Genomic DNA, 56,887 nt, shown 5'->3' on the forward strand with positions numbered 1-56,887 from the left:
GTAACGGTCTGGCGCATGAGGAGGGCGACGACCTGATCGTGCATGCCGATCCGGCCCTTGCAGGCCAGACGGTCAAGGCCTCCATCGATACTTTTGCCGACCACCGCATCGCCATGAGCTTTGCGCTGGCGGCGCTGAAAGTCGGCGGCATTGCCATCCAGAATCCGGCCTGCGTCGGCAAGACCTATCCCGGTTACTGGAAGGCGCTCGCGTCGCTCGGCGTCGACTATACCGAAAAGGAAAGCGCTGCCGAGCCGCAGCACTGAGCCATTGAGGAGGGACCGCCCGTGAAGACCATCGCCGCAAGACTTCTCGCGCTGTTCGTCTTCATGGGCGCGGCCTTCCCGGCCTTCGCGGAGGAATTCATCCGCTCCTACCATTCCGTCATCGAGCTGGCGGCGGATGGCAAGCTGACGGTGACGGAAACCATCACCGCCCGTGCCGAGGGCCGGAACATCAAGCGCGGCATCTTCCGCGATTTCCCGCTTTATGCGCTGGATGCGAATAACCGCCGTACGAAGGTCGATTTCGACGTCGTTTCAGTGGAACGCGATGGCGCGCCGGAAAACTGGCGCACCGAGAATATCGATGGCGGCATCCGCATCTATACCGGCAGCGCCGAGCGTTTTCTGCCGACCGGCGAGCACATCTTCCAAATCACCTATACCACCGCCCGGCAGATCCGCTATTTCAGCGATTATGATGAGCTGACCTGGAATGTCACCGGCAATGGCTGGCAATTCCCGATGGGCGAGATTTCCGCGACCATCACGCTGCCACAGGGCGTCAAGGCCACCGATACGGCCGTCTTCACCGGTCCGCTGGGCGCGAAAGGCAAGGATGCCCGCATCCTCAGCGAAGGCAATGAAGTCTTTTTCGCCTCCACCCGTCCATTTTCGGTGGGTGAAGGCATGACGGTCGCCGTCAAGCTCCCCAAGGGCGCGATTGCCGCACCCGACACCTCACAGGAGGCGGGCTGGTGGCTGCGGGACAATCTCGCCATCCTGCTTTCGGGCGGCGGGCTTTTCGCCGTGCTGCTTTATTACCTGCGCGCCTGGTTCGCCGTCGGCCGCGATCCGGCGAAGGGCGTGGTCGTGCCGCGCTGGGATGCACCGGAGGGGCTCTCGCCGGCTCTGGTCAACTACGTCGATAATCGCGGTTTTTCCGGTGCCGGCTGGACGGCGCTCTCTGCCTCAGCCCTTGATCTTGCGGTCAAAGGCTATGTCGTTCTGGAGGATTTGAAGAACGCAATCGTCATTCGCCGCACGGAAAAGGCAACCGCCACTGATCTACCCACCGGCCAGAAGACGCTGCTTGCCTCCATCGGCAGTCCGGGCGAGACTTTGACCATCGACAAGGCCCATGGTGCGGAAGTTGAGAAGGTCGGAAAACAGTTCCGCGCGGCGATAGAGAAAGAGCATCGCGGCAAATATTACCGCAGCAATGCCGGTTACACCGTGTTCGGCATCTTCCTCAGCATCGCCCTCATCGTCGCGACGTTGATCTTCGGCGATCTGGATGAAAGCGCCATTGCCGCCGTGCTGGTCTTCGGCTTTTTCGCCTTCTTCTTCAGCATCCTGTCGATCGGTATCGGCCGCCAGTTCTCGCGCGGCGCACCGCTGCGCAAGCGGATCGGCGGCATCGTCATGCTGGCCTTTGCCGGTTTCGTGGCCTTTTCCGCCATTGGCGGCATCGCCACGCAAATCCTGCTGGATGTGACGCATGACACCAAGTCGGTGGCGCTGGCGGCCATCGGCGGCATCGTGCTCACCAATGCGCTGTTCCTGTTCCTGATGGGCGCGCCGACGCCGCTCGGCCGCAAGCTGATGGATGGCATCGAGGGCCTCAGAACCTATCTGACACTGGCGGAAAAAGACCGGATGAACATGGCCGGCGCGCCCGCCATGTCGCCGCAGCATTTCGAGACGTTGCTGCCCTATGCCGTGGCGCTCGGTGTCGAAAAACCGTGGAGCCGCACCTTCGAGGCCTGGCTTGCCACGGCTGCCGCCGGTGCCGCTGCTGCAAGTTATGCGCCTGGCTGGTATGCGGGCAGCAATTACGGCAGCTTTGGCGACAGGATCGGCGGCTTTTCCACCTCCATGGCCAATACCATCGCTTCCACCATTCCTCAGCCAGTCAGCTCCTCCGGCTCCAGCTTTTCGGGCGGTGGCGGCGGCGGTTTTTCCGGCTCCGGCGGCGGTGGTGGTGGCGGCGGCGGCTGGTAACGCCCGCCGGCGGTAATTTAACCGATAGCTGGTGACTTTTGCCGCTGGTCTTGCTAAGTCCGCGACACTCTTTTGCAACAGATTAAAGTCCTTATCCCATGCCCGATCTTCTGCTTGAACTTCGCTCCGAAGAAATCCCTGCCCGCATGCAGCGCAAGGCGGCGGGCGATCTGAAGAAACTCGTCACCGATGCCTTGGTGGAGAGAGGGCTGACCTATGAGGGTGCGCGCGAATATTGGACGCCGCGCCGCTTGACGCTGGATATCCGCGGCCTCAACGCCCGCTCCGCCGATGTGCGTGAGGAAAAGAAGGGCCCGCGCACCGACGCCAATGAAAAGGCCATCGAGGGCTTTCTGCGCGGCGCCGGCCTCAACGACATTTCGGAAGCCCAGGTCGTTTCCGATCCGAAAAAGGGCGATTTCTACATCGCCATCCTCAACAAGCCCGGCCGCCCGGCGGAAGAGATCATCGCGGAAGTGATGCCCGGCATCATCCGCTCCTTCCCCTGGCCGAAATCCATGCGCTCCGGCCCGGCCTCCATGCCGAAGGGTTCCAGCTATGCCGGTATAGAAGGCAAGGGCTCGGAAAGCCTGCGCTGGGTGCGGCCGCTGCAATCCATCGTCTGCCTGTTCGGCCCCGAACATGACGAAACGCAGGTCATTCCTTTCGCCATCGACGGTATCGTCGCCGGCAACGTCACCTATGGCCATCGTTTCCATGCACCCGGCCCGATCACCGTGCGCCGTTTCGAGGATTATGTCTCGAGCCTCGAAAAGGCGAAGGTCATTCTCGATGCCGAACGCCGCAAGGATATCATTCTGCACGATGCCAAGGACCTGGCCTTCGCCAACGGGCTGGAACTGGTGGAAGATGAAGGCCTGCTGGAAGAAGTCTCGGGCCTCGTCGAATGGCCGCAGGTTCTGATGGGCACCTTCGAGGAAGACTACCTGCAGATCCCTGCGGAAATCATTCGCCTCACCATCAAGACCAACCAGAAGTGTTTCGTCACCCGCAATCAGGGTGCGGAAGAGGGTCTTTCCAACCGCTTCATCCTGATCTCGAATATCGAGGCAAGCGATGGCGGCAAGGAAATCATCCATGGCAATGGCAAGGTGGTTCGCGCCCGCCTGTCGGATGCCCGCCATTTCTGGAACCGCGACCAGGGCGATCTGCCCGATCTGGAAACGCTGAAAGATTCGGCTGCGAAATTCGGCCTCGATCTCAAGAAGCCGCTCGACCAGCGCATGGCGAAGCTCGATGCGCTGAACGTCACCTTCCATGCCAAGCTCGGGACGCAGGGTGAGCGCGTGGCGCGTATTCGCGAACTGGCAAAGGCGCTGGCCCCGGTTGTCGGCGCCGATGCCGATCTGGTGGACCGCGCTGTTGTTCTGGCGAAAGCCGACCTGCGCACCGAAGCCGTCGGTGAATTCCCAGAGCTTCAGGGCCTGATGGGCCGCAAATATGCGACGCTGCAGGGCGAAAACGAAAGCGTCGCGGCCGCCATCGAAGACCACTACAAGCCGCAGGGTCCCTCCGACCGCCTGCCGGCCGACAAGGTGGCGATTACGATCGCTCTGGCCGACAAGCTCGATACACTCGTCGGTTTCTGGGCGATCGACGAGAAGCCGACCGGCTCGAAGGATCCCTTTGCGCTTCGCCGTGCGGCGCTGGGCGTGGTGCGCATTCTGCTTGAGAAAAACGTGCGGCTTCCGCTGCTGAGCGTTGCGAAGGACCCGGACCTTCTCTCCTTCTTCCATGATCGCCTGAAAGTCTATCTGCGCGATCTCGGCGCGCGTTACGATCTGATCGACGCCGTCCTGACGCCGGAATCCGATGATCTGCTGATGATCGCCCGCCGTGTCGAGGCGCTCACCGCCTTCATCACCGGCGAGGATGGCCGCAACCTGCTGGCAGGCGCCAAGCGCGCCACCCAGCTTCTGGCGGCAGAGGAAAAGAAGGGCACCGTGGTGGCCGATGGCGTCTCGGAAGAGCTGTTGAAGCTCGATGCCGAAAAGGCGCTTTATACGGCGATCAAGACCGCCTCCGCCGACGCTGCGAAGGCTGTTGCGGGCGAGGATTTCCGCTCCGCCATGCAGGCGCTCTCCACACTTCGCGCTCCTGTCGATAAGTTCTTCGAGGATGTGCTCGTCAATGACGAGGATGCGGCCATCCGTGCAAACCGTCTGGCGCTGCTGAAGGCTATTCGCGAAGCGACCGGAACAGTTGCGGATTTCTCGAAGATCACGGGGTGAGGGGTTTTGGGGTAGACGTACATGTCAGTGTGTGCGGTTCACCCCCCTCTGTCCTGCCGGACATCTCCCCCTCAAGGGGGGAGATCGACCCGTGGCAACCTCTCAGCCACATTGAACGTTCCGGGAAGAGCGGTGAGCATGCCCCTCGCCGATCTCCCCCCTTGAGGGGGAGATGCCCGGCAGGGCAGAGGGGGGGTAAGCTGCGCCCGCGACCTTGCAGGATGACCCCATTGACCCACACTACCCCCAAAATCCTCATCAGCGCCTGCCTCCTCGGCCAACCGGTCCGTTACGACGGCAGAGGCAAACCCTTCGCCCACCCGGCGATAGACCGCTGGCGGCAGGAGGGCAGGCTGGTTACGATCTGTCCGGAGATGGCGGGCGGCATGCCAGTGCCGCGGCCGCAGGCGGAAATCGAAAAGGGTGCCTCCGGTGTCGATGTGCTGGAGGGCCGCGCCCGTGTGCTGGAGGTCAGCGGTGGCGATGTCACGGTGCAATTTATCGCAGGTGCGGAAAGGGCGCTGGCCTTCGCCAGGGCCAATGGCTGCACATATGCGCTTCTGATTGACGGCAGCCCGTCCTGCGGGTCGGTTGCAATCTATGACGGTTCGTTTTCCGGCGTCAAACATGCGGGCAACGGGGTGACGGCGGCGCTGCTCGAAAAAGCCGGTATTGCCGTATTTTCACCTGCCGATATCGACCGGCTGGATGCGCTGACCCGTTAGAGTGTTTTGGAGCATTTCCGGACGCAAAACCGGGTTCCACTTTTCCTGGAAATGCTTGAAAAGAAAACGCCGGAGTTTCCCCCGGCGCCGTTGTTCATCGATGGTCCTGGAGCGTATCACCCCGCCATGCGCATCTGCTCTGCCATGCCATGAAGTTGGTGGCCGGAGGAGACGCGGAAGCCGCGGATGAGGTTCAGCAGTTCCTCGGTGTCCACGGCCAGCGCCTCCGCCGAAGCCGTGGTTTCTTCCGCCATCGCCGCATTGTGCTGGGTGGCGACATCGAGCTGGTTGAGCGACGAGGAGATCGAGCGCAACGTCGTATCCTGTTCGGCGGCCGAATGGGCGATCTTGCTGACGATCTCGTTTGCGGATTTGATCTGATCCGAGATGCGTTTCAGCGCATCGCCAGCCTCGCCGACAAGGCGCACGCCGTTTTCCACCTGGGCGGAAGAACGGGCGATCTGGTCCTTGATCTCCTTGGCGGCGGCGGCGGATTTCTGCGCCAGTTCGCGCACTTCCTGCGCCACCACGGCAAAGCCCTTGCCGGCCTCACCGGCACGCGCCGCTTCCACACCGGCATTCAGCGCCAGAAGGTTGGTCTGGAAGGCGATGTCGTCGATTACGCCGATGATGTTGGAAATCTGGTCGGATGACTGTTCGATGCCGCTCATCGCGGTGATCGCTTCTTCCACCACCCGGTCGCTGCGGATGGCTTCGGAGCTGACGGTGGTGACGCGCTTGGCGGCGTCGGCCGCCCCTTCCGCCGTCTGGCGCACCGCAACCGTCAATTCATCGAGAGCGGCCGAGGTTTCTTCCAGATTGGCAGCCTGCCGTTCGGTGCGCTGCGAAAGCTCGTTGGAGGCTTTGCGGATTTCCTCCTTGGAGCCGCCGATGTCGATGCTCTTGGAATTCACCTTGGCCATGGCGGCGTCGAGATGGATCAGGGCCTCGTTGAAATTGTCGCGCAGCGCCGCATAACGGTTGCCGAGATCGCCGCAACGTACGGTCAGATCGCCGCCCGCCAGCTTCTCCAGCGCCTCGCCGATGGTGGTGACGACACGCGCCTGCAATTCCGCCTCGTTGCGCTGCATGTCGAGATTGTTCTGGCGCTCCGCATTGAGCTGCCGCTGCTGTTCTTCCTCACGGCGCTGCATGGCATGGCGCTCGCGCACCTTGTCCTGCAGCGAGGCGGTGGCCTTCGCCATCATGCCCACCTCGTTGGTGAGGCCGGTATGGGGAATGGCGAGCGAGACGTTTTCATTGGCCACTTCACCAAGTGCGCGGTGGATGTCGCCGAGCGGCTTCGAAATGCCACGGATGACGTAGAAGGCTGCGGCAAGCGCCAGCACGAAGATCAGCGCGCCTATCGACAGCGCCTTCATCACATCGCCGCGAACCTGCGCGTTCAGATCATCGATGTAAACACCGGTCACGACCACCACCTGCCAGGGCTCAAATGCAAGGGCATAGGAGCTCTTGGCGTAGTCATTGCCTTCCATGCCGGGTTTCGGACCGTAAAAATCCGTCTGGCCGCCGCCATTGCGGCCAAGCCGCACCAGCTCGTCACGATAGGCGAAACCCTTGCTGTCCGGCTTGCCCTTGAAGCTTTCGCCGACGCGCTTGGCATCGGGATGGAACTTCATCGTCACGTCGTAGTCGTAACCGAACAGATAGCCGTCCGGCGTGAAGCGCATGGCGCTGACGGTGGCGTAAGCCTGTTTCATGGCCTCGTCGCGCGAAAGCGTTCCGGCCTTTTCCTTGTCGTGGAAGGATTGCAGGATGGAGATCGCCGATTGCACCTGCGTCCGCAGCATGCCGTAGCGTTCCTCATAGATCGCGTCGGTGGCGGATTTCAGCTGGTAAAACGTCGCCACGGCGAAGGCGGCCATCAGGGCCACCACGAGAACGATCAACTGACGGGAAATGGAAAGGTTCTTCATGGGCGCTCACAAGCGTTTGGGATCGCGCGCCTGAAAACGCCGCGCGGTACCGATGTTTCGGAGAAGGGAGAGGCGCATGATGCGCGATAAAAGGGCCCAAAAGCGCGTGTCCGCGCCGCGGCCTCATCCTGTGCTGCATCGCACTATAAACGCACTTAGCGGCTAAAAATTTGAATAAATATTTAATTAGCGAAAGCTTTATCAGGCCCGACAGGCAGAATAAGCGGGAGAAAAAGCAATATTCCCCGCATGGTTGCGGCGCCATTTCGAGAATGCAGCGATGACGCGATTATTTGACCTTCGTCATGAAAGACGTCATCGGCCGGTCAATTGCCGCGCAATTTGAAATCCGGGAACGGGGGGGCACCGATCACCGAGGCGCTGGCCGGTTCGGCTGCGTTTTCGGTGGAAATTTCCGTGACGGCCGCCGTGGTGGTCGTCACGTCGATGCCGGCCGGTGTCGAAACCGTCTCAGCGGGATGTGCCACGGGTTCTGCGTCGTCATAGGTCGCGATGGCCGTGCTGGGGGTTTCCGCCATCCATGCCGGATTGGTGCTGACGAAGGTGACGGGCGCGCCGCCAAGCCAGGCTTCGGTGCGCAGCAGGGTGCGCTTGCCGTCGACTTCGCGCATTTCCGTGTGCTGCGTGCCCGGCTCAATGGAGGGAACGGCGTAACCCTGCGCCACGGCTTTGCCCTTCATGGGCTTGCAGCCCGCGCAATCGCGACGAATGAAGCTGCCGTTGGCCACATGCACGCCGTTTATATATTCGATGGAAGACGCCATCGCCGACCCGCCGGTCAGCGCGACAATCGCTGTCAGAAAAAGACGACGCATCGAAAAACCCCCGAAATGACGGCGCGGCCTCGTGGTCGAGACACGGTGCGCCATTCAATGTTCCGGCAAGTATTACCGATGTTTCGTTTCCATCGGGTCAGCAAACTTGGTAAAAATTGAACGAAATATTCGCGCTCAATCCCGTTTGCCTTAAGGATCAGGCCTTTTCGCGGGCGACGGCCTGCCAGCCGATATCGCGGCGGCAGAAGCCATTTTCCCACTCCACCTTGTCGGCCAGCGCATAAGCGCGGGACTGCGCTTCCGTGACGGTCTTTCCAAGGGCGGTAACGTTCAGCACGCGTCCGCCCGTGGCCACCAGCCCGCCGTCCTTCAGCGCGGTTCCGGCATGGAACACCTTCGCCTCTTCGCTGGCCTCGGGAATATGGGCGATCGGCGTGTTCTTGTCGTAAGCGCCGGGATAACCCTTCGAGGCGAGAACGACGGTCAGCGCGGCATCGTCGCGCCATTCCGCCTCAACCTTGTCCAGCGTGCCGGTCGCGGTGGCATAGAGGATCGGCAGCAGATCGCTTTTCAGGCGCATCATCAGCACCTGGCATTCGGGATCGCCGAAACGCACGTTATATTCGATGAGTTCAGGGCCCTTGGCGGTGATCATCAACCCGGCGAAGAACACGCCGGAGAAGGGATTGCCATCCTTGGCCATGCCTGAAATCGTCGGCTCGATGATCTCCTTCATGGTGCGCTCCACCATGGCCAGTGTCATCACAGGAGCGGGGGAATAGGCACCCATGCCGCCGGTATTCGGGCCGGTATCGCCATCGCCGACACGCTTGTGATCCTGCGCAGTAGCAAGCGCCAGCGCGGTCTTGCCATCGGAAAGGCAGAAGAAGCTCGCTTCTTCGCCATCGAGAAAGGCCTCCACCACCACTTCGGCGCCGGCCGCGCCGAAAGCGCCGTCGAAACAGTCGTCAATCGCGGCAAGCGCTTCCGCTTCCGTCATCGCTACGGTCACGCCCTTGCCGGCGGCAAGCCCGTCCGCCTTGATGACGATGGGAGCGCCCTGTTGACGAACATAGTCCTTGGCCGGTTCGACGGTCTTGAAACGCTGGTAGGCGCCGGTCGGGATATCGTAGCGCGCGCAGAGATCCTTGGTGAAGCCCTTGGAACCCTCCAGCTGGGCGGCGGCTTTCGAGGGGCCGAAAGTGGCGATGCCGGCGGCACGCAGATCATCCGCAAGACCCGCAACCAGCGGCGCTTCCGGGCCGACAACAACGAAGTCGATTGCCTTTTCCTTCGCAAAGGCGATGACGGCCGCATGGTCTTCCACGTTCAGCGCCACCAGCGTCGCATGGTCGGCAATACCGGGATTGCCGGGGGCGGCATAAAGCTCATCGAGCAGGGGAGACTGGGCGATTTTCCACGCCAGCGCATGTTCGCGTCCGCCGGAACCGATCAACAGAACTTTCATGGTCAATACCCCTGCAAATTCGCCAGTAACCTTGTGTCAGGGGCGTTAAGGGCAGGGGGGCGAAAGGTCAAGGAGAAAGCGCCGTCAATGCCCGTCTTTCCCTTGAAGGCCGCCTTTCCTGTGGAATCGTTGCCGCCTCTTGTTGTCACGCCACAATCAGACATTATGTTCGCCGCTCCAGACGTGAAAGCAGAGAACCCCCAAGAGTCCCCTATGACCGCAGACAATGCCCGCCTCGCCTCGCTCATCGCCACCGAGATCAACGCCCGCCCCGATCAGGTAAAGGCGGCGGTGGCGCTGCTGGACGAGGGTGCGACCGTTCCCTTCATCGCCCGTTACCGCAAGGAAGTGACGGGAGGGCTGGACGACACCCAGCTTCGCACGCTTTCGGAACGTCTTGTCTATCTGCGCGAACTTAATGCGCGGCGCGCCTCCATCGTGGAGTCGATTACCGGTCAGGGCAAGATGACCGATGAGCTGATGGTCAAGATCATGCAGGCAGGCACCAAGGCGGAGCTGGAAGACCTCTACCTGCCCTACAAGCCCAAGCGCCGCACCCGTGCTGAAATCGCCCGCGAACGCGGTCTCGGCCCGCTGGCAGAAGCCATCTGGGATAACCGCGCCGCCGATCCGGCGAAGCTGGCGGAAGCTTATGTTCAGGGCGAGGTGGCCGATGTGAAGGCGGCGCTGGAGGGCGCGCGCGACATCGTGGCGGAAACCATGACGGAAAATGCCGATCTGCTCGGCCGCCTGCGCGACTACATGCGCCAGAACGCCACCTTCCGCGCCAAGGTCGTGGATGGCAAGCAGGCGGCGGGTGAGAAGTTCTCCGACTATTTCGATCATTTCGAGCGCTGGGCGACGGTGCCGGGCCACCGGGCGCTGGCCATGCTGCGTGGCTGGAACGAGGAAGTGCTGACGCTGACAATCGATGTCGATGCGGACGATCCCTCACCCGTCAAACCCGCGCAGCGCACCATCGCCGCCGCCTTCGATATCCGCAATGCCGGCCCCGCCGATCAATGGCTGATGGAAGTGGCTGGCTGGACCTGGCGGGTGAAGCTTTCCATGTCGCTCTCGCTCGATCTGATGCGCGAATTGCGCGAGCGCGCGGAAGAAGAGGCGATCCATGTTTTCGCCCGCAATCTGAAAGACCTGTTGCTGGCCGCCCCAGCCGGTTCCCGCGCCACCATGGGTCTCGATCCCGGCATTCGCACCGGCGTCAAAGTGGCAGTGGTCGATGGCACCGGCAAGCTGCTGGACACATCGACCGTTTATCCCTTCCAGCCGAAGAACGACGTACGCGGTGCGCAGGCCGAACTCGCTTTGCTCATCCGCAAGCACAATGTCGAGCTGATCGCCATCGGCAACGGCACGGGTAGCCGCGAGACGGAAAAGCTGGTTGCTGACCTTCTGGCACAGCTGCCCGCTTCCGCTTCGGGCGCCAAGCCTACCAAGGTCATCGTCTCGGAAGCCGGCGCGTCTGTCTATTCCGCTTCGGAACGGGCGGCCGCCGAGTTCCCCAATCTCGATGTGTCCTTGCGCGGTGCGGTTTCCATCGCCCGCCGCCTTCAGGATCCGCTGGCGGAACTGGTGAAGATCGAGCCGAAATCCATCGGTGTCGGGCAATACCAGCATGATGTCGATCAGGGCCGTCTCAGCCGCTCGCTCGATGCTGTCGTGGAAGATGCGGTGAACGCTGTCGGCGTCGATCTCAATACCGCCTCTTCGCCGCTTCTGGCGCGGGTATCCGGTCTTGGCAGCTCGATTGCCGATGCCATCGTCGCCCATCGCGACCAGACCGGCCCCTTCGCCAGCCGCAAGGAGCTGCTGAAGGTGCCGCGCCTTGGCCAGCGCACCTTCGAACAATGCGCCGGCTTCCTGCGCATCCCGAACGGCAAGGAGCCGCTGGATGCTTCCTCTGTTCACCCGGAAGCCTATGGCGTGGCGAAAAAGATCGTCGCCGCCTGCGGCCGCGATCTGCGCTCGCTGATGGGCGACAGCGCCGCGTTGAAGGCGCTCGATCCGAAGAAGTTCATCGACGAGCAATTCGGCCTGCCGACCGTCAAAGACATCATCGCCGAACTGGAAAAGCCCGGCCGCGACCCGCGCCCGAGCTTCAAGACCGCGACCTTTGCCGATGGCGTGGACGAGATCACCGATCTGAAACCGGGCATGCTGCTGGAAGGCACTGTCACCAATGTCGCCGCCTTCGGCGCTTTCGTGGATATCGGCGTGCATCAGGACGGGCTGGTACATGTCTCGCAGCTGGCCGACCGTTTCGTGAAGGACCCGCATGAGGTCGTGAAGGCGGGCGATGTGGTCAAGGTGCGGGTCGTGGAAGTGGATGTGAAGCGCAAGCGGATCGGGCTGACCATGCGCAAGGATGGCGGCGAGGCAGCGCCGCAGCCGATGCGCGAGAAGGGCAATGCCAGCGCCATGCGGCACGCGACATCCAAGCCGAAAGAGCGCAACGAGGGGTCGCAAACCGGTGGTGCGCTAGCCGCCGCTCTGGCTGAAGCCATGAAGCGACGCTGACCTGCGGTTGAAATGATTTTTTACCAAAAAGCCTCGCCGCACACCCCGGCGGGGCTTTTTGCTTGATGAAATCGTTCAATTTTTTTGAAATAAGACTATCTTGAAACTTGTGCCGAAAGGAATACGGTCAGCGAAATTGATAAGTGAGACTTAGCAATTGGGGGTGCCATGGCGTCGTCTCTGCATGTTCTTCTCGAAAAGATAATCAAGACCGGTGATCTCACCGTCAACAGCCCGGGCGGCAGCCGCACATTCGGCAACGGCGCGGGAAAAAAGGTGGTTCTGAACTTCACCGACGAAGCCGCCATGCAGGAGATCGCCGCCGATCCGGCGCTGAAGCTGGCTGAAATGTATATGGAAGGCCGGGCGAAGGTCGCGGAAGGCGACATCTACGATTTTCTGGCGCTGGTCAAAGGCAATACGCTGAGCGAGGCCCTGTCCTTCGGCATGATCTGGCGTGGCATGGCGCGCATCATCGCCGCCCGCATCAAGATGCATCTGCCGGTCAACCACAACAAGAGCAACGTTGCCCATCATTACGATCTGAGCGCCAAGCTGTTCGATCTCTTCCTCGATGAGGACTGGCAATATTCCTGCGCCTATTTCAACCCGCCCGGCATCAGCCTCTACGAGGCGCAGGTTGCCAAGAAACGGCACATTGCCGCCAAGCTGATGACCGAGCCGGGCCAGAGCGTGCTGGAAATCGGCTCCGGCTGGGGCGGCATGGCGATGTATATCGCCGAAAGCGCCGGTGCGGATGTGACCGGCATTACGCTCAGCGAAGAACAGCTGCGCGTTTCCCGCGACCGCGCCGCCAAACGGGGCCTTGCGGCAAATGTCCGTTTCGAATTGCAGGACTATCGCTACCTGCCAGCTTCGAAAAAATATGATCGCATCGTCTCCGTCGGCATGTTCGAACATGTCGGGCCGACCCATTATCGCGATTATTTCGACAAGGTGGCGGAGGTGCTGGACGACAGGGGCGTGATGGTGCTGCATTCCATCGGCCAGCCCTATCCGGCGCTGGCGACCAATCCCTTCATCGAAAAATATATTTTCCCCGGCGGGTATATTCCCTCGCTCGCCGAGGTGCTGCCGGCCATCGAAAAATCGCGGCTGCTGGTGAAGGATATCGAAATCCTGCCCATGCATTACGCCCATACGCTTCGCCACTGGCGCGAGCGTTTCGTGGCGCGCAGGGAAGAAGCGGTAGCGCTTTATGACGAACGCTTCTTCCGCATGTGGGAGTTTTATCTGGCGGGGTCGGAAATGGCCTTTACCCACGAAAACTTCCACATTTTCCAGATTCAGATCGCCAAGGATCGCGATGCCGTGCCGCATAGCCGCGACTACATTGCGCAGAACGAGGCGAAGCTGCTGGAATTCGAGAAGACGCGCGCGCCGCTGGAGAAGGTGACGTTCTGACGACGGCCGAGTGACGAACGTTTCCGCACACGCGGCGTCATCCTAGGGCTTGTCCCGAGGATCTATCCACGTTCCGTAAAGTCCTTCGGTCGCAGATGCTCGGGACAGGCCCGAGCATGACGGCGGTGAGGTTTGAGGCCTTGTCGCCCCCTCCGGAGGAGGCGCGTTTCTTCCCACGCTGGTTAATGGAATGGAAAGACAATCCCTCTAATTCTACGGACACCTGTCTGTATTGCGTTTCTGGGGTTCTTTCATGTTCAAGCCATCAGCGGCCGCCGCCGCCTGTGTCCTGTCGCTTTTTGCCGTGGGCAATGCCCATGCGGAAGGCTGGTTTTCCGGCGACTGGTATCTGAAGCTCGGCGGCGCGGGTTTTACCGCACCGAAATATCAGGGCGACAACAAGAATGAATTCGGCTTCTCGCCCATCATTTCGCTCGGCCGCCAGGGCCAGGGCGCGCGTTTCACCTCGCGCAACGACAGCGCCTCGATTTCGCTTCTGGACAATGGCCCGATCAGCATGGGTCTTGCCGGAAAGCTGGTATCCCCGCGTGACGAGGGCGACTCGTCCGATCTGAAGGGCATGACCCGCATCAAGCGAGGCGGCGAGCTTGGCGGTTTCGCTGAGGCCTATCCGACCGACTGGCTGCGCATTCGCGGCGAAGTCCGTCAGGGCATCCGCAGCCATAGCGGCGTTGTCGGCGACGTTGCCGTCGATGCCTTCACCGATATCGCCCCCGGCATTCAGATTTCCGCCGGTCCGCGCGCGACATGGGTAAGCAGCAAATACAATGAGCGTTATTACGGCGTAAGTGCCGCGCAGACGGCTGCCGGCGCGCCATCGCCCTATAGCCCCGGCGGCGGCCTGCATTCCGCCGGCATCGGCGCTGCCATCACCTGGAAAGTCACCGAAAACGCCGAAGTCGGCTCGTTTGCGGAATATCGCCGGCTGACCGGTGACGCCGCTGACAGTTCGCTGGTGCGCGAGCGCGGCTCGAAGAATCAGTTCATCATCGGCGTTCAGGCGAGCTACAAGTTCAATTTCTCGCTGCCCTGATAAATAGCGGCGATATCGTCCTGCAAAGCCCCGTCGCTAAACCGCTGCGGGGCTTTTCCGCCTGTGCGGCCAGCTGTTGAAATCCATTCCGATTTTCCCGCCGATGCTGTAGAACCATCCCATGGTTCACCACAGCGATTTGTCAGATCGCGTCTCCGACGCGCCATCCAATAATTGGGTCTATCGGATTTTGCCGAGGCCCCTCTGGCCCTATGCGCAGCTGGCCCGGTGGGATCGCCCCATCGGCTGGCAATTGCTGATGTGGCCATGTTTCTGGTCCGCAGCCCTCGCGGCAAATGTCGCGATGGCGAGCGGCGGCTTTTCCTGGGCGACGCTGATCTGGCATCTGGTGCTGTTCTTCATCGGATCGGTGGCGATGCGCGGCGCGGGCTGCACCTATAATGATCTGGCTGACCACAAGATCGACATGGCCGTGGCGCGCACCCGTTCGCGGCCGCTGCCTTCCGGCCGCGTGAGCCGGTCGCAGGCCAAACTCTTCATCGTCCTGCAGGCGCTCGCGGGGCTTGTCGTGCTCCTGCAGTTCAACAGTTTCGCAATCGCCACCGGCATATTCTCGCTGATCTTCGTGGCGATCTATCCCTTCGCCAAGCGCTTCACCAACTGGCCGCAATTTTTCCTCGGCCTTGCCTTTTCCTGGGGGGCGCCGATGGGCTGGGCGGGACAGTTCGGATCGATCGCCTGGCCGGCTGTCCTGCTTTATGTCGGCTCCATCGCCTGGACGATCGGTTATGATACAATCTACGCCCATCAGGACAAGGAAGACGACACCGCCGTGGGCATCGGTTCAACCGCCCTGCTGTTTGGCGAGAATACACATCGCTGGCTGGTTTTCCTTTATGGCACAGCCCTTGTCATGATGTTTCTGTCGTTCTGGGTCGCGGGTGTTAACGTCATTGCCTATAGCGGCCTTGCCGCAGCGGCCATCATGCTGTTCCGGCAGGTCTGGGTGCTTAATATCGACGACGTCGATCAGTGCCTCGTGCTGTTCAAATCCAACAACCGCGTCGGCGTGCTGATTTTCGCAGGCCTCATCCTGCCGCTCCTGCTGGCGTAAGCCTGCGAAAACACGGAATGAAAAAGCCCGGCCGCGTCATCCGCGCCGGGCTTTTTGATTTGTCTGGCTGAGATTATCAGCTGCGGGCGATGATTTCCTTGCCCTCGATCTTCATGCTCATGCCCAGCGAACCGGTGGAGCGGCGAACGAGGAAGCGGGGACGGCGGTCCGCGAAATAGGAATGGCGGCGGCGCGGACGGGTATTCTGGGTGCGCACCTTGCCGAGATGTTCTTCCAGCGGACGGGCGACGCCATCGGCTTCCACCATCAGCATGGGAATACGGTAGGCCTCGGACCAGCTGCGCCAGTCGGCGGCGATATCGCAGAGATCGTGGGCGACGAGAAGCGGAACGCAGAGATCCGGATCGTCATGGTGCAGTTCCAGCGTCACCGTTACCTGTCCATCGCCATGGTCGATGGCGCGGGCGGCAACGCCCTTGAAGGCGCGGGCTGGCAAAGCGAAGGACAGAGGCAGGCCGGAAGAGGACAGAACCTTTCTCAGAACGGCGCCCCGTTCATCGAGGGTGACGGCGACATCGCTCGCGCCATTGCCTTTTCCATAAGTGACCTGTTGCGGAAAACGTGCCGGGTCGAGTCTGAGAGTGGCGACGGCCCAGTCGGGCTTCAGAACGGTCTTGGTCATGTTTATTCTACCCTTGTTTTACCTGAGAGCCGGTTTCCGGTCTTCTCATCGGGACTTTTCGTCCTCTGATGTCGGGAGAATATCCGCCGCCTGTTCGAGACTGCTTAAAAATCGCGGTTAAGAAAACTTTGCATTCCCAAATGGTTAGCAAAACACACTGTGGCATGGTTTCGCTTAGGTAAAAGAGATCGCGACAATGCGGTTTTTATCCCGGCCGAAATTGTGCTCTTTCAAGCTCCGGGCAAGGCGTCTCCCGCATAGTCAGGCAAAGGCTTGCCGTGCGTCCCGATGGAGGCGCGATGGGTGGATTGAAAACCGGAGCATTCGGCGTCTGAAGCGACGCGCGGGTCTCCAGGGGGCATTCGGATGGTATCGACTTATCTCAGCTACGACCTCATCAACCGCGATATGAAGGCAAGCCTGTCGCGCGTGTCGCAGCAGGGGCTCATCGAGCGGCAGACGGCATATTACAAAGAAAACATCGGCAATGTGAAAAGCGTCGATGAGTTCCTCGACAATTACCAGCTCTATTCCTATGCGATGGATGCCTTCGGTCTCGGCGAGATGACCTATGCCAAGGCCTTCATGAAAAAGGTGCTGGAAAGCGATCTGAACGACCAGAACAGCTTCGCCAACAAGCTCACCGATGAGCGCTATCGGGAATTTGCCGCAGCCTTCAACTTCACCACATCGACGAAGACGGTTCAGACGGAAGCACAGCTCGACAAGATGATCGGGCTTTACGATACGTCGATAACCGATCTCGATGACAGCCTTGCGGAAGAGACCCGTTATTACAAGGCGATCGTCGGCACGGTGACCAATGTCGACCAGCTGCTGCGCAACGACCGCACCCGCGCCTATATCTTTCAGGTCTTCGGCATCGATGAGAAGACCTATTCCTATACCCATATCAAGGGATTGATGACGAGCGACATCAACGATCCCGACAGCTACATCAACCAGAAATACGGCGCGGCCTATAATGACGCGGTCGAAAAACTGACGATGAAGGGCAATATCGAGCTGCACGCGCAGGTCACTGCCCGGATTACCGCAATCGACACCGAACTCGCCGGCACCGGTTTGACGGCGGAGGAGCGCACGGCGCTGGAGGCGGAAAAGGTGACGCGCCAGGACCAGCTGACCCAGCTCGAGGCGGTGTTGCCGCCGCAGGATGAGTGGGAAGCGAAGCTCGCCGCCATCAAGGCCGAGCAGACGACGCTCACCAGCACCGTGACGCAATATAACAAGATGGCGCAGCTCGCCACCGCCTTCGAGTTCAAGAACGACGGCACGGTGACCGCCGGTCAGGCGCAGACGGCGGACAATCTCAAGGCCCTGACGGATGCCTATATCGGCAGCGCCCCGCGCGTGACGCCGACCGTCGCCACGCTGAACCGCGATTATTTCGAATCGAAGATCGGTTCGATCAAGACGGTAACCGAACTGACGTCGGATACCCGGCTTCTCAACTATATCAGGACCGCCTTCGACCTGAACGACCTCACAGTCGTCACGGCAACGATCCAGAACATCCTGACCAGCGATCTGAGCGATCCGAGCAACTACATCGCGACCGTCGGCAAGAACGACAAGCGCTATATCGCCTTGAGGAATGCCTTCAATTTCCAGACCGACGGAACGCTGGCAGACGGCACGACATCCCAGACGACGGCACAGACCGCGACCACCACCAGCGGTTATATGACCTATTACAACGACAAGGATGACGCCGCCGACGAGAAGGCGCTGAAGCTGTTTAAGAGCGATATAGCCAGCGTCACTTCCGTCAAGGATTTCATCGACAGCAGCGCGGTCTATACCTATGCGCTGAAAGCCGTCGGCCTCGATCCGGCCAAGGTGAATTCCGCCGATATTCGCAAGGTCCTCACCAGCGATCTGCAGGATAAAAAGAGCTTCGTCTACACGCTGAAAGACGAGCGTTATGTCAAGCTGGCGGAGCTGTTCAACTTCGCCTCCGATGGTAGCGTCGGTACACCGGTTCTGGCGCAGTCGGAAATCGAGATGCAGACCATGTCGGCCGACTACATCAAGAAAAAATCGGCTTTCGGCACGGAAAAGGACAAGGAAACGGCGACGAAGGAATCGGAATATTTCACCGCCGAGATGCAGAAGATCAAGACGCTCAAGGAATTCCTGAGCGATGATCGCCTGACCAAATTCGCAATGGAGTCGCTCGGTATCGATCCCGAAAGCGTGACGAAGGAACAGCTCGAAAAGGCCTTCACCTCGAAGCTCGATGACAAGGACAGCTACGTCAACAAGGAGATGGATCCGGTCTTCCGCCGCCTCGTCACCGCCTTCAACTTCAATACCGACGGTACGCTTCTTCACGAGGACCGCAGCCTGATCCAGACGCGGCGCGGCCTTTACGAGACGCTGGACAACTACCTCACCCAGACGCTGGAAACGCAGGCGGGCGAAGAAAATGCCGGCGTGCGCCTGGCGCTCTATTTCCAGCGCATGGCGGCCGGAACGACGTCCTATTACTCGATCCTCGCCGACACGGCGCTCCAGAGCTTCATCAACACCACTTTTGGGATTCCGGACGAACTCGCCAATGCCGAGGTCGATACGCAGGTGACGATGATGAAGAAATATTTCGACATCGAGGATTTTCAGGATCCGGAAAAGGTCAAGAAGCTGGTCGCCCGTTTCACCATCATGTACGACAATCAGCAGAACACCACCGATCCGATCATGACGCTCTTCAACGGCAGCGGTTCGGTGGGCATCAGCGCCGATACGCTGCTGGCGGTTGCCACGCTGCGGGCGCGGTAGCACAGAAAGCGCGGACGAGCGACGGGAGGAGCGGGGTTAGCTGGCTTGAGGCTGATGACAAAGCCTCCCGCATAGCCGGTGTCATCCCCGGGATTTGTACTCTCCTCTTACCACCCCGGCAGCATGTGCCCGGCGCGCAGGCGCGGCATTTTGGGGTAGGTCTTCACATCGCTGTCCATTTCGTCGGCAACGCTCATCGGCGAGATATTGTCGAGGCAGGCAGTGATGTGGTCGGTGATGGCGTTCACCAGCGAAGGGGAGAGGCCCGGTCGTTTCATCAGGCCGATCTGCACCGGCGGCAGGGGCGGGAACCCGTCCGCGGCGGTCAGAACCTTCATGCCGGTGCGCAGCGCCGATTCCGGCAGCACCGAGACGGCCATGCCCGCCAGCACGGCAGCGGCGACGACGGTGGAAGACCAGCTCGTGAACAGGACCTGATAGTCCCGCCCATCGGCATCAAGTGCTGAACAGGCAAGCTGGCGCCAGTGGCAATCGCGCCGCCCGACGGCGAGCGGCACGGGTGCATCGTCCTTCAGCGGATGGTTGGCGGAAGCGACCCAGCAGAGCGGTTCGGTGCGCACCACATCCGAGGAGCGCGCGCGCGGATTATGGGTGACGAGGGCGATATCCAGTTCGCCCCGCGCCATTTTTTCGGCAAGGCTGACCGAAGGTTCGCAGACGATATAAAGCTCGACATTGGGATGGGTCTTGGCGAAGCGCCCGATAATCTCCGGCATGTAGCGGTCGGCATAGTCATCGGGCGTGCCGATGCGCAGCATGCCTTCCAGCCGGTTGTCGTCGAAGGCGGCGATTGCCTCGTTATTGAGGCGGATGATGCGGCGTGCGTAATTCATCAGCTTCTCGCCCTCCGCCGTCAGGCGGTTGCCACGACCGTCCTTGGCGAAAAGCTGTTTGCCGATCCGTTCTTCCAGCCGTCGCATCTGCATGGAAACGGCGGATTGCGTCTTGAAAACGCGGTCTGCGGCCTTGGTGAAGCTGCCCGTATCGACGATGGCGATGAAGGTATGCAGCTGGTCTATGTCAAGAGGTGCGGACATGGATGGTCATCCATCAGAATGATTGATGCCTCACATTAGAAACATTCGTTGGACTGATCAATAGTCTTGCGACATTTTGACACCCAGCAAATCAATATCAACCCCGGGCCGGCGAAACGTCAGGCCCCCAACCCGAGGCAGCTTCTCGCGCGTGGTGCGCCGGGGGCGGTGCCGCATCGTGCCGTTACGAAAGGATAAGTGTCATGCGCACGGCAGAACGGAGAATGGAACTGGAACTCGCAACCTCCAGGCAGAACGATACGCTTCGTCGTGTCGCCGGCCTCTTTGCTTTTCGGGTCAAAACGTTCTTGCAGCGCATCTACAATCGTATCGTGGCCAATGGTCTCACGGAACTCGATGACCGCCTTCTGGCCGATATCGGTCTGGCGCGCTCGGATGTGAGGGATGCGCTCAATACTGGCCTGCTCGAGGATCCGACCGCCCATCTGACCCGCGCCGCACGCAACCGCGCGGTGACCCGGTTCAAGACCGTTTAAAGCATTTCCAGGAAAAGCGGGCCCCGGTTTTCCGTCCGGAAATGCGCCAAAACGTTCCAGAATGTTCGGGCAATTCCGGCAGACCTCCAGCCGCCGGAATTGCTTTCGAACGGAAAAGTTTTCCCCGCAGGGTGATTTGCCAATAGCCCTGCCTTTGCCCGGTGTCAGGCCCCTCGGCCGCGCCGGGCTTTTTTAATGGCGGCGCAATTTTCTCAATACTGATATTCTTCGAACACCGGCAGCACGGAGCCGCCCCAGCGACCGTTGTAAAGCGCAAGCAGGTCTTCGGCGAGCGTGGTCTTCTTGGCAAGAACTTCATCCAGCGACGACAGGAACACGGTTTCGTCCTGGCCTTCGCCGTTCAGGCGCTTGCGGTTTTTCAGGCCGGTGCGGGAAATGTCGAGCACCTCGCGGGCGAGACCGAGAAGCGGCTTGCCGGCGATCTCGGCGGAAAGACCCTTGGCCGGAACGGCATCGCGAAGGGCGATGACCTCATCGAAGCTCCAGCCGGCGGTCAGCGCATCGGCAGCGGTCAGCGCCTCGTCATCGTAAAGAAGGCCGACCCAGAAAGCGGGAAGGGCGCAGATGCGTCTCCACGGGCCGCCATCCGCACCGCGCATTTCGAGGAAACGCTTCAGGCGCACATCCGGGAACAGGGTGGAAAGATGGTTCGTCCAGTCGCCCATGGTAGGCTGCCAGTCGGCGATTTCGCCCTTCAGCGCACCGTTCATGAACTGACGGAAAGTGACATGGGTGCAATCATGATATTTGCCGTCGCGCACGATGAAATACATCGGCACGTCGAGCGCCCATTCCACATAGTCCTTGAAGCCGAAGTCATCGCTGAAGGTGAAGGGCAGCACGCCCGAGCGGCGGTTGTCGGTGTCGCGCCAGATATCGCCGCGCCAGGAAAGAAGACCGTTCGGCTTGCCTTCGGTGAAGGGCGAGGAGGCGAAGAGCGCTGTTGCCAGCGATTGCAGCTTCATGGAAACGCGCATCTTCCGGCGCATGTCCGCTTCGGAGGAGAAATCGAGGTTAACCTGAATGGTGCAGGTGCGGTACATCATGTCGAGACCCTTGGTCCCGACCTTCGGCATATAGCGCGTCATGATCGCATAACGCGATTTCGGCATCCGCGGCGTTTCGTCGTAGCTCCACAGCGGGCTGCCGCCGATGCCGAGGAAACGGATGCCCATCGGCTCGGCCACTTCGCGCAGCGTCGCCAGATGCTGGTTGGATTCCTTGCAGGTCTGGTGCAGGTTTTCGAGCGGCGCGCCCGATAGTTCGAACTGGCCGCCCGGCTCGATGGAAATGGCGCCCATGCCGTGCTGCTCGCCAAGGCCGATGATGTTGCCGCCGTCCATGATCGGCTCCCAGCCGAGCTTTTCCTGCATGCCCTTCAAGAGCGCGGAAATGCTGGCCTCGCCAAAATAGGGGACGGGACTGTTATCCTTGCGGAAAAACGCGAATTTTTCGTGCTCGGTGCCGATGCGGAAGTCGGCTTCAGCTTTGCAACCGCCCGCCAGATAGTCTGTAAGCTCCGTAACGGAGGAGAGGGGGGTCTGGTCGGTCGTGTCGCGTGCCATGGCTTACCTTGTTATGACGTCTCTGTTGCGGCGAGGCATATGATTGGCAGATAGGGCCGGATCGTATCCGGAGGCAAATGAATTTCTTTTAAAGATGCATGAAGCGCAACGGGGCCGTTCAATTCCAGTCGCCGATCGCCGCCTGAATGATCGCGAGCGCGGCGACGGCGGCCGTATCGGCCCTCAGGATACGCGGCCCGAGCGGAATGGGGGTAACGAAGGCAAGGCCGCGCAGAAGCTCCCTTTCTTCCTCGGAAAACCCGCCTTCCGGGCCGACCAGCAGGGCAAGTTTGCGCTCCGTGACGGCTTGCAGGATCGGCAGCGGATTTTGCCCCGCATCGCCTTCGTCGCAATAGATGATGCGCCGGTCGTGGGGCCAGCTCTCGAGCATGTCCTTCAGTTTCACCGGCTCAGCCACCTCGGGCAGGGACAGTATGCCGCACTGCTCGGCGGCTTCGATGGCGTTGGCGCGCAGTTTTTCGGTATTGTGGATCTTGCCCTGAACATGCTGCGTCATCACCGGCTGCAACAGGCCGGCGCCCATCTCCACCGCCTTCTGCACCAGATAGTCCATGCGCCCGACTTTCAGCGGCGCGAAAAGATAATGCAGGTCCGGGGCGTTCGGCTGGGGCCGTGTCTGCTCGAGGGGGACGAGCACGATCTTCTTGCGGCTCGGAAAGGCAAGTTTCGCTTTCCATTCGCCATCGCGACCGTTGAACAGCAGGATTTCCGCACCGTCGGTCATGCGCAGCACATTGGCGAGATAATTGAACTGCTCGGCTGTTGCCTCCTGCGCGACGCCTTCGGCAAGGCTGGCTTCGATATACAGGCGTTGCATCCGGAAATTGGCGCGCATGGGATTCTGTTTCAGGTTCAGAGAAAGAGGGACGACATGAGCCAGTAGAGCAGCGCCGCAAGCGCTGCACTGGAAGGAACGGTGACCAGCCAGGCGGCGATGATCGTCATGAAGTGGGAGCGGCGGACGAGATAACGGCGGCGTATCTCGGAAGGATTGTCGGCATATCTTTCCGACCGGCGGGGCCTGCCGTCACCAGCCTGAACGAGCTCCTGCCGCCGCCGCGACGATTGCGTGTACCATTCGCGGAAGAAACCGACGCCGAACACCGCGCCGATTGCCGTGTGGGTGGTGCTGACCGGCAGACCGAAGCGCGAGGCAATGAGCACGGTGAGCGCCGTAGCCACGGAAACGCAGAAGGCGCGCATCGGATTGAGCTTGGTGATCTGCTCGCCGACGAGGCGGATAAGGCGCGGGCCATAAAGAAGAATACCGCAGGAAAGCCCGAAGGCACCGACCAGCATTACCCACATCGGCGCACGGGCAGACGTGCTCACCGCCTCGTCATGCAGGGCCCGCACGATGGCAACGACGGGCCCGATGGCGTTCGAAACGTCGTTCGCCCCATGGGCAAAGGACATCAGGCCGGCGGCGAGAACCAGCGGCCACTGGAACAGGATTCGAAGCGACTGGTTGCGGTTTTCCAATCCTTCCGATTGTTTGCGGATGATCGGCACGCAGAGCCGCCAGACCACGAGCCCGGTCACCAGCCCTGTGAGGCTGGCATGGCCAAGCGACACATGCATGAGCTGCCGCAATCCGACCCAGATGAGATAGGCCATGAAGACGCCCGCCATCAAACCAATGAGAACCGGAACCCACAGTCTGGCGGAGGTGAGCTTGTCCTCGCGGTAAATGATGAATTCCTTGATGAAAGCAAGGATGGCGACGGCGATGATGGCGCTGATGAAGGGTGCCAGAACCCATGCGAAGGCAATGCTGCCGAGCGAAATCCAGTCGACCGCCTTCGCCCCATAGGCGGCCATTCCCGCGCCCGCAACCCCGCCCACCACCGTATGGGTGGTGGAAATCGGCGCCTTGGTCCATGTCGAGATATTGACGAGAAGGCCGGCGGCGAGAAGCGCCGACAGCATTGCCCATGAAAAGGCGGTCCTGTCGGGAATTGTCTCGATGTTGATGATGCCGCTGGAAATGGTCTCGACCACATTGCCGCCGGTGATCAGCGCGCCGGCAATCTCGCAGATGGCGGCAATGATGAGGGCGGCGGCAAGCGGCATGGCTTTGGCCCCAACCGCCGGGCCGACATTGTTCGTGACGTCATTCGCGCCGATATTGATAGCCATATAGGCGCCGATGGCGACGGCGGCGATGATGATGACCGAACCCGCGGTGCCGGTGACGAAGACGCCGGCGAAGATGGCCGCCAGGACAACGAACATGAACCCCGCGCCAAGGCCGGCAAGCTGCTGCGTGACATGCAGCGTCGCCTCTTCGACACGGGTAATCTTGTCGAGGTCCTTGTCGAGCGTCGGTTTCATATTCGATGGCGGCTTGATTGCCATTCAGACCTCGTTTGCCAGCATTCCCTTTCGTCCGGCAGTGTCGCAGGTTGAAGGCAATTTTACAGAAAGACTGTTACATCTCGCACATCTTTCCAAAAGGAAAGACGATAAAAGCCATGTTGGAAAAACAAACTGCACATTGCCACGTTCGGGGCGGGCGCGCTATTTCGAATGCGTCATCCGTTTGTCGAAAGCGAGCATCAGCGCTTTCAATTCCGGCTCGTTGACGCGTTTTCCCGCTTCCTGGGGACTGACCCATTCCAGCCGTCTGGATTGCTTTTCGGGAAAGCTTTCCTGCATCTCCGAAACTTCGAGCAGATGCACCTGAACCCTGCACGGCACGTTGACGCCGCTGTTCAGCTTTTTCTCATATTCGTAATAACCGAAGGGGGCCTTTTCCACCGTGCCTTTGACACCGGCTTCCTCATAGGCTTCCTGCTCGGCCACCGCATGGGCCTTCTTGTTGGCCATGGGCCAGCCCTTGGGAATGACCCAGCGCCCCGTGTCCCGGCTGGTCAGCAGCAACACTTCCGGCTCCGGATTCTTCTTGGACAATCGATAGCACAGCGCCGCATATTGCTGTCGCGGCGGTCTGCGCAACATCAAGCCAACATCTGTCGCCAATCGATTCAAAATCTTCAATCCGGATTGATCCTTTTTTGCCGGGTAGTGATAATTGCTAATATAGATGTGCCGTAAGTTCCGCCAATCCCCTTTCACCCATAACCCACTACTGTCTTCACGCTGATGAAGCCTGCAGGGAAGATGGGCATGGTGGATATGCGAACAAAGCTGCGACCGGGTGGTTCCCCGGCCGGACAGCCGATGCGGTAATACCCTCTCCGCCCGCCTTCAAGCATACGGATTGCAAAGCCGCTATGAATTGTAGCCGGGGCTGTTTTTAGTCCGGGGTTAATCCCCAGTGCCGGAGGCCTTCGACCACACCGTCCGCTTCCTTCGCAGCCGAGTGAAAGAAGCGCGTATCATGATATGTCAGCGAGACGAGCTCCGGCAGGGCATTGCCCACGATCACGCCGCGAATATTCTTAAGCTCAAACATCGCCCGATCATTGCCAGTATCGCCTGCAACCACTGATTCGTCGAGGCCGATCTGTAGTTGTCCACATAGCCATGTCAGCGCGGCACCCTTGTCGGCGGCTTTCGGCAAGACGTCGAGGTCGCGGTCGCTGGAATAGACGATACGGGCATCGATATCGTTCTCCACAAGCGCGGCCTCAATCTCTTCGAGCGCGGCGTCATCGGCGTCATGCAGGAACCAGCTCGATTTCAAGCCGTGCTGGTAACGCTCTTCCTGCATCGTCACACCGGGAATTCCGGTCATGACCTCGGCAATCTTCTGGGGGTCGAAACCGGTGCCGAGGGACTGTGTATAGGCGTTTGCCAACTCGCCCCGCTCTTTCGCGTGCAGCATGGTGCCGACCCCGCCAATGATGTAGTCGGGCTCCGGCAATGGTACCTCTTCGAGAAGCGCAAGCTGGTCGTCGATCAGCCTGCCGCTGTTGAAAACCAGAAGGGGACGTTGACCCTCCGGCAACGAATGCCAGAAATCGCGGAACCGGCGCGTGGCGTCGTTATCGCCGACGACGGTTCCGTCGAGATCGGTGGAAAAAAGGCGAAGCGGTCTCAATCGCCGTCGTTCCATGGTTCGGCCCAATCGGCTTCTTCCAGAACCGGCATCATGGTCCTGCCTTCCACAAGGGCGAGAAGCTGCTGGGCAATGCCGGTCCATGTGAACAGGCTGCGCGCCTTGTGCGCCCCCATGCGGGAAAGCCGCCCGTAAAGTCGCTCATGCTTGAACGGCTTCATCATGGTGATGCCGAGGTCTTCCTTGTCGAAAGGATCGGCGAACAGCGCATGGCGGCCATAACTGACGGCCCGGAACAACCCGCCATGAATGGTAACGACGGTGGGTGTGCCGCTCGCCATCGCTTCGATAGCGGTCATGCCGAAGGGCTCGTAACGGCTGGAAAGCACGAAAAGATCGGCGGCGCGATAGATGTCCGGCAGGTCTTCATCCGCGACATAACCGGAAAACGCCACCTTATCCTCTAGGCCTAGCGCTTTCACCCGCTCCTTCAACTGGTTGAGGATCGTGGTTTCCTGCTCGTCCATATTCTCCCCGCCGACGGCCAGATGAAGCCGGGCTTCCGGTTCGCGCTCGGCAAGAACGGAAAAACCGTCGATCAGCAGGTCATAACCCTTGTTGGTGGCAAGGCGTCCGAGCGCCAGCACCGTCTTGCCCTCGAAACCGAAACGCTGCCGGATCATCTGCCGTGTTGCGTCGGAAACCGGGAAGAAACGGTTGTCGTCATAACCGGGCGGGATCATGTGGATGTGCTTGCGCTTCAGACCGTAATCCTCGATCAGAACGTCAAGTTGCACCGGCGTCGTGGCGATCACCATATCGCAGCTGCGATAGATGATCAGCTCGTGCTGGATACGTTCCCTGAAGTTGAATTCCAGTTCGAACGTATCGGCCTTTTCCGGATAGTCGGTCTCCATCTGGCGCTTTTTCCAGATGCCGAGCGAATGCGGCGTGTGCAGATGCGGGATTTTCAGCGCTTCGGAAAGCCGCTGGCCGGCGACGCCCGCATCCCAATAATGGCTGTTGATGAACGAATAATTCAGGTCGTTTTTCTTGATGAAGCGCAGCGCATTTTCACACCACTCCATCAGGTGACGGTGCAGATATTCCTTGGGAATGAAATCGCGCCCGCCGCAGGGAATGCGCACCACGCGGACGCGCTCATCGACCTCATCGAATTCCGGCTGGTCTTCGAAGCGGCGGGTATAAAGATCGACAGTATAACCGAGCTGGCCGAGTTTGCGTGCAAGCTCAAGCACATAAACCACCTGTCCACCGGTGTCCGCAGCGCCCAGCGGCGGGTGCGCGGCGACATAGCCATGCGTCGATATGAGAGCTATCCGCGGATAGCGTTCAGTTTCGCTCGTGGTCGTCATGGGTCCCATCTTGGTAAATTTTTCCAATTAACCCGATAAAAAGACCAAAGAGCACAAAAGGTTCCATCAAAATCTGAAAAAACCGGGTGCCGCATTTCGCCGGATGGCGTTTTCAGGGGCCGCGCTGCTGTTGCCTCAGGCGCGAAATCCGGTCCCATTCCCGCGCCTGATGCGCCTTGGATGTCGTCTCCACGATAAAGTCGATATGGGCCTCCGCCGCCGCCCTTGCCGCAGCCGCATCGCCGGCGGCAATCGCATCGTGGATGGCGATATGTTGCCTCAGCACCTCGTCATGGGCGCCGGCGACGGTGAAGATGAGATGGCGATTGTAGAAGATGTCGTCGCTCAGAAGCCGATAGCAGGAGCGTAACGTGTGCATCAGCACGATATTATGCGCCGCTTCGCCGATGGCGTTGTGAAATTCCACATCGCCCGCAAGCTCTTCTTCGAAACGGCCCGCCTCATGCGCTTCCCGCATTCTGTCCACGATGGCGGCGAGGTTGCGCCTGTCCGGCTCCGTCGCCCGCTGCGCGGCAAGTTCGGCGGTCATGCCTTCGATATAGCGGCGATATTCGAGGAAATCCCGTGTCGCCCGGCTGTGGCGGGTAATCAGCGCGCTCAAGGGGTCTGAAAAGACCGGGCCGACAATATCGGCAACATAGGTGCCGCCGCCATGCCGGCTGGTAAGAAGGCCACGGGTCTCAAGTTCCTTCAGCGCTTCCCGCAGGATCGGCCGCGAGACATCGAGGCGTTGCGCCAGTTCGCGCTCGCCGGGCAGCCTGTCGCCATCGCGCAATATGCCGTCGAGGATCAGTTCCTCGAAACGTAAGATCACCTCCTGCGATGTGCGGCTGTGCTCGATGCGCGCAAAAAGCGTTTCGTCCATCGCAGAAGTCTCCGGCGAAATCCCGCCCCGTATTTCGATGGGGGCAAATTATCAGCGAAGCATCGTACTGGTCAAATATTCTATCCAGTTACACGCCTCGTCCGTGCCATGCCTGCGGCAACACGGCATCTGCCTTTTCGAATTGGCTTTTGTTAAAGCAGCGGCAGGGCAAGGGTGACGATGGCGGATTTTTCCGCCAGGTGGATCAAAACAATGACAGCGGCTTCGATTGCGATGTTTTCATCGCGATCAATGCTCTAATAAAACCGGCGCAACAGGCGGGGACGATATCGCAATGGCCAAGGGTAGATTTGCTTTCGCAAGCGCGCCGGAAAGATCGCTGGCGCTCGGGGAGGTTCATGCGCGGCCGACGGTGCTTCTCGCACCCTCGCGCATCATCGTCCAGCTTGCCTTCATGATGGATGGTGGTTCGGCCGTGCATCACTCGGTCATCGCGGAAATGTCGCGCAGCCGCGGTGTTGCGCCGCCGGAGCGCGATGCCCGCCACCATGCCATGCCCTGGGGGCAGGGGACCTTGCGCTGGGAGCGGCATACCGAATTTTCGACCTGGTTCTGGGATGGCCCCGCGCCGGAAAAATTCGGCGGCGAGATTGCCGGCGATCCCTTCGGCGACGGCTTTTCGCCGCCCGGCTCGCTGATCTCGGGCGTGCGGCTGGAAATCCGCCCGGAAAATGGTGTGGCGTCTGAGGCCGAGACGATCTTCGAGCCGACCAGCCTCTGTCACAGCGACGTGCGCGACGGTCAGGCGGCGATCCTCACCGATTTCCGGCAGGATCGCGACGGGCTGACACAGATATTGGTGATCGACCGGGGCTTGAGCGATTACAGCCGCGGCGCGCTGGTGCAGCGGCTTCTCGATATCGAGACCTATCGCACCCTTGCCATGCTGGGCCTGCCGATGGCGCAGACGCTCTCGCCGGAAATCCGCCGTATCGAAGATGGCCTGACGGGGATCACCCAGCGCATGAAAAACGGTGCGCGCGACGAGGCCGATGCGCTGCTGGCGGAAATGACCCGGCTTGCGGCCGAACTGGAAGCCAACGCCGCGCTCAGCCTCTATCGTTTCGGCGCCAGCCGCGCTTATGACGGCATCGTGCGCGAACGCATCCGGGCGCTTGCGGAAACCCCGGTGCAGGGCCACGAAACCATGGGCAGCTTTCTGGAACGGCGCATGGCGCCGGCCATGCGCACCTGCCAGTCGGTGGAGGAGCGGCAGGCCAACCTGTCGCGCAAGCTCTATCGCGCCACGGCGCTCGTCCGAAGCTGGATTGACGTGGAACTGGAACGGCAGAATACGGTGTTGCTCAACACCATGAACAAGCGCGCCGCCATGCAGCTTCGCCTGCAGCAGACGGTCGAAGGCCTCTCGGTCGCCGCCATCTCCTATTACGTCGTCGGTCTGATCGGTTATCTCACCAAGGCGATCAGCCACGACGTGCTGCCGCTCGACCCTGCCGTCGTCACCGGCATCTCCGTTCCTTTCGCGGTTCTCGGCGTCTGGTGGGTGGTGCGCCGCATCCGCCGCTCCCATGCCGAGGGCGGGCACTGAGGGGTAATCCCATGTCCCTCAACCCTGCTCCCAATAAGGTGAAGGCCCATAGAGCCCGGCGAGATAATCGATGAACAGCCGAACCTTTGCAGGCAGGAACTGCCGGCTCGGATAAACCGCCGAGAGCGTGACGTTTCGCGATCCCTCATAACCCGGCAGAACCTGCACCAGCTTGCCGCTGCGCAATTCATGGCCGATATCCCAGGTAGAGCGCAACGCAATGCCGAGCCCTGATATCACCGCCTCGCGGATCACCTCGCTGGAATTGGTGATGAGCATCCCTTCCGGGCGAATGCTCATCGCGCCGCCCGGTCCCTCCAGCCGCCAGACATCGTTATTATGGGCCGGCAGGCAGCGGTGCTTTTTCAGATCCTCGATTGTCGCCGGCATACCATGGGCCGCAACGTATTCCGCCGAAGCGCAAAGCACGCGGCGCACTGGCGCCAGCCTGCGGGCCACGAGGCTGGAGGAATTCAGATCGGCGATACGGATGGCCAGATCGTAACCACCCTCGATGATGTCGATGAATTCGTCGCTCAGCACCAGATTGACCGAAAGATCCGGATGCCGCTCCATGAAACCCTTCAGATGCGGCGCGATATGCATGCGCCCGAAGGAGGTCGGCGCGGAAACCTTCAGCGTGCCGTTGACCGTATTGGCGCGGCCGGACACGAAATCCTCGGCCTCCTCCAGCCCTTCCAGCACGGCAAGCACCCGCTCGTAAAAGCCCTGTCCCGCTTCGGTCAGCGAGATTTGCCGTGTGGTGCGCTGGAAAAGCCGCGCGCCGAGCTTTTCTTCCAGCCGCTTGATGCGCTTGGAAATGACGGCGGGCGAATAACCAAGCTCCCTCGCGGCCAGCGACATGCTACCGGAGGCCGCAACGCTTGCGAAGACTTCCAGATCGCCCAGATTCGTCATAGTTGCCCTCGATTGTTTCCAGAAAGGAAAAAATCCATAACATTTGATTGCGCCGTTTCAAAGTGGTAAAGAAAGAATACCAGTTGGTGAGATGGCATGGAGGAGGGGCGGTGACGCAGCCGATCAAGTTTCTGGAGCCGCGCGCGAAAGTCGTCGCAGGCCGTGACCGCATCATATCCGACCTGAAGGATATTTTGGCCGAGGACTGTCTTGTGCACGAACCGCGCGAACTCGTGCCTTTCGAAACCGACGCCTTCGTTTCCTATCGCCGCCTGCCGCTGGCCGTGGCGTTGCCGAAAACGACGGAAGAGGTGGCGGCGGTGATGAAGTATTGTCACCGCTACGGCATTCCGGTCGTGCCGCGCGGGGCTGGCACCTCGCTCTCCGGCGGCGCGATCCCGCAGGAGGATGCGGTGGTGATCGGCCTTTCGAAGATGGCCTCGATCCTCGAACTGGATTTTTATAACCGTACGGCGCGGGTGCAGGCGGGCGTCACCAATCTTTCCATTTCCGATGCGGCCGGCGCGGAAGGTTTCTTTTATGCGCCGGACCCCAGCTCGCAGCTTGCCTGCACCATCGGCGGCAATATCGGCATGAATTCCGGCGGCGCGCATTGCCTGAAATACGGTGTCACCACCAATAATCTGCTCGGCGTGAAAATGGTGCTCGTGGATGGCACGGTGCTGGAACTGGGAGGCAAGCACCTCGATGCTGCCGGCTACGATCTGCTCGCCCTCGTCTGCGGCTCGGAAGGCCAGCTCGGTATCGTGACGGAAGCGACAGTGCGGCTGATCGCCAGGCCGGAAGGCGCGCGACCGGTGCTGTTCGGCTTCGATACGTCGGAGGAGGCCGGCTCCTGCGTGGCCGATATTATCGGCGCGGGCATCATCCCGGTCGCCATCGAATTCATGGACAAGCCGGCCATCGAAATTTGCGAGGCCTTCGCCAAAGCGGGTTATCCGCTGGATGTCGGCGCGCTGCTGATCGTCGAGGTCGAAGGCTCCGAGGCGGAAATGGACGCCATGCTGGCGGACATCGTGGCGATTGCCCGAAAACATGGCGTGAAGACGGTGAAGGAATGTCAGTCAGCCATGGAAGCGGCGGCGATCTGGAAAGGCCGCAAATCCGCCTTCGGCGCAACCGGCCGCATCGCGGATTATATCTGCATGGATGGCACCGTGCCGCTCTCCCAGCTTTCTTATGTGCTGAAGAAGACGAGCGAAATCACCGACCGCCTCGGCCTGCGCGTCGCCAATGTCTTCCATGCCGGCGATGGCAACATGCACCCGCTCATCCTGTTCAACGCCAACGATCCGGAGGATGCGGCCCGCGCGGAAGAGGCAGGCAATGAAATATTGAAGCTCTGCGTCGATGCCGGCGGCTGTTTGACCGGCGAACATGGTGTGGGCATCGAAAAACGCGATCTGATGCGCCACCAGTATGGTGAGGCCGATCTTGCCCAGCAAATGGCGGTGCGGGCGGCTTTCGATGAGGGCTGGCTGATGAACCCTTCCAAGGTGTTTCCGCTGGAGGGGAGGGGATGATGGAGGCTGGTCTTATGTCGTTGGCGGGTGTGGATTACCCCCCTCTGCCCTGCCGGGCATCTCCCCCTCAAGGGGGGAGATCGACTCGCGGCGATCTCCCGCTCAATTCTCGAACGGTGCGATTGAAACGATGCGCCAGCCTCTTGCCGATCTCCCCCCTTGAGGGGGAGATGCCCGGCAGGGCAGAGGGGGGTATCACTTGCTCCGAGCGTAATGTTTCCTGCGCGATCTTCGCCGTCCCATGCCCGGAGCCCGCCACCCCATGTTGACCCCCTACGCAGAAACCCAGGTCGCCGACATCATCCGCGATCACACCGCGCGTAAAAGCGCGCTGAAAATCATCGGCGGCAACACCCGCTCCGGTTTCGGCAATGCTGTCGCAGCAGATGAAGCACTCTCCTCCCGTGCGATGAACGGCATCGTCTCCTACCTGCCCGCCGAAATGGTCATGACCGTCAAGGCCGGCACCCCGCTCGCCACCGTCGAAGCGGCTCTCGCTGAAAACCGCCAGATGATGGCCTTCGAGCCGATGGATCACCGCCCGATCATGGGCACCGAAGGTGAACCGACCATCGGCGGCGTCTTCGCCGCCAATGTTTCCGGCCCGCGCCGTTATGTGGCCGGTGCGGCCCGCGACAGCCTGCTCGGCATACGTTTCGTCAACGGCAGCGGGGATGTGATCAAGGCCGGCGGCCGGGTGATGAAGAATGTCACCGGGCTCGATCTGTCGAAGTTCCTCGCCGGATCGTTCGGCACGCTCGGTTTCCTCACCGAAGTCACCTTCCGTGTCCTGCCGAAACCGCCTGCGGAAAAAACCGTGGTCGTTTCCGGTCTCGACGATGAAGCGGCGACGCGCATCATGGCGGCGGCAATGGCGATGAGCGTGGAGGTTTCCGGCGCGGCGCATCTGCCGGAAAGCGTTCGTTCCCGTTTCATCGATGGCGGATTGCCGGATGGCCCGGCGACCATCCTGCGGCTGGAAGGGCTTTCCGCCTCGGTGGAGGCGCGCACGGCCAAACTCCTTTCCGTCATGGATCGGGTCGGGCCGTGGGCGCTGCTGGAGGGCGAGGAGAGCGGGCTTTTGTGGCGTCAGGTGCGGGATGTCGCGCCCTATGCCGGACAGGCGGCGAAGCCCTTGTGGAAAGTATCGGTCGCGCCTTCGGTGGGTCATCAGCTTGTCGCGGCGCTGCGCATGGAAGCGGGCATCGACGCCTTTTACGACTGGCAGGGCGGCCTTGTCTGGATGCAGATGGAGGCGGACCCCGAGGCGGATTTGCTGCGCGGCGCGATCCGGGCGCTCGGCGGCGGCCACGCAACTTTGGTGAGGGCGAGCGACGCGGTGCGCGCCACGGTCGCTGCCTTCGAACCGCGCCCGGCGGCGGAAGCCATCCTGTCGTCGCGTATCAGGGAAAAGCTCGATCCGGCGGGCATCTTCAATCCCGGCAAGATGGCCGTGACGATCGAAAGGGCGGTCTGAACCATGCAAACATCCTTCACGCCCGAACAGCTGGCTGATCCGCATGTGGCGGAATCCGAAAAAATCCTGCGCAAATGTGTGCATTGCGGTTTCTGCACGGCCACCTGTCCCACCTATGTCACGCTCGGCAACGAGCTGGACAGTCCTCGCGGCCGCATCTACCTCATCAAGGATATGCTGGAAAACAGCCGCCCGGCCGACCGCGAGGTCGTCACCCATATCGACCGCTGTCTTTCCTGCCTTGCCTGCACCACCACCTGTCCCTCCGGCGTGGATTACATGCATCTGGTCGATCATGCCCGCGCCCACATCGAACAGACATACAAGCGCCCCTTCATGGATAGGCTGATTCGCAATCTTCTGGTTGCCGTCCTGCCGCATCCCGCCCGTTTCCGGCTGGCCCTGCATCTGGCCCGGCTGGCGCGGCCTTTCTCCGGCCTGCTTGCCAAAGTTCCGGCGCTGAAGCCGCTGCAATCCATGCTTGCTCTCGCTCCCGCCGCGGTGCCCGCGGCCTCCGCGTCAGCCCGTCCGGGAGAGCGGCCGGCCGAAGGCGAGAAGCGTGGGCGCGTTGCGATCCTCACCGGCTGCGCCCAGCCGGTGCTCGATCCCGGTATCAACGAGGCGACGCTGCGCCTGCTTGCGCGGCTCGGCATCGAGGTCGTGGTGCCGAAGGGGGAGGGCTGTTGCGGTTCGCTGGTGCATCATATGGGCCGGGAGGAAGAGGCGCTCGCCTCGGCAAGGCGCAATGTCGATGTCTGGACGCGTGAGATGGAGAGCGGCGGTCTCGACGCCATCATCATCACCGCTTCCGGCTGCGGCACCACCATCAAGGATTACGGCCACATGCTGCGGCTCGATCCGACCTATGCCGAAAAAGCCGCGCGGGTCTCGGCTTTGGCGAAGGACATCACCGAATATCTCGCCACCCTCGATCTGCCGCAAGGGCAAAATCAGGGTCTCACGGTCGCCTATCATTCCGCCTGCTCCATGCAGCATGGCCAGAAGATCACGCTTGCGCCGAAACAACTCCTGAAGGCGGCGGGTTTTACCGTTCGCGATCCGGCGGAAGGGCATCTCTGCTGCGGCTCGGCCGGAACCTACAACATCCTGCAGCCGGAGATTTCCGCCAAACTCAAGGCGCGCAAGGTGAAGAATATCGAGGCCACCCGGGCGGATGTCATCGCCACCGGCAATATCGGCTGCATCACGCAGATCGGAACCGGCACGGATATGCCTATCGTGCACACGGTGGAGCTGCTGGACTGGGCCTATGGCGGGCCGAAACCGGCGAGGCTTTCGGTTTAAATTTCGCATGACACGGGACAGCTCTCCCGCTCGCGTCTCTCCGTCAAGGCGGCCATGATCACTATCGTCCGGTTCAGATTTTCATGCACGCGTCCGCCGTCGGAAAGTCGGTGGTGACGGGCATAAGACCTCTCTGCGTCATCCTCGGGCTTGTCCCGAGGATCTAATCACGTCGAATAAAATCAAGACGTTGGCAGATCCTCGGGACAAGCCCGAGGATGACGTCAGTGCGATTGGCTCGGTTAGCGTTCCTATTTAACGTTACGGCCGAAATGACGAAGAAAGAGAGCGTCGTCCACGCGGCACGCTCTGGGCCATATCTTCTAGAACTTATACGCCACGCCGAAATTCACCGCATTGGTGATGATATCGGTCTTCAACGAGCCGCCATTGTCGATATCGACGTCGACGAAGGAATAGGTGCCCTTATATTCCACGAAGGTCGACCAGTTGTCGGTGATGCGGTAGCTGAGGCCTGCCTGCGCCTGCAGGGTTGCGCCGCCGAACTGGTATTCGAAGGTCTTGCCCGAGGGACGGTACACTTCCACATGCGGTACGTTGATGCCGACGCCGGCGCCAACGTAAGGGGTGATGGGCAGCGATTCCAGCGGAAAACGGTAGAGCGCGTTCAGCGTCAGCAGGTTCAGGCCATCGGTGAATTCGAAATGCGACCAGCCTGAGCGGGCGAGCGTCTGGTCGTCGGCATAGACCTTGTCATGGGTAAAATCGAGCGAGATGCCGAAATTCCGCAGCTGGCCCTCATCGAACCAATAGGTGCCGCGCACGCCCCAGTAAGGCGGGTTGGAAAACGACTTGCCTTCCCATCCGGCCCGGAAATCCGGCCCGTCGGAGACCTTCACATCGCTGTGCGGCGCGCTTTGCCAGCCGCCATAACCGGAAATTTCAAATTCGCCCGCGATTGCGGCAGAAAAGGAAGCGCCGCTGAACAGCAGGGCGCAAACAAATAAACAATGGCGCGGCATGGAGTGAATCCAGATTGATATCAGTAATTCACCAAACCGTTTTTTGATAACATTTGAATGACAGAAACGAAAAACGGGCGGCCGATTGACCACCCGTTTTAAGGCCGTTCCATCATCCCCCTGAGAGAGGTCCGGCTCCTGGCGTCCCCCGCCAAGTTTTATTCCAATGAAGTAAGCCGGATTGTACCGCCGCAAGGCGGCAATTCAAGCGGATACGCCGCCACACCGGCCCTGAGGCGGCCGGAAAGGCTGAACCGTTGCTGTCATATCACAATGACCTTGGTTCCGACGTTGACGCGCTCGTAAAGATCGGTGACATCCTCGTTGCGCATGCGGATGCAGCCGGAGGAATTGTTGCTGCCGATCGTCCACGGCTGGTTGGTGCCGTGGATGCGATAAAGCGTCGAGCCGAGATACATGGCGCGCGCGCCCATCGGGTTCGCCGGGCCGCCTTCCATGAAGGCCGGCAGATAGTGTCCCTTTCTCGCCTCGCGGCTGATCATTTCCTTCGGCGGGGTCCAGCTCGGCCATTCCGCCTTGCGGGTTACCTTGTGGGTGCCGGCCCATTCGAAACCGGGCTTGCCGACGCCGACGCCGTACCGCCGGGCCTTGCCATCGGCGAGAACGAGATAGAGGAAACGGTTCGGCGTATCGATGACGATGGTGCCGGGTTTTTCATTGGTCGGGTAGGTGACGATCTGCGGCAGGAACTGCGGCGCGATCTGGGTGCGCACCGGCGCATTGGGGCGGACGGCGGCATTCTGCACCCGTGCCGGGCGCTGCGATGTGACGCCGGAGCTGGGTCGCTGCGGCATGGCGGCCTGGCGCTGCTGGAAGAACGGCTGGCGTGCGGCAGGCGCGCGCGGATAAACCACGGGGCGCACATTGCCGCGACCGCCGAGCTGAGTGACCCAGGGCGCGGAAAGATCCGGGCTGACGACGACGGGCGGGCGCTCCCGATAACGCTCATTGGCCATGGCGGCCGGGGCGGCAAAGGTGGAAACGAGGCTCAGCGCCAGAAAAACGGACTTCATCGTCATCGGGTGGACTCTCTCTGCGGGATGTCGCAACTATGGATTTGCGGAACTGTTCGCCCGCTTTGCCGGACACGTTCGCACCTCGACGCCAGCGAATCGTAAATGGCTGTTCATTAAAAAGCGCTTGATTAGGGAAAGCTGGATTTAGGGTTAGCACCCGGTTTTGAAACGTGGTGAATGAGTGGTAAGTGCGCGGTCCGAACCGGTCACGGGCGGGAGCGGAAAAGGGTGGTTGCGGAATGAATGAAGCGGGACTTGAAACGGGCGCGGATGGCCTTGTGCGGTGTTTCTGGCAGCAGGGGCTTGCGGATTACAGCCGTTACCACGACGAGGAATGGGGTTATCCCGTCACCGACGATCGCCGCCTTTTCGAGAAGATCTGCCTGGAAGGTTTCCAGTCCGGCCTCTCCTGGCTGACGGTTCTGCGCAAGCGCGAGGCGTTCCGTCTCGCCTTCGCCAATTTCGAATTTGAAAAAGTGGCGGAATTCGGTGAGGCCGATATCGAGCGATGCCTTGCCGACAAGGGCATCATCCGCCATCGCGGCAAGATCGTCTCGACCATCAACAATGCCCGCCGCGCCATGGAGTTGCGCGATGAATTCGGTTCGCTCGCCCGTTATTTCTGGGGTTTCGAACCGGCCGCCGCAGAAAGGCCGCAAAGGCTGGACTATGCGACGTTAAGGGCCAACCCCACCAGCGACGCCTCCATTCGCCTTTCGAAGGACCTGAAGAAGCGGGGCTGGAGTTTCGTCGGCCCGACGACCGTCTATGCATTCATGCAGGCCATGGGTATGGTCAACGACCATATCGAAGGCTGTCATTGCCGCCAGCCGATAGAGGCCATGCGGCGGGAGTTTGTACGTCCATGAAGGTAACCTCCCTTCTTCTGGCTCTCACCATGGCCGTGGCCGCCGTGCCGCATGCCTCCTTCGCGGAAGGCCGCAATGTCGACGGTATCTGGCTCGATGACGGCGAAAGGCTGAAGCAGGTGGCGCTGCCGCCGGCCGGGCCGCTGAAGCTTGACGGCTGGACGCGGCGCGGGCGCGGCGATGTCTATCGCCTGAAGGTGAAGGCCGGGCAGACGGTGAAGATCGAGCTTGCCGCCTCCAGCGAATTCGTGCTGATGGCGGTCTTCGATTTTTCGACGCCGGATGAGGACGCGATCTTCTTCAGCGATTCCGAAGGCAAGGTCGCAACCCTGACGCCGAAGGCGGATACGGAGTGGCTGATCCGCCCGACGCTCATCCTGGGATCGCCGCGCCGCGGTCTCGGCGCGCATTACACGCTGACGGTCAGCACCGGGAAATAACAGCGCGCCTTTTGCTTAGGCCGCCTGGGTCAGCACGATCAGGCCAAAACTCAAGACACCAAGCAGCACGAGCGACAGGCTGGCGGCGACGATGACCTTGCCGCCTGCATGGCGAAGGCTGCGAATATCGACCGAAAGGCCTAGCGCCGCCATCGACATGATGGTGAGGATGTTGGAGAGCGAGGCGACAGGACCGATCAGAGCCTCGGGAATGAGGCCGAAGGACCGGGCCATAATCATCAGCACGAAGGCGATGATGAACCACGGAACCATCTGCTGCAATCTCAGGCGTTCCGTGCCGGACTGGCCATGGATGACGGAGAGGGCGGCGATGACCGGCCCCAGCATCAGCACGCGGATGAGCTTGACGATGGTGCCGGTCTGCACGGCGATTGCGCCGAGCGGGGCGGTTGCGGCCAGAACCTGCGGCACGGCATAGACCGTCAGACCGGCGAAAATGCCATATTGGGTGGCGTCGAGACCCAGAAGCTGCGGCAAGAACGGCATCAGCAGCACGGCGGCGACGCCAAGAACCGCGGTGAAGGCAATCGAGGCGGCGACATCTTCCGGCTTGGCGCCGATGGCGGGTGCTGCGGCGGCAATCGCGGAATTGCCGCAGATGGAATTGCCACAGGCGATCAGCGTCGCAAGCTTGGGCGGCAGGCCAAGCATCCGCCCGGCGGCATAGCTGACGACCAGCGACAGCGCGACGATCAGCGCAATGCCGCCGATCAGCAAACCGCCGGCACCTTTGAGGATGGAAAGGCTCAAGGATGCGCCGAGAAGCGCCACCGCGATTTCGAGCAGGGTCTTGGCGCTGAATTTGATGCCGGCCGAGGCGACCGCGGGCAGCGACACCAGCGAACGCAGCAGCGTGCCGATCAGAATGGCGAGCACCAGATCGCCGAGCCATGCATGGCCTGCAAGCCGCACCTGAAAGCGCTCCGCCAGAATGGCGGCGCAGCTGACCGCCGCGCAGATGAGGATGCCCGGCAGAAGCGGGGTGAGCCAGCGAAGCGAAAACTGAAAGGGATGAGCGAGGGTGCGATGTTGTGCCATGGCCAGACAATGCCGTAGCCGCCTGTTTTATTCTATCAAATAATATGGCATATATTATTCGATAAAATCGAATGAAAAGCCATGACCTTCGAACAGCTCCGCATCTTCATCGCCGTTGCCGAACGCGAGCACCTCACAAGGGCCGCCGAAGCCATCGGTTTGACCGCCTCCGCCGTCAGCTCCGCCATCAAGAATCTCGAAGCCTTTTATAATGTCGAGCTGTTCCATCGCGTCGGCCGCAACATCGAGTTGACCGAAAGCGGCCGGGCGTTTCTGGGCGAAGCGAAGGCGACGCTGGCGCGTGTGCGCAATGCCGAATTGATTCTCTCTGAAATGGGTGGGCTGACGCGCGGCGAAATCACCGTCTGCGCCAGCCAGACCATTGCAAGCTACTGGCTGCCGCCGATCCTGATGCAGTTCAAGAAGCTTTATCCGGGCGTGGCCGTGCGGCTCGATATCGGCAATACCAAGACGGTGACACAGGCGGTGCTGGACGGTCTGGCGGAGGTCGGTTTCATCGAAGGCAGGATCGATGAGCCGGCTTTGATGGTGCAGCCGGTGGTGTCCGACAAGCTGCTGGTGGTCACCGGTTCGGCCCATCCCTTCGCGGATGGCCGTTATCTCACCGCGCTCGATATGCTCTACGGCACCTCGTGGGTTCTGCGCGAGCAGGGCTCCGGTACCCGCTCCGCCTTCGAGGCGGCGGTGCGGCAGATGGGGGTGGATCCCGGCGAGCTTTCCGTCATGCTCGAACTGCCGTCCAACGAGGCAGTGGTGATGGCGGCACGCTCCGGCGGCGCGGCCACGGCGGTTTCCGCCTCCGTCGCCTCGCTGTTTTTGCGGCAGGGGCTGCTGGTCCGAGCCGGCATCGATTTGCCTGCCCGCAACTTCGCTTTGCTGCGCCACAAGGAACGCCATACCAGCCGGGCGGCCATGGAGCTGGAGCGTCTCAGCCGTGCGGCCTCGGAGGACTACAAGGCCGGTCTCGCGGGGTTGTAACCTTGTAGGGAGGGAGCGCCAGCCGGCACTCCCCGTTTGACAATAGCGGTCGTCACTTGCCCTTGGACTTCAGCCAGGCCTTCATCATGGAGATCTCGCCTTCCTGCGCCTTGATGACCTCTTCAGCCAGCTTGCGGATTTCCGGGTCCTTGCCGTATTTTAGCTGGACCTTGGCCATATCGATCGCGCCCTGATGGTGCGGGATCATGCCGCGCACGAAATCGACATCGGCATCGCCGCTATAATCGATGGCCATATCGCCATGCATCTTCTTGCTGGCTTCCATGAAGGCCTTGGTGGATGCGGTTTCGTCTGCGGCGCTCTTGGACATGTCGTGTCGGGCATGGCCACCCGCTTCCTGTGCGAAAAGCGGCATGGCGAAGACGGTTGCGAAGGCGGCGGCCAGTGTTATGGTCTTGATAGACATGGATTATCCTTCCTGTGTCTGACGGATTTTTCGATGATGGGTCTGAAAAATCTGGGGTCAGGCGCGGGGAGGCGGCAGCGGCGGCGCGAAAGCCTTGCCGTCAAAGACGATGCCGCGCTGCGGCTTCGGATAGGCGAAAGCCATTCGGCCGCTATCGGCGAAGATGGTTCGCGGAACCACGATCAGGCAGGCGGCGCAGGAACCGGAATGTGCGGCATCGCCACCATGCGGGCAGCAACCGCCCGTGCCGGCCTTGTGAGCCCCATTCTCCGCATGTGCTTGCGACCCTTCGTCCCGATCAGCGGCTGGATGCGAATGGGCGCCTTCATGCTTCATCGGCGGCTGCGAGGAGGCCGCCATGCCCGTGGCCGTTGGCATGCTCATCGCCATCTGCGCCGGCATCGCGCCATATAGCAGGCAGGCAAGGAACATCAATGTGCGGACCACCTGGAACATGGCGTGAATTTACCGCTGGAATTATGGAATAAGCATGACGATCAGGTCAGTTCGCGCGCAATGACGTGGTGTACGATACGATAATCCCTGCTTTCCTCGCCAAACGGGGCGAGCGGCCATTCCCATGCGGCGGCGGGCGCAGGAGGCTTGACGCCATGCAGCAGGTCTTCGTGCTGCTGCAGCTTGCCATCCTTGCCGATGACGTCGAAAGATGTATCCGTTACGAGGCAGGCCTTGCAGGGCAGGCCAGCCAGTGCTTCCAGATGGATGTGAATGAGCTTCGGCAAAAGATCGTCCGGGGCATCTGCGATCTTTTCCCGCTCCAGCCGGTGGCGTGCGCCGGTGCCGATCTGTGACAGCAGATTGGCCGAGACCACGAGATCGAGATAGGGCACCCGCCGCAGGAAATCGAGCGGTTCCGCCGGCCGGCCGGCGAGAACATCGCCGAAGCCGGACAGGTCGCGATTGGCGATGCGGACGTTCTTTTTGGCATTGAGGCGCAGCTTCGCCTGCACGCTGGCGAGATGCACCAGATCGACCAGCACGACGGTATCGAACATCGCCACCAGCGCATCATGGGGCACGTCGCGCAAAAGGCCGGACCCCAGCACCACCGCCGTTCGCCGCTGCTTCAGCTTTCTGGCCGATTGCAGCACGAATTGCCGGCTGTTGTCCTCATGCTCCGCCCATGCCCCGGCGCAGCGGTTGGCGCGCGCCCAAAGATTGACGGAATAGTGGATATGCGGCCGGAATTCTTTCGGCGTGACCGCGCGTGTGGCGGCATATTGCAGGGCTTCGAGGATCATGAATGCCTATCGGTAAATATCGCGGCGATGGCCGATTTCGACCACCAGAACGACCAGCTTGTGGTCCTGTATATCGCAGATGATGCGGTAATCGCCCACCCGGTAGCGCCAGAAATTTCCAAGCTCGGAGCCCTGCAGGGCGGCGCCGGTTTTGCGGGGATTGTCATCCTTGGCGATCCGGTCCGCCAGAAAGGAAATGATGCGATTGGCATCGCTCTTCGCCAGCTTGCCCAGTTGTTTGACGGCAGCCCGCTGGAATTCAATTCTCCAGGTCAAGATCACGCATCACTTCTTCCAGAGCATAGGTGCGTTCTTTATTGGCGATACGCTGCCGCGTCGCCTCCTCGGCAAGATAGAGATCCTCCATATCCTCGATATGTTTCTCGATCGCCTCGCGGATATAAAAAGCCGATGTGCGGCCGGTGCGCTCGGAAAGCGCCTTCAGCCGTTGATAGGTCTCGTCCGGCAGGCGAATGGCCGTCTGTTTGCTCATGGGTCGCGTCCTTCCGGGTATAAATGGGATACACGTATCCCATATAGCACCGTCCGGCCCAGCGAGCCAGCAAAAGCGGAGGCTTTGCGGCTTGCCGCACCGGGCTTCATCCTCTAATACACCCGCATAATTTCAGGAAAATATCGGATCGGCCCCATGAGCGAAAAAGCAAAAAAGCCTCAGAAACTGAAAGCCCGCCTGCCGCGCGGCTTCGTGGATCGCTCGGTTGCCGATATTCACGCCACCAACGAGATGATCGAGAAGATCCGCAAGGTCTACGAGCTTTACGGCTTCGATCCGGTTGAGACCCCGCTGTTCGAATATACCGATGCGCTCGGCAAGTTCCTGCCCGACAGCGATCGCCCCAATGAGGGTGTGTTCTCGCTGCAGGATGATGACGAGCAATGGATGAGCCTGCGCTACGATCTCACCGCGCCGCTCGCCCGCCATGTCGCGGAAAACTTCAACGAAATCCAGCTGCCCTACCGCACCTATCGCGCCGGTTATGTCTTCCGCAATGAAAAGCCCGGCCCCGGCCGCTTCCGGCAGTTCATGCAGTTCGATGCCGATACGGTCGGTGCTGCGGGTGTGCAGGCCGATGCCGAAATGTGCATGATGATGGCCGATACGCTGGAAGCGCTCGGAATTCAGCGCGGCGACTATGTCATTCGCGTCAACAACCGCAAGGTGCTCGATGGCGTCATGGAAGCCATCGGTCTCGGCGGGGAGGACAATGCCGGTCGACGTCTCAATGTGCTGCGCGCCATCGACAAGCTCGACAAGTTCGGTCCTGAAGGGGTGAAGCTGCTGCTCGGCCCCGGCCGCAAGGATGAATCCGGTGACTTCACCAAGGGCGCTGGTCTTGGCGAGGAGCAGATCGAAAAGGTGCTGTTTTTCGTCAGCATCAAGGATTATGCGGCAAGCGCCGATGATCTCGCGAAACTGGTTGCGGGCACCTCGAAAGGCGAGGAAGGCGTTGAGGAACTGAACATCATCGGCGCTCTGGTCACCAGTGCCGGTTACGATGCGACGCGCATCAAGATCGACCCGTCGGTCGTTCGCGGCCTCGAATATTATACCGGCCCCGTCTATGAGGCCGAGCTGACATTCGACGTCACCAATGAAAAGGGTGAAAAGGTCGTGTTCGGCTCCGTCGGCGGCGGCGGGCGTTATGACGGCCTCGTTTCGCGCTTCATGGGTCAGCCGGTTCCGGCCACGGGCTTCTCCATCGGCGTTTCTCGCCTGATGACGGCGCTCAAGAACCTCGGCAAGCTCGGCCAGGTGAAGCCGCTTGCACCCGTTCTCATCACCGTCATGGATGGCGATGTGGAGAGCATGGGCCGTTATCAGCGTTTCACGCAGGCGCTGCGCGCCGAGGGCATCCGCGCTGAAATGTATCAGGGCAACTGGAAGAAATTCGGCAACCAGTTGAAATATGCCGACCGTCTCGGCTCGCCCATCGCCATCATCCAGGGCGGTGACGAGCGCGCCGAAGGTGTGGTGCAGATCAAGGATCTGATCGAAGGCAAGCGCCTGTCCGGCGAGATCGAGGACAATGCCAGCTGGCGCGAGGCGCGTGTGGCTCAGGTCAGCGTGCCGGAAGCCGAGCTGGTGGCGAAGGTCCGCGAGATTCTGGAGCATCAGGCAGAGGACGTTCGCCGCGCCGCCGAAGGGCGTTAAGGCCATGGCGATCCTCGCGCTCGACCATGTTCAACTGGCGATGCCGGCGGGCCGGGAAGAGGAAGCACGCGCCTTTTACGGCGGCCTGCTCGGTTTTACGGAGCAGGCCAAACCCGCCAATCTGGTCGCGCGGGGCGGCTGCTGGTTTGCCTGCGGCGCGATAAAACTGCATCTTGGCGTCGAGCAGGATTTCCGGCCGGCGCGCAAAGCCCATCCGGCCTTTCTGGTCGATGATCTGGCAAGCTTGCGAAAAACACTTGAAACAGCAGGCTGCCATGTGGTTGAGGATGAGCCGCTTGAAGGTTATCACCGGTTTTATGTCCATGATCCCTTCGGAAACCGCATCGAAATGATGCAGCCGCTCGAACCGTGACGAAAAGTACCGTTCCATGCCCCTGATCGACATGCCGGAATTTGCCGGAGAGCTACTGGAAGAATTCGCCGCGCGCCGCACGAGCCGCGTGAACACGCCCGTCATCCAGCCCGCCGAACCCTTTCTGGATATGGCCGGCGAAGATCTGCGCCGCCGTATCTTCATGACGGAAAGCGAGACGGGGACAAGCCTCTGCCTGCGCCCCGAATTCACCATTCCCGTCTGTCTGCGCCATATCGAGACGGCGACCGGCACGCCGAAACGTTACTCCTATCTCGGTGAAGTCTTCCGCCAGCGGCGGGAGGGCGCGAGCGAATTTTACCAGGCTGGTATCGAGGATCTCGGCGATACCGATATCGCCGCCGCCGATGCCCGTGCCGTCATCGACGCTACAGCGATCCTGAAGCGCCTGCTGCCCGGCCGCCCGCTTGCGGTCACGCTGGGTGACCAGCAAGTGTTCGAGGCCGTCGTCGCAGCGCTTGGCCTGCCGCTCGGCTGGCAGAAGCGGCTGGTGCAGGCATTCGGCGACATGGCGCAGCTTGACGCGTTGCTGGAAAGTCTTGTGCATCCCAAGCCGATGACCGGGCTGGATGCAAGGGTCGCCGGCCTTCTGGCGACGGGCGACGAGGCGGTGCTGGTCGATTATCTCGATACGGTGATGCAGGAAACCGGCTATTCCACCAATGCCAGCCGCGCGCCGCAGGAAATCGCCCGCCGCCTGCGGGAAAAACTGGCGCTTGCCGCCACGCGCCTGCCGGATGAAAGCTTCGCGCTGCTCAAGCAGTTCCTGGCCCTGAAGGCGCCTCTACCGCAGGCCTCGCAGGTTCTGGCGGATTTTGCCGCAAAGGCGAAGCTGAAACTGGACGGCGCGCTTTCCGCTTTCGATAAACGCGTCGCAGCGCTTGCCAATGCCGGCGTCGATCTCGAAACCGTCACCTATGGCGCGGCCTTCGGCCGTCCGCTTGATTATTATACAGGCCTCGTTTTCGAGGTGGTGGAAGCGGGCGGAGACAGCGTGCTGGCCGGTGGCGGCCGTTTCGACCGGCTGCTGACCCTGCTCGGCGCACAGGAAAAAATCCCGGCCGTGGGCTTCTCGCTCTGGCTGGATCGCATCGAAACGGTGCGTGGGAGCGACAAGCCATGATCACCATCGCATTACCCTCCAAGGGCCGGATGAAGGAAGACGCCTCCGCCGTTCTGGAACGCGCCGGGCTGAAAGTCGCGGCTGTCGGCAATGACCGCTCCTATCGCGGCCGCATCGAAGGGCGCGACGATATCGAGATCGCCTATCTCTCAGCCTCCGAGATCGCCCGCGAAATCGGCGCCGGTACGGTGGATTTCGGCGTGACGGGAGAGGATCTTGTGCGCGAAGGGCTGACCAATGCCGATGCGCAGGTGGAGTTCTGCGCCCGCCTCGGTTTCGGCCATGCGGATGTCGTGGTCGCGGTGCCGGAAATCTGGCTGGATGTGGACAGCATGGCCGATCTCGGCGATGTCGCTTCGGAATTCCGCGCCCGTCATGGCCGCAGGCTCGCCATCGCCACCAAATATTGGCGGCTGACGCAGCAGTTCTTTTCGCGCCAGCACGGCATTCAGCTTTATCGCATCGTTGAAAGCCTTGGCGCGACCGAAGGTGCACCGGCCGCAGGGCAGGCGGATATCATTGTCGATATCACCTCGACTGGATCGACGCTGAAGGCCAACCATCTGAAAATCCTCTCCGATGGCATCATCGTCCGTTCGGAAGCCTGCTTCGTGCGCGCCCGCAAGCCGGAACATGACGGCGATGCGGCGGTTCAGGAGATCGCCTCGCGCATCAGGGCTGCGGTCTGACGACGTAAAAAAAGCCGCCGGAGCGATCCGGCGGCTTTTTTGTTGGTCGATCCATTTGGCTTATGCGTGGGCCACAGCCGCGCCGCGCTTGGCGTCGACGGAGTAGGCGCCGGGGCCGAAGGCGGCAAGCAGGATGTAAGCGCCGGCAAGTGTGATATTCTTCACCATCATGATGCCGTTCAGCGTGTTGATCCAGCCAAGAGCCGGCTCAGGCCAGCCGGGTACGGCAACGGTGCCGCTGTGGAACACCAGACCGGTGAAGACGCAGAAGACGGCAAGCGCCCAGGCAGCGATTTTGGTCTGGAAACCCGCGAGAATGGCAAGACCGGCAACGAGTTCGAACAGGCCTGCAATATAGGCAAGCGCGGTTGCAGCGGGCAGGCCGGCGCCCGTGATCATGCCGGCCGTGCCGGCCGGATCGACGAGCTTGCTGAAGCCCGAGGTGATGAAGATGAAAGAAAGCAGAATACGGGCGAGGAGAACGAGAACGTTCTGGCTGCTGGACATGGATATCTCCGGTAAATAGTCGGCGTGTCGCCGGTTGAACTGCAATGTCTGGAGATATCAATGACCGAAAATCATCCGCCCATAAAGATGAACAATAGAAGACAAATCGTCTTCATTTTGTGAACGGCGCTGGGCGTCTGTCCCGCTATGTTCAGGCGGCGAAGCGGATATCCTCAAAGCGCGGAAACAGGAAAAGCCCTGATATGCGTCCTTGCTGCCCGTCTTCGAAGCCAGAAGATTCACCCATGCAGATGACCGGCTGCCGCATCGCCGGCAAGATGGAGAGGCCGGTTGAAAAACAGAAACGTGAAGGTGCGGTGGAAACCTGCTCGAAAAGTTCCAGCACGCGCGCATGGTCAGCGCGGTCGTAACAGCGGACAAGGCTCAGCAATCCGCACTCGCCCGGCGGCAGGCCGTGCATGAATGACGCGTGTTCGCCGAGCCGGATCACACCACTCGAAAGATCGCTGCTCCACTCCTCCGACATGAAGAAATGCGACAGGGTCCGGGGATCGGGCGTGGCTGTTACCGCCTCAGGCAGAGCATCGTTGCGTCTTGATATTTCAAACAAATCGCGCCCCCGCATGAACACGTGCCAGCGCCGCCTCTTCAAGCGCCACTGCCAGGTTGAACTTTACCGCCACCCGCAGTCGAACGTATTTGCCAGGCATCGAAACCCCTTTCAATGCTGGCCGCCCCGTCGCGGAACCCTTACGGGGGGTGACTTATAGTTTATTTTCCCCTACCTACAACAACCAGCCAGTGAGAAAATCAAAAATATTATGTATTTCTTCTTCAAAATCGCGAGACATGCGACAAAGCACAACTAAATAGCGCACTTATAGGCCGGTCCGTGTGGAAATCGGCCCCGTATGGGGTGCTGATTCGCTCCTGAATGTGCCCCATTATTGCATGGGGTTGCAAAAATAGCCGGATAAAATCACGCCTGTTCCAAAACGGGACAATACACGAACCCTTCCGCTTTCGGCCTTCAGAGTTGTGCAACCTGTTGATTTCATGAGGCATCTCTTGCTAGAGCGTCGATACGGTGCGCCACCTTCCGTCAATCGCACAGGTACGACAAAGAAAAAGGGCGGTCCGAAGACCGCCCTTTCTTAATTCCGGTGACAGGACCGATTAGAAGTCCATGCCGCCCGTCGGGTGCGCTTGCGACGCCGGACCCACTTAAAGGGCATGGGCGGCAAAGAAAAAGGGCGATCTGGAGACCGCCCTTTCTTAATCCGGTGACAGGACTGATTAGAAGTCCATGCCGCCCATGCCGCCGCCCGGCATTGCCGGCATCGGAGCGTCCTTCTTCGGAAGCTCGGCGATCATGGCTTCGGTCGTGATCAGCAGCGAAGCAACCGAAGCTGCGTTCTGCAGAGCCGTACGAACAACCTTGACCGGGTCGACGATGCCGAGCTGGATCAGGTCGCCATATTCGCCGGTCTGGGCGTTGTAGCCGTAGTTGTCTTCGTTCTTCTCGAGGATCTTGCCGACAACGATGGAAGCTTCGTCACCTGCGTTGTCTGCAATCTGGCGAACCAGAGCCTGCAGGGCGCGGCGGATGATGTTGATACCGGCTTCCTGGTCGTCGTTTTCACCCTTTGCGGTGATCTTCGTGGACGAACGCAGCAGGGCAACGCCGCCGCCCGGTACGATGCCTTCCTGAACGGCAGCGCGCGTCGCGTTGAGAGCGTCGTCGATGCGGTCCTTCTTTTCCTTCACTTCGACTTCCGTCGAACCGCCGACGCGGATAACGGCAACGCCGCCAGCGAGCTTGGCAAGACGTTCCTGCAGCTTTTCGCGGTCGTAGTCGGAGGTGGTTTCTTCGATCTGGGCCTTGATCTGGGCAACACGACCTTCGATGTCGGACTTCTGGCCGGCGCCGTCAACGATCGTGGTGTTTTCCTTGGAGATCGAAACCTTCTTCGACTTGCCGAGCATGTCGAGGGTAACGTTTTCGAGCTTGATGCCGAGGTCTTCGGAAATGACGGTACCACCGGTCAGGATGGCGATGTCTTCCAGCATGGCCTTGCGGCGGTCGCCGAAACCAGGAGCCTTGACGGCAGCGATCTTGAGGCCGCCACGCAGCTTGTTGACGACGAGCGTTGCAAGAGCTTCGCCTTCGACGTCTTCAGCGATGATGACGAGCGGCTTGCCGGTCTGAACGACGGCTTCGAGAACCGGCAGCATGGCCTGAAGGTTCGAGAGCTTCTTTTCGTGCAGGAGGATGTAGGCGTCTTCGAGGTCCGCAACCATCTTTTCCGGGTTGGTCACGAAGTAGGGCGACAGGTAGCCGCGGTCGAACTGCATGCCTTCGACGACTTCGAGTTCGGTTTCAGCGGTCTTGGCTTCTTCAACGGTGATGACGCCTTCGTTGCCAACCTTCTGCATTGCTTCAGCAATGTCGAGGCCGATCTGACGCTCGCCGTTTGCAGAGATCGTGCCGACCTGCGCAACTTCTTCAGACGTGTTGATCTTCTTGGCCTTGGCCTGAAGATCCTTGACGACTTCAGCAACGGCCAGATCGATACCGCGCTTCAGGTCCATCGGGTTCATGCCGGCAGCAACTGCCTTGGAACCTTCGCGAACGATGGCCTGGGCCAGAACGGTCGCGGTGGTGGTGCCGTCACCGGCGATGTCGTTGGTCTTGGAGGCAACTTCGCGAACGAGCTGTGCGCCCATGTTCTCGAACTTGTCTTCCAGTTCGATTTCCTTGGCGACGGAAACGCCGTCCTTGGTGATGCGCGGAGCGCCGAAGGACTTGTCGATGACGACGTTACGACCCTTCGGGCCGAGGGTTACCTTCACTGCATCAGCAAGAACGTCGACGCCCTTGAGCATCTTTTCGCGTGCTGTGCGGCCGAATTTTACTTCTTTGGCTGCCATTTTCAAAACTCCTGGTTTCGAATGGCCGGACCGGGTCCGGCTTGAAATTTAAGGAAACGATGGGTCGACTGAAATCAGCCGATGATGCCCATGATGTCGGCTTCCTTCATGATCAGAAGGTCTTCGCCGTTGAGCTTGACTTCGGTGCCCGACCACTTGCCGAACAGAACGCGATCGCCAACCTTGACGTCGAGAGCGACGACCTTGCCGGCCTCGTCACGTGCGCCGGAACCGACGGCGACGATTTCGCCTTCCTGCGGCTTTTCCTTGGCGGTATCGGGAATGATGATGCCGCCCTTGGTCTTTTCTTCGGACTCAACGCGACGAACGACGACGCGATCGTGAAGCGGGCGGAAATTGGTGCTTGTCATTGTCTAATCCCTCGATCAAATGACTGCGCGAGCTTTTGGAACTCGCCTGATGGGTGTTAGCACTCTCCTTTGTCGAGTGCCAGCGGAACCGAGATAAGGAGGGCTTCTGCCGGAGTCAAGAACGCCCTGTCTGAAAAATTTCATGGCTTATGGTTATCAGCGTTCCATGACAGAAATTTCCCATACGCGGACGGGCGCCACGACGGCATTCTTTTCGTGCGTTCTGGCCGCATCGCGTCTAAGGGGAATTTGTGTTCATGCTGCGTCATGCGGGCCAAAGACCGGTCTGACGGCGCTTTTTTCCTTGCCATCGGCGTCCCGCTTTGCGATGTGACGCTCACCCTCTTCTCGCATCCGGAAAGCATCTCATGGCCCATCGCATTCTCACTCTCGGCGAAATTACGGCTGGGTTCGACGTTATTCTTTCGGATGTATGGGGCGTGCTGCACAATGGCGTCAGCGCTTTTCCGGATGCGGCAGTTGCGCTGCGGGAAGCGCGCAAGGCTGGTAAGACGGTGGTGCTCATTACCAATTCACCGCGCCCCGCTCCCGGCGTCATCGCACAGCTTCGCGTTCTCGGCGTGCCGGATGAGGCCTATGACCGCATCATCACCTCCGGTGACGTCACCCGCGGCCTGATCGCGGAAGGCCCGAAAAAAGTCTTCCTGCTCGGCCCGGAACGCGATCTGCTGCTGCTGGACGGTCTCGATGTCGAGCGCGTCGGCGAGGCGGAAGCGCAGTCCGTGGTCTGCACCGGTTTCTTTGACGACGAGACGGAAACGCCAGAGGATTATACCGAAATGCTCAAGGGCTTCATTGCCCGCAACGTGCCGATGATCTGCGCCAATCCCGATCTGGTGGTGGAGCGCGGCGAGCGCATCATTCCCTGCGCCGGCGCCATGGCCGCTTACTACGAACAACTCGGCGGCGAGGTCCGCATTGCCGGCAAGCCGCATGCGCCGATCTATGAGGCCTGCCTTGCGGCGGCCAAAGAGGTGCGCGGCGCCTTCGCCAAGGATCGCGTGCTCGCCATCGGCGACGGCATGCCGACGGATGTGAAGGGCGCGATTGCGAGCGGTCTCAACCTTCTTTATATCAGCGGCGGAATTCACGCCGCCGAATATACGCTGAACGGCCAGACGGACGAGGCGCTTCTCAACGCCTATCTCAAGGGGCAGGGTGCTGCTCCCGGCTGGTGGATGCCCCGTCTCGCCTGAGGACGTCTTGCCTCAAGGAATAGCTGGCGCAGGAATGGATCGATTGCCATGACCGTTTTTCACCGCAATGAAAAAAAGGAGCCGCTGCCGGAAGCTCTTCGCGGCGGCGTCATCGCCATCGGCAATTTCGACGGCGTGCATCGCGGCCACCGGGCTGTGCTGGATCGTGCCCTGGAGTTGGCGGACGCCCGTGGCGTTCCCGCGCTGGTGCTGACCTTCGAGCCGCATCCCCGTTCCGTCTTCCGTCCCGATACGCCGGTCTTTCGTCTCACGCCCGCGCCACTGAAGGCCCGCATCCTTGAGGCCATCGGTTTCCGCTCCGTCATCGAATATCCCTTCGACCGGGAATTTTCGCAGCGCTCGGCGGAGGAGTTCGTCCAGTCCATTCTGGTCGACTGGCTCCACGCCAGCGCTGTCGTCACCGGCTTCGATTTCCATTTCGGCAAGGGCCGCGAAGGCGGCCCGGCATTTCTGATGCAGGCCGGCAAACGCCATGGCTTCGACGTGACGCTGGTGGATGCCTTCCGCGACGAGGGCGCGGATGTCGTCTCCTCCAGCCGGATTCGCTCGCTTCTGTGCGAAGGCGATGTGGCGGGCGCCGCAGGCCTGCTCGGTTATCGCTTCACGGTGGAAAGCGAAGTCATCGGCGGCCAGAAGCTCGGCCGCACGCTGGGTTATCCCACCGCCAACATGGCGCTGGCGCCGGAAACGGAACTGAAGGCGGGCATCTATGCCGTGCGGTTCCGCCGCCCGGACGGTTCGATCCGCGATGGGGTGGCAAGCTTCGGTTACCGCCCGACCGTCACTGAAAACGGCGCGGCGCTGCTTGAAACATTCGTCTTCGATTTTTCCGGCGATCTTTATGGTGAGGTCTGTTCGGTCTCGTTCTTCGGGCACCTGCGCGACGAGCTGAAATTCGACGGTCTCGATCCGCTCGTCGCCCAGATCAGGCGCGATGAAGAAGAGGCGAGGGCGATGTTATCGGGCGTGCGTCCGCTCAGCGAACTGGACGCCAGGATCGCGTTCTGACCGGGTAAGGCCGGTCAGCCCCTGTTCCGGTCGATATTGCCGTCGCTTTTCTCTTCCTTTTTGCCGGAAAACCGCATAAACAACCGGCCATGTCCCAATACCGGTTGATGTTCAAAACTCAGATTGGCCGAATTATTGGCCCGGCCTTCCGCCCGCTCTGACGAGCCGGAAGGTCCGGGATTTTGGCGCTTGTCATGACTTTTGTCATGGCGCTTTCCGTATTTGCCCTCTTTGAAATTGAGACGGCGCGACCGACACGGCGCGCAACAACGGTACGATTATGAGCGACACCGCAGAAAAACTCGACTATTCCGCCACCCTGTATCTGCCGCAGACGGATTTTCCGATGCGCGCCGGCCTGCCGCAAAAAGAACCGGAAACGGTGAAGCGCTGGCAGGAAATGGGCCTTTACAAGCGCCTGCGCGCCTCCGCCGCCGGCCGCGAAAAATTCGTGCTGCATGACGGCCCGCCCTACGCCAACGGCAATATCCATATCGGCCATGCGCTGAACAAGATCCTCAAGGACGTCATCACCCGCTCGTTCCAGATGCGCGGTTACGACGCCAATTACGTGCCGGGCTGGGATTGCCACGGCCTGCCGATCGAATGGAAGATCGAGGAAGCCTATCGCGCCAGGGGCAAGAACAAGGACGAGGTTCCGGTCAACGAATTCCGCAAGGAATGCCGTGACTTCGCGGCCGGCTGGATCAAGGTCCAGTCGGAAGAGTTCAAGCGTCTCGGCATCGAGGGCGACTTCGAAAATCCCTACACCACGATGAATTTCCACGCCGAAGCCCGCATCGCCGGCGAACTCCTGAAGATCGCCAAGAGCGGCCAGCTCTACCGCGGTTCCAAGCCGATCATGTGGTCGGTCGTGGAGCGCACGGCGCTGGCGGAAGCGGAAGTCGAATATCATGACGTCGAGAGCGACACGATCTGGGTGAAGTTCCCGGTCGTTGAAGGTTCTGCTGCGCTTGAAGGCGCCTCCATCGTCATCTGGACGACCACGCCGTGGACGATCCCCGGCAACCGCGCCATCTCGTTTTCGTCGCGCATCGCCTATGGCCTTTATGAGGTCACGGCGGCTGCGAATGATTTCGGGCCGCAGTCGGGCGAAAAACTCGTCTTCGCAGACAAGCTGGCAGCGGAATGCTTTGCCAAGGCAAAGCTCGAATTTACACGCCTGCGCGACGTGAAGGCGGAAGAGCTCGCGGCTGTCACCAGCGCCCATCCGCTGGCATCGCTTGGTTACACCTTCGCTGTTCCGGTTCTCGATGGCGATCACGTCACCGACGATGCCGGTACCGGCTTTGTGCATACCGCTCCAGGCCATGGTCGCGAAGACTTTGACGCGTGGATGGCGCAGGCGCGCGATCTGGAAGCGCGCGGCATCTCCTCCAAGATCCCGTTCACGGTCGGCGACGACGGTTTCTACACCGAGGACGCCCCCGGTTTCGGCCCGTCGGCCGAAGGCGGTGCTGCCCGCGTCATGGACGATAACGGCAAGAAGGGCGATGCCAATGACCGCGTCATCAAGGCGTTGATCGCGGAAAACAACCTGTTTGCCCGCGGCCGCCTGAAGCACAGCTATCCGCATAGCTGGCGCTCCAAGAAGCCGGTCATCTTCCGCAACACGCCGCAATGGTTCGTCTATATGGACAAGGAACTGGGCGACGGCACGACGCTGCGCTCCCGTTCGCTTTCCGCCATCGACCAGACGCGTTTCGTCCCGGCTTCCGGCCAGAACCGTCTGCGCGCCATGATCGAAGGCCGCCCGGACTGGGTCTTGTCGCGCCAGCGCAGCTGGGGCGTGCCGATCGCCGTCTTCGCGGATGAGAAGGGTGAAATCCTGATCGATGAGGCCGTCAACGCCCGCATCCTCGAGGCCTTCGAAGCCGAAGGTGCGGACGCCTGGTTCGCCGAAGGCGCCAAGGAACGCTTCCTTGGCAATGACCACGACCATGCCAAGTGGCAGCAGGTCATGGACATTCTCGACGTCTGGTTCGACAGCGGCTGCACCCACACCTTCACGCTGGAAGACCGCCCGGACATGAAGTGGCCGGCGGATGTCTATCTCGAAGGTTCCGACCAGCATCGCGGCTGGTTCCACTCGTCGCTGCTCGAAAGCTGCGCGACGCGCGGCCGTGCGCCCTATAACGCCGTTGTCACCCATGGTTTCACCATGGATGAGAAGGGCGAGAAGATGTCCAAGTCCAAGGGCAACGTCGTCTCGCCGCAGGAAGTCATGAAGGACGCCGGTGCGGATATTCTGCGCCTGTGGGTCATGACGACGGATTATTGGGATGACCAGCGCCTCGGCAAGGCCATCATCCAGACCAATGTCGATGCCTATCGCAAGCTGCGCAACACCATCCGCTGGATGCTCGGCACGCTCGCCCATTACAAGGGCGAGGAGATCGCCTATGACGATCTGCCGGAACTCGAAAAGCTGGTGCTGCACCGCCTGTCCGAACTCGATGGCGTGGTTCGCGAGGGTTATGACGGCTTCGAGTTCAAGAAGATCACCCGGGCGCTGATCGACTTTGCCAATGTCGAACTTTCGGCCTTCTATTTCGACGTCCGCAAGGACACGCTGTATTGCGACGCGCCGTCGTCGCTGAAGCGCCGCGCGGCCCTGTCGGTCATCGCCAAGCTGTTCGATTGCCTTGTCTCGTGGTTGGCACCCATGCTGCCCTTCACGACGGAAGAGGCTTGGCTGTCGCGCTATCCGGATGCGGAATCGGTGCATCTCGTCCAGTTCCCGGAAATCCCGGCGGAATGGAAAAACGATGCGCTTGAAGCGAAGTGGGAGAAGATCCGCAAGGTCCGCACGGTCGTCACTGGCGCGCTTGAAGTGGAACGCCGTGAAAAGCGTATCGGCTCTTCACTGGAAGCTGCCCCTGTCGTCCACATTGCCGACGCCGATCTTCTGGCGGCGCTGAAGGGGCAGGATTTCGCCGAGATCTGCATCACCTCCGCCATCTCGGTGGTGGGCGATGAAGGCCCGGCCGATGGCTTCCGCCTGCCGGAAGTGGCAAAGGTCGTGGTCGAGCAGAAGTTGGCGGAAGGCGCAAAATGCGCCCGTTCCTGGCGCATCACCACCGATGTCGGGTCCGACCCGGATTATCCTGACGTTTCTGCCCGCGATGCAGCGGCCCTGCGTGAGCTTGCCGCACTCTCGTAACGAAAATGACCGGATGAATTGCGCTTTGCCTCTTCATCCGGTACACCTGCCTGAAAATGGCCGGATTTGCACGGCAATGGGGGCTGCCGCCTGCCGAAAGACGATGTCTGGCGAAGTGGGACGGACGGCTGGAAGGGTTTCAATGAAGACGATGCAGGGTAATGCGCAGGGTTTGGGCATGTTTCGCACGGTTATTGGCATCACGACGATAGGCGTGTTGCTTGGCGCGTGCACGAGCCCGACCTACGGCACGGGCAAGACGGCGGCGGAACAGCTTGTCGACGATCTTGGCAACGCGACCTCGATCACCGGCAATGACCAGGAAAAGCGCAACCTGAAATACAGCCCCCGTCCGGGCCTCGTCGTTCCTGCTCAGGCCCGTGCCGAACAGTTGGCCACGCCGCAGCAGAACATGGCAAGCCGCGAGAACAATCCGCAATGGGTCGAATCGCCGGAAGAAACCCGCGAACGCCTGCGCGAAGAGGCGGATGCCAACAAGAACAACCCGCATTATCGCTCGCCACTGCTCGCGGGCAACGGCACCGCCGGCCAGATGACCGAAACCCAGAAATGGGAAGCCTTCCGCAAGGCCAAGGCCGAAGCCCAGGGCGGCTCCGTCGTCAACGCCCAGCGCAGGTTCCTCACCGATCCGCCGGCTGAATACCGCAGCGTTCCGCAGGATCAGCTGACCGATCTCGGCGAACCGGAGCTGAAGAAGGAAAAGCGCCGCAAGAAAGAAGCGGCCGTGGCAAATACCGGCAAGAGCTGGTGGAACCCCTTCCAGTAATAACGAATGGCTGATGGCCTGCGGGAAAGCTTGCATCTCCCGCCGGTCGCTCAATCGTCGAGGCGTTTCTCGCGAAAAAATTGCCGCAGGATTTCCGCACTTTCGCTTTCCGCCAGTCCCGAATAGACATCCGGCGCATGGTGGCATGTCGGCTGGCTGAAGAAACGCACGCCACTCTCCACTGCGCCGCCCTTCGGGTCTCGCGCGCCGTAATAGAGCCGGCGGATACGGGCAAATGAAATTGCCGCCGCGCACATGGTGCAGGGCTCCAGTGTCACGTAGAGATCGGCGCCAGG

General features: G+C 60.8%; 51 protein-coding genes (2 of these 51 only partly in view). 25 read left to right on the plus strand and 26 right to left on the minus strand.

Annotation, left to right across the window (positions count from 1 at the left end):
- From aroA to F3H58_RS20970, 4 genes are all read left to right on the plus strand, one after another.
- Window positions 1-266 carry the final stretch of a 3-phosphoshikimate 1-carboxyvinyltransferase gene (aroA, locus tag F3H58_RS20955; RefSeq protein ID WP_149743628.1) on the plus strand. It extends 1,012 nt beyond the left edge of the window, so the window shows 266 of its 1,278 coding nt (coding positions 1,013-1,278); its start codon lies off the left edge, out of view; it ends in the stop codon at window positions 264-266.
- Window positions 267-287: 21 nt separating this feature from the next.
- Window positions 288-2,225 carry a DUF2207 domain-containing protein gene (locus tag F3H58_RS20960; RefSeq protein ID WP_149743629.1) on the plus strand — a complete coding sequence of 646 codons (1,938 nt, stop codon included), beginning with the start codon at window positions 288-290 and terminating at the stop codon, window positions 2,223-2,225.
- Window positions 2,226-2,323: 98 nt separating this feature from the next.
- The gene (gene glyS / locus F3H58_RS20965) at window positions 2,324-4,477 is read left to right on the plus strand and encodes a glycine--tRNA ligase subunit beta (protein ID WP_149743630.1); all 2,154 of its coding nucleotides are present in this window, start codon (window positions 2,324-2,326) and stop codon (window positions 4,475-4,477) included.
- A gap of 230 nt (window positions 4,478-4,707) precedes the next feature.
- On the plus strand, window positions 4,708-5,202 hold the full coding sequence (locus F3H58_RS20970) for a 2-thiouracil desulfurase family protein (protein ID WP_149743631.1): 495 nt from the start codon (window positions 4,708-4,710) through the stop codon (window positions 5,200-5,202).
- 116 nt (window positions 5,203-5,318) lie between these two features.
- Here F3H58_RS20970 and F3H58_RS20975 read toward each other — a convergent pair whose 3' ends face one another.
- From F3H58_RS20975 to purD, 3 genes are all read right to left on the minus strand, one after another.
- Window positions 5,319-7,142, minus strand: coding sequence for a methyl-accepting chemotaxis protein (locus F3H58_RS20975; RefSeq protein ID WP_149743632.1), 1,824 nt, complete (start codon window positions 7,140-7,142; stop codon window positions 5,319-5,321).
- Between the two features lie 326 nt (window positions 7,143-7,468).
- On the minus strand, window positions 7,469-7,978 hold the full coding sequence (locus F3H58_RS20980; protein ID WP_149743633.1) for a plant virulence effector HPE1-like domain-containing protein: 510 nt from the start codon (window positions 7,976-7,978) through the stop codon (window positions 7,469-7,471).
- Between the two features lie 157 nt (window positions 7,979-8,135).
- A complete protein-coding gene (gene purD / locus F3H58_RS20985; RefSeq protein WP_149743634.1) occupies window positions 8,136-9,407 on the minus strand; it encodes a phosphoribosylamine--glycine ligase in 1,272 nt (423 codons plus the stop codon).
- Between the two features lie 213 nt (window positions 9,408-9,620).
- On the opposite strand from purD, the gene F3H58_RS20990 reads away from it, so the two are divergent.
- The 4 genes from F3H58_RS20990 (at window position 9,621) to ubiA (ending at window position 15,499) form a co-directional block, all read left to right on the plus strand.
- Window positions 9,621-11,945, plus strand: coding sequence for a Tex family protein (locus F3H58_RS20990; RefSeq protein ID WP_149743635.1), 2,325 nt, complete (start codon window positions 9,621-9,623; stop codon window positions 11,943-11,945).
- 168 nt (window positions 11,946-12,113) lie between these two features.
- Window positions 12,114-13,370, plus strand: a complete 1,257-nt coding sequence (locus tag F3H58_RS20995) for a cyclopropane fatty acid synthase (RefSeq protein ID WP_149743636.1) — start codon at window positions 12,114-12,116, stop codon at window positions 13,368-13,370.
- Window positions 13,371-13,623: 253 nt separating this feature from the next.
- Window positions 13,624-14,424, plus strand: a complete 801-nt coding sequence (locus F3H58_RS21000) for a MipA/OmpV family protein (RefSeq protein WP_149743637.1) — start codon at window positions 13,624-13,626, stop codon at window positions 14,422-14,424.
- 121 nt (window positions 14,425-14,545) lie between these two features.
- Complete coding sequence (gene ubiA, locus F3H58_RS21005; RefSeq protein WP_020813621.1) at window positions 14,546-15,499, plus strand: 4-hydroxybenzoate octaprenyltransferase; 954 nt, start codon at window positions 14,546-14,548, stop codon at window positions 15,497-15,499.
- 76 nt (window positions 15,500-15,575) lie between these two features.
- On the opposite strand, the gene F3H58_RS21010 is transcribed toward ubiA, so the two are convergent.
- Window positions 15,576-16,142 carry a DUF6101 family protein gene (locus F3H58_RS21010; RefSeq protein WP_080855983.1) on the minus strand — a complete coding sequence of 189 codons (567 nt, stop codon included), beginning with the start codon at window positions 16,140-16,142 and terminating at the stop codon, window positions 15,576-15,578.
- A 366-nt stretch (window positions 16,143-16,508) separates the two neighbouring features.
- Between F3H58_RS21010 and F3H58_RS21015 the strand changes: the two genes are divergently transcribed.
- Window positions 16,509-18,947 carry a DUF1217 domain-containing protein gene (locus F3H58_RS21015; protein ID WP_149743638.1) on the plus strand — a complete coding sequence of 813 codons (2,439 nt, stop codon included), beginning with the start codon at window positions 16,509-16,511 and terminating at the stop codon, window positions 18,945-18,947.
- Between the two features lie 107 nt (window positions 18,948-19,054).
- On the opposite strand, the gene F3H58_RS21020 is transcribed toward F3H58_RS21015, so the two are convergent.
- A complete protein-coding gene (locus F3H58_RS21020; protein ID WP_004432791.1) occupies window positions 19,055-20,005 on the minus strand; it encodes a LysR substrate-binding domain-containing protein in 951 nt (316 codons plus the stop codon).
- Between the two features lie 203 nt (window positions 20,006-20,208).
- Here F3H58_RS21020 and F3H58_RS21025 point away from each other — a divergent pair, with 203 nt between their 5' ends.
- On the plus strand, window positions 20,209-20,502 hold the full coding sequence (locus F3H58_RS21025; protein WP_004432794.1) for a YjiS-like domain-containing protein: 294 nt from the start codon (window positions 20,209-20,211) through the stop codon (window positions 20,500-20,502).
- Window positions 20,503-20,714: 212 nt separating this feature from the next.
- On the opposite strand, the gene F3H58_RS21030 is transcribed toward F3H58_RS21025, so the two are convergent.
- From F3H58_RS21030 to F3H58_RS21060, 7 genes are all read right to left on the minus strand, one after another.
- Window positions 20,715-22,088: a glutamate--cysteine ligase gene (locus tag F3H58_RS21030; protein WP_149743639.1), complete on the minus strand. Its 1,374-nt coding sequence runs from the start codon at window positions 22,086-22,088 to the stop codon at window positions 20,715-20,717.
- A 118-nt stretch (window positions 22,089-22,206) separates the two neighbouring features.
- A complete protein-coding gene (locus F3H58_RS21035; RefSeq protein ID WP_188129013.1) occupies window positions 22,207-22,944 on the minus strand; it encodes a 16S rRNA (uracil(1498)-N(3))-methyltransferase in 738 nt (245 codons plus the stop codon).
- A gap of 17 nt (window positions 22,945-22,961) precedes the next feature.
- Window positions 22,962-24,467, minus strand: coding sequence for an inorganic phosphate transporter (locus F3H58_RS21040; RefSeq protein ID WP_149743640.1), 1,506 nt, complete (start codon window positions 24,465-24,467; stop codon window positions 22,962-22,964).
- Between the two features lie 162 nt (window positions 24,468-24,629).
- Window positions 24,630-25,070: an NUDIX hydrolase gene (locus tag F3H58_RS21045; RefSeq protein ID WP_004432806.1), complete on the minus strand. Its 441-nt coding sequence runs from the start codon at window positions 25,068-25,070 to the stop codon at window positions 24,630-24,632.
- 298 nt (window positions 25,071-25,368) lie between these two features.
- Window positions 25,369-26,115, minus strand: coding sequence for an HAD family hydrolase (locus tag F3H58_RS21050; protein ID WP_149743641.1), 747 nt, complete (start codon window positions 26,113-26,115; stop codon window positions 25,369-25,371).
- Entirely contained in the window at window positions 26,112-27,458 is a 1,347-nt protein-coding gene (locus F3H58_RS21055) for a glycosyltransferase family 4 protein (RefSeq protein ID WP_161987672.1), read from the minus strand. The genes F3H58_RS21050 and F3H58_RS21055 overlap by 4 nt, the downstream gene beginning before the upstream one ends.
- A 103-nt stretch (window positions 27,459-27,561) precedes the next feature.
- The gene (locus F3H58_RS21060) at window positions 27,562-28,335 is read right to left on the minus strand and encodes a FadR/GntR family transcriptional regulator (RefSeq protein WP_149743642.1); all 774 of its coding nucleotides are present in this window, start codon (window positions 28,333-28,335) and stop codon (window positions 27,562-27,564) included.
- A gap of 295 nt (window positions 28,336-28,630) precedes the next feature.
- Between F3H58_RS21060 and F3H58_RS21065 the strand changes: the two genes are divergently transcribed.
- Entirely contained in the window at window positions 28,631-29,905 is a 1,275-nt protein-coding gene (locus tag F3H58_RS21065) for a DUF3422 family protein (RefSeq protein ID WP_004432815.1), read from the plus strand.
- A gap of 18 nt (window positions 29,906-29,923) precedes the next feature.
- On the opposite strand, the gene F3H58_RS21070 is transcribed toward F3H58_RS21065, so the two are convergent.
- The gene (locus tag F3H58_RS21070; protein WP_020812657.1) at window positions 29,924-30,823 is read right to left on the minus strand and encodes a LysR family transcriptional regulator; all 900 of its coding nucleotides are present in this window, start codon (window positions 30,821-30,823) and stop codon (window positions 29,924-29,926) included.
- 110 nt (window positions 30,824-30,933) lie between these two features.
- Between F3H58_RS21070 and F3H58_RS21075 the strand changes: the two genes are divergently transcribed.
- The 3 genes from F3H58_RS21075 (at window position 30,934) to glcF (ending at window position 35,149) form a co-directional block, all read left to right on the plus strand.
- Complete coding sequence (locus F3H58_RS21075) at window positions 30,934-32,367, plus strand: FAD-binding oxidoreductase (RefSeq protein ID WP_149743643.1); 1,434 nt, start codon at window positions 30,934-30,936, stop codon at window positions 32,365-32,367.
- A 262-nt stretch (window positions 32,368-32,629) separates the two neighbouring features.
- Window positions 32,630-33,844, plus strand: a complete 1,215-nt coding sequence (locus F3H58_RS21085; protein WP_149743644.1) for an FAD-binding protein — start codon at window positions 32,630-32,632, stop codon at window positions 33,842-33,844.
- A 3-nt stretch (window positions 33,845-33,847) separates the two neighbouring features.
- A complete protein-coding gene (gene glcF / locus F3H58_RS21090) occupies window positions 33,848-35,149 on the plus strand; it encodes a glycolate oxidase subunit GlcF (protein ID WP_149743645.1) in 1,302 nt (433 codons plus the stop codon).
- A gap of 323 nt (window positions 35,150-35,472) precedes the next feature.
- Here glcF and F3H58_RS21095 read toward each other — a convergent pair whose 3' ends face one another.
- Complete coding sequence (locus F3H58_RS21095; protein ID WP_065654383.1) at window positions 35,473-36,132, minus strand: outer membrane beta-barrel protein; 660 nt, start codon at window positions 36,130-36,132, stop codon at window positions 35,473-35,475.
- A gap of 263 nt (window positions 36,133-36,395) precedes the next feature.
- Entirely contained in the window at window positions 36,396-37,172 is a 777-nt protein-coding gene (locus F3H58_RS21100) for a L,D-transpeptidase (protein WP_127756312.1), read from the minus strand.
- A 236-nt stretch (window positions 37,173-37,408) separates the two neighbouring features.
- Here F3H58_RS21100 and F3H58_RS21105 point away from each other — a divergent pair, with 236 nt between their 5' ends.
- Together F3H58_RS21105 and F3H58_RS21110 are read left to right on the plus strand one after the other, a co-directional pair.
- A complete protein-coding gene (locus F3H58_RS21105; protein WP_003524902.1) occupies window positions 37,409-38,038 on the plus strand; it encodes a DNA-3-methyladenine glycosylase I in 630 nt (209 codons plus the stop codon).
- Window positions 38,035-38,478, plus strand: a complete 444-nt coding sequence (locus F3H58_RS21110) for a hypothetical protein (protein ID WP_003524901.1) — start codon at window positions 38,035-38,037, stop codon at window positions 38,476-38,478. The genes F3H58_RS21105 and F3H58_RS21110 overlap by 4 nt, the downstream gene beginning before the upstream one ends.
- Window positions 38,479-38,493: 15 nt before the next feature.
- On the opposite strand, the gene F3H58_RS21115 is transcribed toward F3H58_RS21110, so the two are convergent.
- Window positions 38,494-39,537 carry a YeiH family protein gene (locus F3H58_RS21115; protein WP_149743646.1) on the minus strand — a complete coding sequence of 348 codons (1,044 nt, stop codon included), beginning with the start codon at window positions 39,535-39,537 and terminating at the stop codon, window positions 38,494-38,496.
- Window positions 39,538-39,618: 81 nt separating this feature from the next.
- Here F3H58_RS21115 and F3H58_RS21120 point away from each other — a divergent pair, with 81 nt between their 5' ends.
- Window positions 39,619-40,536: a LysR substrate-binding domain-containing protein gene (locus tag F3H58_RS21120; RefSeq protein WP_149743647.1), complete on the plus strand. Its 918-nt coding sequence runs from the start codon at window positions 39,619-39,621 to the stop codon at window positions 40,534-40,536.
- Between the two features lie 52 nt (window positions 40,537-40,588).
- Here the strand turns inward: F3H58_RS21120 and copM are convergent, their stop codons facing one another.
- From copM to relB, 5 genes are read right to left on the minus strand one after another with little or no spacing between them, the layout of a single operon-like run.
- Entirely contained in the window at window positions 40,589-40,963 is a 375-nt protein-coding gene (copM, locus tag F3H58_RS21125; protein ID WP_149743648.1) for a CopM family metallochaperone, read from the minus strand.
- Window positions 40,964-41,020: 57 nt separating this feature from the next.
- Entirely contained in the window at window positions 41,021-41,419 is a 399-nt protein-coding gene (locus tag F3H58_RS21130) for a hypothetical protein (RefSeq protein ID WP_286169881.1), read from the minus strand.
- A 41-nt stretch (window positions 41,420-41,460) separates the two neighbouring features.
- Entirely contained in the window at window positions 41,461-42,225 is a 765-nt protein-coding gene (locus tag F3H58_RS21135; RefSeq protein WP_149743649.1) for a hypothetical protein, read from the minus strand.
- A 6-nt stretch (window positions 42,226-42,231) separates the two neighbouring features.
- Window positions 42,232-42,501, minus strand: coding sequence for a type II toxin-antitoxin system RelE family toxin (locus F3H58_RS21140; RefSeq protein WP_149743650.1), 270 nt, complete (start codon window positions 42,499-42,501; stop codon window positions 42,232-42,234).
- On the minus strand, window positions 42,485-42,718 hold the full coding sequence (gene relB, locus F3H58_RS21145; RefSeq protein WP_149743651.1) for a type II toxin-antitoxin system RelB family antitoxin: 234 nt from the start codon (window positions 42,716-42,718) through the stop codon (window positions 42,485-42,487). Before relB ends, F3H58_RS21140 begins: the two co-directional genes overlap by 17 nt.
- Before the next feature lie 156 nt (window positions 42,719-42,874).
- On the opposite strand from relB, the gene hisS reads away from it, so the two are divergent.
- The 4 genes from hisS to hisG are packed head-to-tail and all read left to right on the plus strand — an operon-like array spanning window position 42,875 to window position 46,604.
- Complete coding sequence (hisS, locus tag F3H58_RS21150; RefSeq protein ID WP_149743652.1) at window positions 42,875-44,398, plus strand: histidine--tRNA ligase; 1,524 nt, start codon at window positions 42,875-42,877, stop codon at window positions 44,396-44,398.
- A gap of 4 nt (window positions 44,399-44,402) precedes the next feature.
- Window positions 44,403-44,771: a VOC family protein gene (locus F3H58_RS21155; RefSeq protein ID WP_149743653.1), complete on the plus strand. Its 369-nt coding sequence runs from the start codon at window positions 44,403-44,405 to the stop codon at window positions 44,769-44,771.
- 16 nt (window positions 44,772-44,787) lie between these two features.
- Window positions 44,788-45,915: an ATP phosphoribosyltransferase regulatory subunit gene (locus F3H58_RS21160; RefSeq protein WP_149743654.1), complete on the plus strand. Its 1,128-nt coding sequence runs from the start codon at window positions 44,788-44,790 to the stop codon at window positions 45,913-45,915.
- Window positions 45,912-46,604, plus strand: a complete 693-nt coding sequence (gene hisG, locus F3H58_RS21165) for an ATP phosphoribosyltransferase (RefSeq protein ID WP_065654370.1) — start codon at window positions 45,912-45,914, stop codon at window positions 46,602-46,604. Before F3H58_RS21160 ends, hisG begins: the two co-directional genes overlap by 4 nt.
- A 60-nt stretch (window positions 46,605-46,664) precedes the next feature.
- Here the strand turns inward: hisG and F3H58_RS21170 are convergent, their stop codons facing one another.
- The 4 genes from F3H58_RS21170 to groES form a co-directional block, all read right to left on the minus strand.
- Window positions 46,665-47,111 carry a DoxX family protein gene (locus F3H58_RS21170; RefSeq protein ID WP_149743655.1) on the minus strand — a complete coding sequence of 149 codons (447 nt, stop codon included), beginning with the start codon at window positions 47,109-47,111 and terminating at the stop codon, window positions 46,665-46,667.
- Window positions 47,112-47,262: 151 nt separating this feature from the next.
- Entirely contained in the window at window positions 47,263-47,697 is a 435-nt protein-coding gene (locus F3H58_RS21175; RefSeq protein ID WP_149743656.1) for a hypothetical protein, read from the minus strand.
- Window positions 47,698-48,368: 671 nt separating this feature from the next.
- Window positions 48,369-50,003 carry a chaperonin GroEL gene (groL, locus tag F3H58_RS21180; protein WP_063947704.1) on the minus strand — a complete coding sequence of 545 codons (1,635 nt, stop codon included), beginning with the start codon at window positions 50,001-50,003 and terminating at the stop codon, window positions 48,369-48,371.
- Between the two features lie 74 nt (window positions 50,004-50,077).
- A complete protein-coding gene (gene groES / locus F3H58_RS21185; RefSeq protein ID WP_004440196.1) occupies window positions 50,078-50,374 on the minus strand; it encodes a co-chaperone GroES in 297 nt (98 codons plus the stop codon).
- A 368-nt stretch (window positions 50,375-50,742) separates the two neighbouring features.
- On the opposite strand from groES, the gene F3H58_RS21190 reads away from it, so the two are divergent.
- The 4 genes from F3H58_RS21190 (at window position 50,743) to F3H58_RS21205 (ending at window position 56,591) form a co-directional block, all read left to right on the plus strand.
- Window positions 50,743-51,591, plus strand: coding sequence for a TIGR01459 family HAD-type hydrolase (locus tag F3H58_RS21190; protein WP_149743657.1), 849 nt, complete (start codon window positions 50,743-50,745; stop codon window positions 51,589-51,591).
- A gap of 48 nt (window positions 51,592-51,639) precedes the next feature.
- On the plus strand, window positions 51,640-52,620 hold the full coding sequence (locus F3H58_RS21195; RefSeq protein WP_149743658.1) for a bifunctional riboflavin kinase/FAD synthetase: 981 nt from the start codon (window positions 51,640-51,642) through the stop codon (window positions 52,618-52,620).
- 280 nt (window positions 52,621-52,900) lie between these two features.
- On the plus strand, window positions 52,901-55,804 hold the full coding sequence (gene ileS, locus F3H58_RS21200) for an isoleucine--tRNA ligase (protein WP_149743659.1): 2,904 nt from the start codon (window positions 52,901-52,903) through the stop codon (window positions 55,802-55,804).
- Between the two features lie 142 nt (window positions 55,805-55,946).
- Window positions 55,947-56,591 carry a hypothetical protein gene (locus F3H58_RS21205; protein ID WP_162934031.1) on the plus strand — a complete coding sequence of 215 codons (645 nt, stop codon included), beginning with the start codon at window positions 55,947-55,949 and terminating at the stop codon, window positions 56,589-56,591.
- Window positions 56,592-56,641: 50 nt separating this feature from the next.
- On the opposite strand, the gene F3H58_RS21210 is transcribed toward F3H58_RS21205, so the two are convergent.
- Window positions 56,642-56,887: the 3' portion of a nucleoside deaminase gene (locus tag F3H58_RS21210; RefSeq protein WP_149743660.1), read on the minus strand. It continues 213 nt past the right edge of the window; 246 of the gene's 459 nt are visible here — the last part of the coding sequence; its start codon lies off the right edge, out of view — the gene reads right to left on this strand; its stop codon occupies window positions 56,642-56,644.

The organism is Rhizobium sp. NFACC06-2 (assembly GCF_900101425.1).
Lineage (GTDB): Bacteria > Pseudomonadota > Alphaproteobacteria > Rhizobiales > Rhizobiaceae > Agrobacterium > Agrobacterium leguminum.

Bases quoted from the DNA above. Each gene is read 5' to 3' on its own strand.
- glyS (WP_149743630.1), top strand. From the start codon at position 2,324: ATGCCCGATCTTCTGCTTGAACTTCGCTCCGAAGAAATCCCTGCCCGC.
- F3H58_RS20975 (WP_149743632.1), bottom strand. From the start codon at position 7,142: ATGAAGAACCTTTCCATTTCCCGTCAGTTGATCGTTCTCGTGGTGGCC.
- F3H58_RS20980 (WP_149743633.1), bottom strand. From the start codon at position 7,978: ATGCGTCGTCTTTTTCTGACAGCGATTGTCGCGCTGACCGGCGGGTCG.
- purD (WP_149743634.1), bottom strand. From the start codon at position 9,407: ATGAAAGTTCTGTTGATCGGTTCCGGCGGACGCGAACATGCGCTGGCG.
- F3H58_RS20990 (WP_149743635.1), top strand. From the start codon at position 9,621: ATGACCGCAGACAATGCCCGCCTCGCCTCGCTCATCGCCACCGAGATC.
- F3H58_RS20995 (WP_149743636.1), top strand. From the start codon at position 12,114: ATGGCGTCGTCTCTGCATGTTCTTCTCGAAAAGATAATCAAGACCGGT.
- F3H58_RS21000 (WP_149743637.1), top strand. From the start codon at position 13,624: ATGTTCAAGCCATCAGCGGCCGCCGCCGCCTGTGTCCTGTCGCTTTTT.
- ubiA (WP_020813621.1), top strand. From the start codon at position 14,546: ATGGTTCACCACAGCGATTTGTCAGATCGCGTCTCCGACGCGCCATCC.
- F3H58_RS21010 (WP_080855983.1), bottom strand. From the start codon at position 16,142: ATGACCAAGACCGTTCTGAAGCCCGACTGGGCCGTCGCCACTCTCAGA.
- F3H58_RS21015 (WP_149743638.1), top strand. From the start codon at position 16,509: ATGGTATCGACTTATCTCAGCTACGACCTCATCAACCGCGATATGAAG.
- F3H58_RS21020 (WP_004432791.1), bottom strand. From the start codon at position 20,005: ATGTCCGCACCTCTTGACATAGACCAGCTGCATACCTTCATCGCCATC.
- F3H58_RS21025 (WP_004432794.1), top strand. From the start codon at position 20,209: ATGCGCACGGCAGAACGGAGAATGGAACTGGAACTCGCAACCTCCAGG.
- F3H58_RS21030 (WP_149743639.1), bottom strand. From the start codon at position 22,088: ATGGCACGCGACACGACCGACCAGACCCCCCTCTCCTCCGTTACGGAG.
- F3H58_RS21035 (WP_188129013.1), bottom strand. From the start codon at position 22,944: ATGCGCGCCAATTTCCGGATGCAACGCCTGTATATCGAAGCCAGCCTT.
- F3H58_RS21040 (WP_149743640.1), bottom strand. From the start codon at position 24,467: ATGGCAATCAAGCCGCCATCGAATATGAAACCGACGCTCGACAAGGAC.
- F3H58_RS21045 (WP_004432806.1), bottom strand. From the start codon at position 25,070: ATGTTGCGCAGACCGCCGCGACAGCAATATGCGGCGCTGTGCTATCGA.
- F3H58_RS21055 (WP_161987672.1), bottom strand. From the start codon at position 27,458: ATGGGACCCATGACGACCACGAGCGAAACTGAACGCTATCCGCGGATA.
- F3H58_RS21060 (WP_149743642.1), bottom strand. From the start codon at position 28,335: ATGGACGAAACGCTTTTTGCGCGCATCGAGCACAGCCGCACATCGCAG.
- F3H58_RS21065 (WP_004432815.1), top strand. From the start codon at position 28,631: ATGGCCAAGGGTAGATTTGCTTTCGCAAGCGCGCCGGAAAGATCGCTG.
- F3H58_RS21070 (WP_020812657.1), bottom strand. From the start codon at position 30,823: ATGACGAATCTGGGCGATCTGGAAGTCTTCGCAAGCGTTGCGGCCTCC.
- F3H58_RS21085 (WP_149743644.1), top strand. From the start codon at position 32,630: ATGTTGACCCCCTACGCAGAAACCCAGGTCGCCGACATCATCCGCGAT.
- glcF (WP_149743645.1), top strand. From the start codon at position 33,848: ATGCAAACATCCTTCACGCCCGAACAGCTGGCTGATCCGCATGTGGCG.
- F3H58_RS21095 (WP_065654383.1), bottom strand. From the start codon at position 36,132: ATGCCGCGCCATTGTTTATTTGTTTGCGCCCTGCTGTTCAGCGGCGCT.
- F3H58_RS21100 (WP_127756312.1), bottom strand. From the start codon at position 37,172: ATGACGATGAAGTCCGTTTTTCTGGCGCTGAGCCTCGTTTCCACCTTT.
- F3H58_RS21105 (WP_003524902.1), top strand. From the start codon at position 37,409: ATGAATGAAGCGGGACTTGAAACGGGCGCGGATGGCCTTGTGCGGTGT.
- F3H58_RS21110 (WP_003524901.1), top strand. From the start codon at position 38,035: ATGAAGGTAACCTCCCTTCTTCTGGCTCTCACCATGGCCGTGGCCGCC.
- F3H58_RS21115 (WP_149743646.1), bottom strand. From the start codon at position 39,537: ATGGCACAACATCGCACCCTCGCTCATCCCTTTCAGTTTTCGCTTCGC.
- F3H58_RS21120 (WP_149743647.1), top strand. From the start codon at position 39,619: ATGACCTTCGAACAGCTCCGCATCTTCATCGCCGTTGCCGAACGCGAG.
- copM (WP_149743648.1), bottom strand. From the start codon at position 40,963: ATGTCTATCAAGACCATAACACTGGCCGCCGCCTTCGCAACCGTCTTC.
- F3H58_RS21130 (WP_286169881.1), bottom strand. From the start codon at position 41,419: ATGTTCCAGGTGGTCCGCACATTGATGTTCCTTGCCTGCCTGCTATAT.
- F3H58_RS21135 (WP_149743649.1), bottom strand. From the start codon at position 42,225: ATGATCCTCGAAGCCCTGCAATATGCCGCCACACGCGCGGTCACGCCG.
- relB (WP_149743651.1), bottom strand. From the start codon at position 42,718: ATGAGCAAACAGACGGCCATTCGCCTGCCGGACGAGACCTATCAACGG.
- hisS (WP_149743652.1), top strand. From the start codon at position 42,875: ATGAGCGAAAAAGCAAAAAAGCCTCAGAAACTGAAAGCCCGCCTGCCG.
- F3H58_RS21155 (WP_149743653.1), top strand. From the start codon at position 44,403: ATGGCGATCCTCGCGCTCGACCATGTTCAACTGGCGATGCCGGCGGGC.
- F3H58_RS21160 (WP_149743654.1), top strand. From the start codon at position 44,788: ATGCCCCTGATCGACATGCCGGAATTTGCCGGAGAGCTACTGGAAGAA.
- hisG (WP_065654370.1), top strand. From the start codon at position 45,912: ATGATCACCATCGCATTACCCTCCAAGGGCCGGATGAAGGAAGACGCC.
- F3H58_RS21170 (WP_149743655.1), bottom strand. From the start codon at position 47,111: ATGTCCAGCAGCCAGAACGTTCTCGTTCTCCTCGCCCGTATTCTGCTT.
- F3H58_RS21175 (WP_149743656.1), bottom strand. From the start codon at position 47,697: ATGCGGGGGCGCGATTTGTTTGAAATATCAAGACGCAACGATGCTCTG.
- groL (WP_063947704.1), bottom strand. From the start codon at position 50,003: ATGGCAGCCAAAGAAGTAAAATTCGGCCGCACAGCACGCGAAAAGATG.
- groES (WP_004440196.1), bottom strand. From the start codon at position 50,374: ATGACAAGCACCAATTTCCGCCCGCTTCACGATCGCGTCGTCGTTCGT.
- F3H58_RS21190 (WP_149743657.1), top strand. From the start codon at position 50,743: ATGGCCCATCGCATTCTCACTCTCGGCGAAATTACGGCTGGGTTCGAC.
- F3H58_RS21195 (WP_149743658.1), top strand. From the start codon at position 51,640: ATGACCGTTTTTCACCGCAATGAAAAAAAGGAGCCGCTGCCGGAAGCT.
- ileS (WP_149743659.1), top strand. From the start codon at position 52,901: ATGAGCGACACCGCAGAAAAACTCGACTATTCCGCCACCCTGTATCTG.
- F3H58_RS21205 (WP_162934031.1), top strand. From the start codon at position 55,947: ATGAAGACGATGCAGGGTAATGCGCAGGGTTTGGGCATGTTTCGCACG.